Source organism: Brevundimonas sp. UBA4553 (assembly GCF_002387245.1).
Classification (GTDB): domain Bacteria; phylum Pseudomonadota; class Alphaproteobacteria; order Caulobacterales; family Caulobacteraceae; genus Brevundimonas.
Map to the genome: position 1 here is coordinate 1 of NZ_DGLD01000004.1, position 57050 is coordinate 57050.

The 57050-nt window shown below is 63.3% G+C and carries 53 protein-coding genes and 1 tRNA gene (1 of these 54 running past the window's edge); 24 read left to right on the top strand and 30 right to left on the bottom strand.

What is annotated here, in order from left to right; all coding sequences use genetic code 11:
• Positions 1–198: 198 nt before the first annotated feature.
• The gene (locus B4A39_RS04170; protein WP_292033604.1) at positions 199–2970 is read right to left on the bottom strand and encodes a M14 family metallopeptidase; all 2772 of its coding nucleotides are present in this window, start codon (positions 2968–2970) and stop codon (positions 199–201) included.
• Between the two features lie 271 nt (positions 2971–3241).
• Positions 3242–3547, bottom strand: coding sequence for a hypothetical protein (locus tag B4A39_RS04175; RefSeq protein ID WP_255499897.1), 306 nt, complete (start codon positions 3545–3547; stop codon positions 3242–3244).
• A 173-nt stretch (positions 3548–3720) separates the two neighbouring features.
• On the opposite strand from B4A39_RS04175, the gene B4A39_RS04180 reads away from it, so the two are divergent.
• The 4 genes from B4A39_RS04180 (at position 3721) to B4A39_RS04195 (ending at position 7827) form a co-directional block, all read left to right on the top strand.
• Positions 3721–5250, top strand: a complete 1530-nt coding sequence (locus tag B4A39_RS04180; protein ID WP_292033609.1) for a recombinase family protein — start codon at positions 3721–3723, stop codon at positions 5248–5250.
• A complete protein-coding gene (locus B4A39_RS04185) occupies positions 5247–6125 on the top strand; it encodes a plasmid partitioning protein RepB C-terminal domain-containing protein (RefSeq protein WP_178823768.1) in 879 nt (292 codons plus the stop codon). Before B4A39_RS04180 ends, B4A39_RS04185 begins: the two co-directional genes overlap by 4 nt.
• The gene (locus tag B4A39_RS04190) at positions 6126–7019 is read left to right on the top strand and encodes a plasmid partitioning protein RepB C-terminal domain-containing protein (protein ID WP_178823766.1); all 894 of its coding nucleotides are present in this window, start codon (positions 6126–6128) and stop codon (positions 7017–7019) included.
• 313 nt (positions 7020–7332) lie between these two features.
• Complete coding sequence (locus tag B4A39_RS04195; protein WP_292033627.1) at positions 7333–7827, top strand: hypothetical protein; 495 nt, start codon at positions 7333–7335, stop codon at positions 7825–7827.
• A 52-nt stretch (positions 7828–7879) separates the two neighbouring features.
• Here B4A39_RS04195 and B4A39_RS04200 read toward each other — a convergent pair whose 3' ends face one another.
• Positions 7880–8581, bottom strand: a complete 702-nt coding sequence (locus B4A39_RS04200; RefSeq protein ID WP_292033629.1) for a hypothetical protein — start codon at positions 8579–8581, stop codon at positions 7880–7882.
• Positions 8582–8738: 157 nt separating this feature from the next.
• On the opposite strand from B4A39_RS04200, the gene B4A39_RS04205 reads away from it, so the two are divergent.
• The 6 genes from B4A39_RS04205 to B4A39_RS04230 all read left to right on the top strand — a co-directional run bounded on the left by B4A39_RS04205 (position 8739) and on the right by B4A39_RS04230 (position 13686).
• Entirely contained in the window at positions 8739–10310 is a 1572-nt protein-coding gene (locus B4A39_RS04205) for a DUF2779 domain-containing protein (protein WP_292033632.1), read from the top strand.
• Between the two features lie 82 nt (positions 10311–10392).
• Positions 10393–11331 carry a CsgG/HfaB family protein gene (locus B4A39_RS04210; RefSeq protein ID WP_292033635.1) on the top strand — a complete coding sequence of 313 codons (939 nt, stop codon included), beginning with the start codon at positions 10393–10395 and terminating at the stop codon, positions 11329–11331.
• A complete protein-coding gene (locus tag B4A39_RS04215; RefSeq protein ID WP_178823760.1) occupies positions 11332–11637 on the top strand; it encodes a hypothetical protein in 306 nt (101 codons plus the stop codon).
• On the top strand, positions 11634–11999 hold the full coding sequence (locus tag B4A39_RS04220; RefSeq protein WP_292033640.1) for a DUF4810 domain-containing protein: 366 nt from the start codon (positions 11634–11636) through the stop codon (positions 11997–11999). Before B4A39_RS04215 ends, B4A39_RS04220 begins: the two co-directional genes overlap by 4 nt.
• Positions 11999–12679: a GNA1162 family protein gene (locus tag B4A39_RS04225; RefSeq protein ID WP_292033642.1), complete on the top strand. Its 681-nt coding sequence runs from the start codon at positions 11999–12001 to the stop codon at positions 12677–12679. The genes B4A39_RS04220 and B4A39_RS04225 overlap by 1 nt, the downstream gene beginning before the upstream one ends.
• 326 nt (positions 12680–13005) lie before the next feature.
• Positions 13006–13686 carry a thermonuclease family protein gene (locus B4A39_RS04230; protein ID WP_207826166.1) on the top strand — a complete coding sequence of 227 codons (681 nt, stop codon included), beginning with the start codon at positions 13006–13008 and terminating at the stop codon, positions 13684–13686.
• Positions 13687–13827: 141 nt separating this feature from the next.
• Here the strand turns inward: B4A39_RS04230 and B4A39_RS04235 are convergent, their stop codons facing one another.
• The 6 genes from B4A39_RS04235 to B4A39_RS04260 all read right to left on the bottom strand — a co-directional run bounded on the left by B4A39_RS04235 (position 13828) and on the right by B4A39_RS04260 (position 20769).
• Positions 13828–14496 carry a hypothetical protein gene (locus tag B4A39_RS04235; RefSeq protein WP_292033648.1) on the bottom strand — a complete coding sequence of 223 codons (669 nt, stop codon included), beginning with the start codon at positions 14494–14496 and terminating at the stop codon, positions 13828–13830.
• Between the two features lie 25 nt (positions 14497–14521).
• On the bottom strand, positions 14522–16549 hold the full coding sequence (locus B4A39_RS04240) for a hypothetical protein (RefSeq protein WP_292033650.1): 2028 nt from the start codon (positions 16547–16549) through the stop codon (positions 14522–14524).
• Entirely contained in the window at positions 16549–18084 is a 1536-nt protein-coding gene (locus B4A39_RS04245; protein WP_292033651.1) for a hypothetical protein, read from the bottom strand. Before B4A39_RS04245 ends, B4A39_RS04240 begins: the two co-directional genes overlap by 1 nt.
• A 9-nt stretch (positions 18085–18093) precedes the next feature.
• Complete coding sequence (locus B4A39_RS04250; protein ID WP_292033653.1) at positions 18094–18552, bottom strand: hypothetical protein; 459 nt, start codon at positions 18550–18552, stop codon at positions 18094–18096.
• A gap of 550 nt (positions 18553–19102) precedes the next feature.
• Positions 19103–20134, bottom strand: coding sequence for a hypothetical protein (locus tag B4A39_RS04255; RefSeq protein ID WP_292033655.1), 1032 nt, complete (start codon positions 20132–20134; stop codon positions 19103–19105).
• Positions 20131–20769 (bottom strand): hypothetical protein, encoded by a 639-nt coding sequence (locus B4A39_RS04260; RefSeq protein WP_292033658.1) that lies wholly within the window; start codon positions 20767–20769, stop codon positions 20131–20133. Before B4A39_RS04260 ends, B4A39_RS04255 begins: the two co-directional genes overlap by 4 nt.
• A gap of 507 nt (positions 20770–21276) precedes the next feature.
• Here B4A39_RS04260 and B4A39_RS04265 point away from each other — a divergent pair.
• From B4A39_RS04265 to B4A39_RS16430, 3 genes are all read left to right on the top strand, one after another.
• The gene (locus B4A39_RS04265; protein WP_292033661.1) at positions 21277–22269 is read left to right on the top strand and encodes a DUF3883 domain-containing protein; all 993 of its coding nucleotides are present in this window, start codon (positions 21277–21279) and stop codon (positions 22267–22269) included.
• Positions 22266–23243, top strand: a complete 978-nt coding sequence (locus B4A39_RS04270; protein WP_292033663.1) for a DUF4268 domain-containing protein — start codon at positions 22266–22268, stop codon at positions 23241–23243. The genes B4A39_RS04265 and B4A39_RS04270 overlap by 4 nt, the downstream gene beginning before the upstream one ends.
• 515 nt (positions 23244–23758) lie before the next feature.
• Positions 23759–24043, top strand: coding sequence for a DUF4160 domain-containing protein (locus B4A39_RS16430; protein WP_409449560.1), 285 nt, complete (start codon positions 23759–23761; stop codon positions 24041–24043).
• 101 nt (positions 24044–24144) lie between these two features.
• Here B4A39_RS16430 and B4A39_RS04275 read toward each other — a convergent pair whose 3' ends face one another.
• The 6 genes from B4A39_RS04275 to B4A39_RS04300 form a co-directional block, all read right to left on the bottom strand.
• Positions 24145–24384 (bottom strand): hypothetical protein, encoded by a 240-nt coding sequence (locus B4A39_RS04275; RefSeq protein WP_292033666.1) that lies wholly within the window; start codon positions 24382–24384, stop codon positions 24145–24147.
• Positions 24385–24499: 115 nt separating this feature from the next.
• On the bottom strand, positions 24500–27601 hold the full coding sequence (locus B4A39_RS04280) for an HsdR family type I site-specific deoxyribonuclease (RefSeq protein WP_292033667.1): 3102 nt from the start codon (positions 27599–27601) through the stop codon (positions 24500–24502).
• Entirely contained in the window at positions 27594–28751 is a 1158-nt protein-coding gene (locus B4A39_RS04285) for an AAA family ATPase (protein ID WP_292033670.1), read from the bottom strand. Before B4A39_RS04285 ends, B4A39_RS04280 begins: the two co-directional genes overlap by 8 nt.
• Entirely contained in the window at positions 28748–29896 is a 1149-nt protein-coding gene (locus B4A39_RS04290) for a restriction endonuclease subunit S (protein ID WP_292033673.1), read from the bottom strand. The genes B4A39_RS04285 and B4A39_RS04290 overlap by 4 nt, the downstream gene beginning before the upstream one ends.
• Positions 29893–31437 (bottom strand): type I restriction-modification system subunit M, encoded by a 1545-nt coding sequence (locus tag B4A39_RS04295; RefSeq protein ID WP_292033676.1) that lies wholly within the window; start codon positions 31435–31437, stop codon positions 29893–29895. Before B4A39_RS04295 ends, B4A39_RS04290 begins: the two co-directional genes overlap by 4 nt.
• Before the next feature lie 527 nt (positions 31438–31964).
• Positions 31965–33404, bottom strand: coding sequence for an IS1182 family transposase (locus B4A39_RS04300; protein WP_292033679.1), 1440 nt, complete (start codon positions 33402–33404; stop codon positions 31965–31967).
• A gap of 387 nt (positions 33405–33791) precedes the next feature.
• Here B4A39_RS04300 and B4A39_RS04305 point away from each other — a divergent pair, with 387 nt between their 5' ends.
• On the top strand, positions 33792–34892 hold the full coding sequence (locus B4A39_RS04305) for an HPP family protein (protein WP_292033682.1): 1101 nt from the start codon (positions 33792–33794) through the stop codon (positions 34890–34892).
• A gap of 86 nt (positions 34893–34978) precedes the next feature.
• Here the strand turns inward: B4A39_RS04305 and hmpA are convergent, their stop codons facing one another.
• The 3 genes from hmpA to B4A39_RS04320 form a co-directional block, all read right to left on the bottom strand.
• Positions 34979–36184: an NO-inducible flavohemoprotein gene (gene hmpA, locus B4A39_RS04310; RefSeq protein WP_292033685.1), complete on the bottom strand. Its 1206-nt coding sequence runs from the start codon at positions 36182–36184 to the stop codon at positions 34979–34981.
• Positions 36185–36231: 47 nt separating this feature from the next.
• Positions 36232–36606, bottom strand: a complete 375-nt coding sequence (locus tag B4A39_RS04315) for a group III truncated hemoglobin (protein ID WP_292033688.1) — start codon at positions 36604–36606, stop codon at positions 36232–36234.
• Between the two features lie 82 nt (positions 36607–36688).
• Positions 36689–37378 (bottom strand): alternative oxidase, encoded by a 690-nt coding sequence (locus tag B4A39_RS04320; RefSeq protein WP_292033691.1) that lies wholly within the window; start codon positions 37376–37378, stop codon positions 36689–36691.
• Between the two features lie 131 nt (positions 37379–37509).
• Here B4A39_RS04320 and B4A39_RS04325 point away from each other — a divergent pair, with 131 nt between their 5' ends.
• From B4A39_RS04325 to B4A39_RS16435, 4 genes are all read left to right on the top strand, one after another.
• On the top strand, positions 37510–39015 hold the full coding sequence (locus tag B4A39_RS04325; protein ID WP_292033693.1) for a PAS domain S-box protein: 1506 nt from the start codon (positions 37510–37512) through the stop codon (positions 39013–39015).
• Positions 39005–39613: a response regulator FixJ gene (gene fixJ, locus B4A39_RS04330; protein WP_292033696.1), complete on the top strand. Its 609-nt coding sequence runs from the start codon at positions 39005–39007 to the stop codon at positions 39611–39613. The genes B4A39_RS04325 and fixJ overlap by 11 nt, the downstream gene beginning before the upstream one ends.
• A 613-nt stretch (positions 39614–40226) precedes the next feature.
• The gene (locus B4A39_RS04335) at positions 40227–40631 is read left to right on the top strand and encodes a MarR family winged helix-turn-helix transcriptional regulator (RefSeq protein ID WP_292033699.1); all 405 of its coding nucleotides are present in this window, start codon (positions 40227–40229) and stop codon (positions 40629–40631) included.
• A gap of 464 nt (positions 40632–41095) precedes the next feature.
• The gene (locus B4A39_RS16435) at positions 41096–41341 is read left to right on the top strand and encodes an excalibur calcium-binding domain-containing protein (protein WP_409449561.1); all 246 of its coding nucleotides are present in this window, start codon (positions 41096–41098) and stop codon (positions 41339–41341) included.
• 436 nt (positions 41342–41777) lie between these two features.
• On the opposite strand, the gene B4A39_RS04340 is transcribed toward B4A39_RS16435, so the two are convergent.
• Together B4A39_RS04340 and B4A39_RS04345 are read right to left on the bottom strand one after the other, a co-directional pair.
• Positions 41778–42224 (bottom strand): DUF5681 domain-containing protein, encoded by a 447-nt coding sequence (locus tag B4A39_RS04340; protein WP_292033701.1) that lies wholly within the window; start codon positions 42222–42224, stop codon positions 41778–41780.
• Positions 42224–43522 carry a site-specific DNA-methyltransferase gene (locus tag B4A39_RS04345; RefSeq protein ID WP_292033704.1) on the bottom strand — a complete coding sequence of 433 codons (1299 nt, stop codon included), beginning with the start codon at positions 43520–43522 and terminating at the stop codon, positions 42224–42226. Before B4A39_RS04345 ends, B4A39_RS04340 begins: the two co-directional genes overlap by 1 nt.
• Before the next feature lie 325 nt (positions 43523–43847).
• Here B4A39_RS04345 and B4A39_RS04350 point away from each other — a divergent pair, with 325 nt between their 5' ends.
• Both B4A39_RS04350 and B4A39_RS04355 read left to right on the top strand, forming a co-directional pair.
• The gene (locus B4A39_RS04350; RefSeq protein ID WP_292033771.1) at positions 43848–44267 is read left to right on the top strand and encodes a DUF2924 domain-containing protein; all 420 of its coding nucleotides are present in this window, start codon (positions 43848–43850) and stop codon (positions 44265–44267) included.
• Complete coding sequence (locus B4A39_RS04355) at positions 44264–45859, top strand: recombinase family protein (RefSeq protein WP_292033707.1); 1596 nt, start codon at positions 44264–44266, stop codon at positions 45857–45859. Before B4A39_RS04350 ends, B4A39_RS04355 begins: the two co-directional genes overlap by 4 nt.
• Positions 45860–46252: 393 nt before the next feature.
• Here B4A39_RS04355 and B4A39_RS04360 read toward each other — a convergent pair.
• Positions 46253–46342 (bottom strand) — tRNA-Ser (locus B4A39_RS04360).
• Between the two features lie 148 nt (positions 46343–46490).
• On the opposite strand from B4A39_RS04360, the gene msrA reads away from it, so the two are divergent.
• Both msrA and B4A39_RS04370 read left to right on the top strand, forming a co-directional pair.
• Positions 46491–47141 (top strand): peptide-methionine (S)-S-oxide reductase MsrA, encoded by a 651-nt coding sequence (gene msrA, locus B4A39_RS04365; protein WP_292033709.1) that lies wholly within the window; start codon positions 46491–46493, stop codon positions 47139–47141.
• 1 nt (position 47142) lies between these two features.
• Positions 47143–47484, top strand: coding sequence for an MmcQ/YjbR family DNA-binding protein (locus B4A39_RS04370; protein ID WP_292033711.1), 342 nt, complete (start codon positions 47143–47145; stop codon positions 47482–47484).
• A 521-nt stretch (positions 47485–48005) separates the two neighbouring features.
• Here the strand turns inward: B4A39_RS04370 and B4A39_RS04375 are convergent.
• The 9 genes from B4A39_RS04375 to flgF form a co-directional block, all read right to left on the bottom strand.
• Positions 48006–49208, bottom strand: coding sequence for a GAF domain-containing sensor histidine kinase (locus B4A39_RS04375; protein ID WP_292033713.1), 1203 nt, complete (start codon positions 49206–49208; stop codon positions 48006–48008).
• Between the two features lie 344 nt (positions 49209–49552).
• Entirely contained in the window at positions 49553–51364 is a 1812-nt protein-coding gene (locus B4A39_RS04380) for a DUF885 domain-containing protein (RefSeq protein WP_292033715.1), read from the bottom strand.
• A 69-nt stretch (positions 51365–51433) separates the two neighbouring features.
• Positions 51434–51931, bottom strand: coding sequence for a hypothetical protein (locus tag B4A39_RS04385; RefSeq protein ID WP_292033719.1), 498 nt, complete (start codon positions 51929–51931; stop codon positions 51434–51436).
• Positions 51932–51939: 8 nt separating this feature from the next.
• Positions 51940–52371, bottom strand: coding sequence for a hypothetical protein (locus B4A39_RS04390; protein ID WP_292033721.1), 432 nt, complete (start codon positions 52369–52371; stop codon positions 51940–51942).
• Between the two features lie 37 nt (positions 52372–52408).
• On the bottom strand, positions 52409–52876 hold the full coding sequence (locus B4A39_RS04395) for a hypothetical protein (protein ID WP_292033723.1): 468 nt from the start codon (positions 52874–52876) through the stop codon (positions 52409–52411).
• A 122-nt stretch (positions 52877–52998) separates the two neighbouring features.
• Positions 52999–53721 (bottom strand): flagellar basal body L-ring protein FlgH, encoded by a 723-nt coding sequence (gene flgH / locus B4A39_RS04400; protein ID WP_292033725.1) that lies wholly within the window; start codon positions 53719–53721, stop codon positions 52999–53001.
• Positions 53722–53732: 11 nt separating this feature from the next.
• A complete protein-coding gene (flgA, locus tag B4A39_RS04405; RefSeq protein ID WP_292033773.1) occupies positions 53733–54518 on the bottom strand; it encodes a flagellar basal body P-ring formation chaperone FlgA in 786 nt (261 codons plus the stop codon).
• Positions 54519–54527: 9 nt separating this feature from the next.
• A complete protein-coding gene (gene flgG / locus B4A39_RS04410; RefSeq protein ID WP_292033728.1) occupies positions 54528–55316 on the bottom strand; it encodes a flagellar basal-body rod protein FlgG in 789 nt (262 codons plus the stop codon).
• A gap of 16 nt (positions 55317–55332) precedes the next feature.
• Positions 55333–56070 (bottom strand): flagellar basal-body rod protein FlgF, encoded by a 738-nt coding sequence (gene flgF, locus B4A39_RS04415; protein ID WP_292033730.1) that lies wholly within the window; start codon positions 56068–56070, stop codon positions 55333–55335.
• Positions 56071–56249: 179 nt separating this feature from the next.
• Here flgF and B4A39_RS04420 point away from each other — a divergent pair, with 179 nt between their 5' ends.
• On the top strand, positions 56250–56909 hold the full coding sequence (locus tag B4A39_RS04420) for a flagellar basal body-associated FliL family protein (RefSeq protein ID WP_292033731.1): 660 nt from the start codon (positions 56250–56252) through the stop codon (positions 56907–56909).
• Positions 56910–56911: 2 nt separating this feature from the next.
• A protein-coding gene (fliM, locus tag B4A39_RS04425) for a flagellar motor switch protein FliM (RefSeq protein ID WP_292033733.1) crosses the window boundary here: on the top strand, positions 56912–57050 show its start. The gene runs 929 nt beyond the window's last position; only the first 139 of its 1068 coding nucleotides appear in the window; it begins with the start codon at positions 56912–56914; the stop codon falls past the right edge of the window.

The following is a 57050-nucleotide window of genomic DNA, read 5'->3' on the forward strand; positions in this document are numbered from 1 at the left end:
GGGGCGGCCTTTTTGCTGTGCGGTGGTGGTGTCTGTGTCTCTCCCGCCGTCATTCCGGGGCGTGGAAGCGAACCCGGAACGCAGGCCGCTGAATCTGACGTATCACCAGCCTGATCAAGCGTCTGGGCCCCGGATCGACCCTGCGGGCCGTCCGGGGTGACGGAGGAGAGAGCGGCGGCCCGAAGCCGCCGCCGTGTCCTATTTCTCCGCGCTGACCGCCGGCCCGTAGAAGAGGGCGTTGAACAGCAGGCGGACCGACGACCGGGCCTGGGCGCGGTTGACGACGTCGGGGCCCAGAACGATGACCCGGCCTTCGCCGTGCGGCAGGTCCAGAACGGCGTCCGAACCCGACAGCTTCTGCGGACCGATGGCCCAGCCGCTGGCGACCGCGACCTGTTCCGGGTAGCGGACGATGGAGCCGGTTTCGCCGGTGTGGCGGAAGCCCGAGTTGCGGTTGAAGAAGACATTCATCTGGGCCGGGGCGCCGAAGGCCAGCGGCTGACGATTATCGACTTCGGTCTTCAAGATCGCGCCGGGGATGAAGAAATCGGTCGAGGCCGGAGCCTTGCCGTCGGCGCCCAGCAGGACGTCCTGAACCGGCGCGCCCATGGCCGTGGCCAGACGGTGCGACGAGCCGATGGTGACGACGCTGCCGCCGCCGCGCACGAAGGCGTCGATCTGCGGCACCGACTTCTCGGTCGTGATGTGGCCCAGCCAGTCGCGATACTCGGCCGGGATGGCCTCCGGCTCGGGCTGGTCGCGCTGGGCGGCCGCCGACAGGTCCGCGGGGATCATGTCCGAGGCGAAGACCAGGACGTCGAAGTCCTTGGCCAGATCGCCCGCGTCCAGACGCTGCGGATAGACCACCTCGAACGGATACTCGAACTGCTCCAGCATCCAGCGGGTCCAGCCTGAGGCCATCGAGCCGCCGTAGCGGTCGACCAGACCGACGCGCACTGGCTTCAGGGTGATCCTGTCGCCTTCGGGGGCGCGAGCGGCGGCGTGGGCGTTCAGACCCAGATCGCGCACGGCGGCCTCGACGATCGGACGCGCCGCATCGCTGGCCGGAATCCACAGGGCGCCGGGGGCGAGCGTCTGACGGCCTGCGCGGGTCTCGCCTTCCTGCCAGAAGACCGGCACGCCCGCCTTCAGCAGACGGTTGGACAGGATGTAGCCGTTGATCGGGGCGTGATCGATCAGCCAGCCGGCGCGGCCCGAACCGTCGATCTTGCCGGCGGGCGGGGCCATGACGTCGCCGACGCGCTCGGTCGGGGCTTCGAAGCCGTCGAGGATGCGGTCGAACTTCACGCCCATCTGCAACGCCAGCGTATAGCCGGTGGCGTCATAGGGCAGGGCGGGCGGGCCGCCCGGATACTGCAGGTCGTGCGGGTGATCCTGCGGCTCGAACATGTCCAGCACGTGCGGGCGATAGGCCTGGGCCGTCTTCACCACATAGGAGCCGGCCGGATAGGTCGTGCCGCCCACGGTAAAGGCGCGCGTGGCGCGATCCACGTCCACGCCCGTCTTGATCAGGCTGTTGAGGAAGGCGACCGCGTTGGGCAGGTCGGCCTGATCCGCAGGGATGACATAGCCGCGCGGATCGCGACGGGCCGGATCGCGCAGCACCTTGTCATAGAGAGCCGGATCGACGCCGCGACGGCCCGTGGCGTTCTCTCCCGCCGCCTCGACCAGAGCCTCGACCCCCGTCGGCGTGATGCGCCAGGTGTCGGTATTGCCCTTGTCGATGGCGTTCTGGCCCATGCGCCAGATGTTGAACAGCAGCCGGTCCTTGTTGCGCGAGGCGTAGTTCAGCACGGCGCGGTTGATCGACTGCGAGTACTCGATCGACTGGGCGAAACGCCAGGTCTGGGGCGCGACCGGCATGGGCAGGTCGTTGCGGGCCAGCTGGTTCTGCGGGATCAGGCTGATCTGGCTCGGCGTCGGGTGGCCGGTGATCTCGGTCAGCAGGCCGACCGCATTGTGGAAGTAGGTGATGGAGCGTTCCATCCCGTTGTTCCAGGTCGAGTAGCTGGCGCCGCTGCGCATGGTCGAGCCAGGCTTGCCCTCTTCGATCAGACGGCTGTGCATGGCCGCGCCGACTTCCGACAACGTGCCCATGACCAGGGGGTCGTAGTTGTAGTTAAACGGATCGCGGAAGGGCGGCATGAAGACCACGGTTCCGGCGGGCGCCGTCTGGTGGTGGTTGTAGATGATCTGCGGGAACCACTCGCGGAAGAACTGGCGGTTGACGTTGGTCGTCTCGGCCATGGCCGACAGGTAGTAGTCGCGGTTGTTATCGTGGCCGACGTACTTCTGGTACAGGACCGGGATCGAGGCGAACTCGCGCTTCAGCGGGTCCTCGTTGCGCATGTACCAGTTGGAGACCAGCTCCATCCCGTCCGGGTTCAGCGGCGCGAACAGGATGATGGTGTCGTTCAGAACGCGCAGGGCCTCGGGGTCCTCGGCCGTCAGCCATTCATGCACGGCGGCGATCAGGGCCTGGGGCGGGACGGTCTCGGTGGCGTGCAGGCCCCCGTCGATCCAGACCACGGCCTTGCCCTCGATGGACATGGCGCGGGCCTGCTCCTCGGTCACGCCCTCGGCCTTGGCGAGGCGACGCGCGATCTCCTGATAGCGATCTAGGTTGGCCAGGTTCTCGGGCGTCGAGACGATGGCGATATACTGAGTGCGCCCTTCCGAGGACTTGCCGATCTCGACCAGCTTCATCCGGTCCGACTGGCTGGCCAGGGTCTTCAGATAGGCTTCCCACTGGGTGTAGTTGACCAGGTGATAGTCGGCCCCGATCGCGTGGCCGAAGGCCTCCTGCGGCGAGGTGATGCGCGTCGCCGCCGCCGGCGCGGTCGTCTCTGCCGCTGGCGCGGCCAGGACCGATTCATAGGCGAGGGGACTGGTGGCGGAAAGCAGCAGGAAGGCCAATCCGGCGGCCCACGGGGCGGTGACTCGGGTCATGCAATCTCCTGGAACGCGTTGCGACTTCCACCTGTATAGCCGAGGTTGTCCGCCAGCCATGCAAAAGCGCGTTGAAGCAGACGTCGCCGGATTCCCGTGGATCGCAAGGGAAGGGTGATTGTGTCCGTGAGCATGGCGGGGTGGCGGTGCTGCCAGTCTAATGCGAACTTGTCTCCACAATAACTGCGCCTGGAAGGCGCGCGTCGGGCGCCCATAGGTCGCGCCATGGGACTGCTTCCTCCGGTAAAGAAATTCGCCGAAGTGGCGGTATCTATCGAGAAGGGGCTTCGTCGATCAGATCAAGGAGTGACTTCAAACGCTCTCGCAGCGCCGGCACGTGAACGCCCGACAAGGCTGACCTTCGTCCTGAGAGGGCCAAAACGGTTTCGAAGACGGCATCCGAGGCGCGGATGAGGGACACGAGGTTTTCTCCGCTCGGACCGTTGCGGCCCTCGAACCAGTTGCGGACCGCGCGTTCATTGGCGCGCGTGATCCGTCCGACCTCTTTCCGTGCCGAGGGCGTCGCCCCCCACTCGCGCCGCATGGCCGCGGCGATCTGCTGCGAGAAGCTCTCCATCCTACGCCTCTTCCGTGTGAAAAGTTTTTCCTGTTTTGGACTGAAGTTTTCAGTCCAATTTCTGAAACGACTTTCACGTCGGAGGGCGCTTACGGTGTCGGTCCAACCGTGCCGCCAAGGCGGCGAACGACCGGCAGGGCGATGCAGCGACCGAGGGACCAGTGCGGAGGTGAATGCGGGACGCTGGTGCGTGCGGCTCAGTACGTGCGCATGTCGACCGAGCATCAAAAATACTCCACGAGAACCAATCGGAAGCGCTTGCGGCCTACGCCGCACGGCGGGGATTTGAAATCGTCAAAACCTATGCCGACGCGGGGAAAAGCGGCCTGAAGCTGGATGGACGCGCCGCGCTGCAAGGCTTGATCGCCGACGTGCGCCGCGGCGTCGCCGACTTCGACGCCATCCTCGTCTACGACGTCAGCCGGTGGGGCCGGTTTCAAGACGCCGACGAGAGCGCCTACTACGAGTTCATCTGCCGCGAGGCCGGCATCGCGGTGCACTATTGCGCAGAGCAGTTCGAGAACGACGGCAGTCTCAGCGCCACCATCATCAAGAGCATGAAACGCGCGATGGCCGGTGAGTATAGCCGCGAGCTGTCGACCAAGGTGTTCGCCGGCCAGTGCCGGTTGATCACCCTCGGCTTCCGTCAAGGCGGACCGGCTGGGTTTGGATTGCGCCGCCAGCTGGTCGATGAGCTCTGCCATCCCAAGGGGGAGCTGGCGCGCGGCGAGCAGAAGAGCCTGCAAACGGATCGCGTGGTCCTAACGCCTGGACCGCCGCAGGAGGTGGAGGTGGTCCGCCGCCTTTATCGGCTATTTGTCCTTCAGCGACGCTCGGAAAGCGAGATCGCCGCCCTGCTCAACGCCGAAGGCGTGATGACCGATCTCGGGCGACCGTGGACGCGATCGACGGTCCACCAGGTGCTGACCAATGAAAAATACATCGGCAACAACGTTTACAATCGACGCTCCTTCAAGCTGAAGGCCAAACGGGTCTTGAACACGCCCGATATGTGGGTGCGCAAGGACGGCGCTTTCGAAGGCATCGTCGAGCCCGACTTCTTCGAAGCGGCGCAGAGAATCATTCAGGACCGCAGTCGGCGCTTCTCCGACGAGGAACTGCTCGGCCAGCTGTCGGCGCTCCTGGAGCAGAAGGGCTGGTTGTCGGGATTGGTCATCGACGAAGTCGAAGACATGGCGTCGAGTTCGACCTTTCGTCAGCGCTTCGGCAGCTTGGTGCGCGCCTACGCCCTGATCGGCTACGCGCCGGCGAAGGATTTCCGCTACATCGAAACCAATCGCGCGCTGCGCCGACTCCACCCGGATATCGTGGCCCAAGTGATCGACGGGGTGGCGCAGGCCGGCGGAACGGCGGCGCGTGACGAGACCACCGACATGATCACCGTCAACGCCGAGTTCACCGCCTCCATCGTGCTCGCTCGGTGTTGCGAAACCGCCGGCGGGGCGCTGCGATGGAAAATTCGGCTGGATCAAGGGCTGCGACCGGACATCACCATCGCCGTCCGGATGCAGGCCGGCAACGAGCAAATCCGCGACTACTATCTTCTGCCCTGGATCGAGGGCGGCGCCGATCCCAGCCTCAAACTGTCGCCGGAAAACGGAGTGCGGTTCGACGCCTTTCGTTTCGACGCCTTGGACGCCTTTTACGACCTCACACGACGGACGGAGCTGCGGGCGGCATGAGTGATATTCCCGAAATCCTGATGATTCCGGTGAACGCCATCACCGTTCTTAATCCTCGAGCGCGCAACAAACGCGTGTTCCAAGAACTCGTGACCAGCATCGAGCGGTTGGGTTTGAAGAAGCCGATCACGGTCAGCCAGCGGCCTGGACGATCCCGTTATGATCTCGTCTGCGGGCAGGGAAGGTTGGAGGCCTTCATGGCGCTTGGCCAGGAGTCGATACCCGCTGTGGTGATCGACGCCGCCGAAGACGATTGTTTCGTCATGAGCCTGGTCGAGAACTTGGCTCGCCGACAGCACACGCCGCTGGAATTGGTGCGCGCCATCGGCGCCCTGCGCGAGCGCGGCTACAGCCATGGGGAGATTGCGGCCAAGGTCGGTTTCAGCCGCGAATATATCTACGCCATCTGTTTCCTGCTGGAGAACGGAGAGGAAAAACTGATCTCTGCGGTGGAGCGCGGGGTCATTCCGCACACCATCGCCATGGAGATCGCCCAAGCTAAAGAAGGCGATGTGCAGCAGGCCCTCGCCCAGGCCTACGAAGACAAGGCGATCCCTGGAAATCAGGTTTTGGCGATCCGCCGCATCATCGAACAACGCAACACCAGCGGGAAAGGCATGAACCCGCGCAGCCGCGGCGCTCGTCCGGCGAAGCCGGCCACGCCGGAATCGCTGATCAGGGCTTTGCAGCGTGAGACGGAACGCCAAACAGCGTTTGTCCGGCGGGCGGGATTGACCCAGTCGCGTCTCGACTTCGTCGTCAGCGCCCTTCAACACCTCCTGGCCAATGACCTGTTCGTCGCCCTCCTGCGGGCGGAAGGCTTCAACACCCTGCCGACCGCCTTGGCGGCGCGCATTGGACGGGAGCGTCTCTAGATGGAGCCGGTCCGGATCGCCTTTGAGACGCGGGTTAGGGTGCTGTCTTTGGAAAAGCTCCTGCCGTCCAAGATCTTGGCGTCAACGATCATGGAGTCGACCAAATACAAACGGATCGCCGCGTCCGTCGCGGAGGTCGGGGTGGTGGAGCCATTGGTGGTGGCTCAGGCGGGCGCCGACGGCCTCTATACCCTGCTCGACGGCCATGTTCGCTTGAGCGTGTTGAAGGCCAGGGGAGAAGCAGCTGCACAGTGCGTAGTGGCTGCGGACGACGAAGCCTTCACCTACAACAAGCGGGTCAATCGCCTCGCCCCGATCCAGGAGCACTATATGATCGTCCGCGCGATCGACCGCGGCGTCTCCATGCAAAAATTGGCGCGGGCGCTGAACGTCGATGTGGCGGCGATCCGCCAGCGGCGACAGCTGCTGAACGGCATCCATGCCGACGTGGCGGAGTTGTTGAAGGACAAGCCTGTGGGGATCAACGCCTTCCAGAAGTTGCGGAAAATGAAGCCGATCCGCCAGCTGGAGGTCGCGGAACTGATGGTGTCGGCGAACAATTACAGCGCCAACTACGCCAAGGCCCTTTTGGTCACGACCCGTCCCGCCGACCTAGTCAAACCCAAAGCCGACAAGAAAGGCGCCGGCGCGGATCATGCCGAGCGAGAGCGTCTGGTGCGTGAGTTGGCGGTGGTGACCCATGACTATAAGGCGCTGGAGGTCTCTTACGGCGACGACGCCTTGTTGCTGGTGATTGCAGCGGGCTTCCTGGAGCGTCTGCTGTCTCGGCGGCCCATCGAACAGTTCTTGGCGAGCGGGCATCTCGAGGTGTTGGAGACCTTTCGGGGCGTCATCGCCGCCGTTTCACTTGAGGCGCCGCCGGCGGCGGCCTGAGCGCCGGGATCAGGGGACCGGGACCCTTCAAGCGCCGGGACCATCGGAGACGCCGTCGTGTGGGGCGGATCGAGGATGGCGGCGGGGATGGCGGCGAACCCGTTCGGAGCCCGCTAGACCGATCGCGATCAGGTCGGTTGTCGATGAGAGGCGGCTGGAATGCGCGCGAGGCGCTGCGCGTTTCGGCCGCCCCTTACGGCTTCAGGTCAGCTGGCTTTTCGCCTGTCGCAACAGCTATTCCGCCGCGAGGTCTTCACAATTTTAGTCGGAGCCGCGACGATCAGGTCCGGTTGGCGGGGCGCATCAGGGCGGTGTGGACTATGCCGACACGTTTGGCGCTGGGGGCGTTATGAGAAGAGAATACTCGTTCGAAGAGCGCCATGAGCGTGCATGCCTGCGCGCTGCGATGAATATCCGGGGGCTGTGGGAAGAGAAGGGGAGTTCGGACACGCGCTTGATCGAGGGGCTGCTTCTTCCCGATGATTTCACCGTGGTAGGGCATTCGCGTGCATTCAGCGGGCAGGGGCGGCGTGAGCACGTCATCCCCCGGCTCGTTGTGATCAAAGAAGTTCACGACATGCTGGAGCGTGGCGCGACAGATGCTCAGATCGCGATCTTCATCCGTGATCATGTGAAGATCGTCCGGATCTCCAACGAAGAGTGCTCAAGACTCGACCGCAAGGATCAGCTTGGCTTGCGGCTGCGCATGCCGACGGGGTGGGCCTTCGGCGATGACATCTATGCTCGGCTGTCAGCAGCGAACATCGAGTGGGTGTCGATGAACGGAAGCGAAGCTCCGCCGGGATAGAGTATGGTCCTACCGTTGCCTTGGACGACTTTTGCGCGTGGCGCTGCTGGATCTAGTCGGGACTGCTCGCCTTGAGCGCCGCGATGAACTGAGGGGCGGCGCCGGCCTCCTGGGCAAGGGCGACGACATTGGCGAAGTGGTCGCTGAGGGAGAACAGGTCAGGCTCGATCAAGGCGCCGTTGTAGACGTCCCAGACTTGGCCGCCCTGATGAAAGAGGCCGCTGTAGCGTTTGAAGGGGCGGCCGAAGCCCGGCGCGCCTTCAGCGAAGCAGTCTGTCGATTTGGAGACGCCCTTCAGAGACATTCGTTCGTCCTGATGGAATGCTGTGGCGACGGTGTGGTGCATCACCCATGCAAAAGTCGGCATGAGTTCCTGTTCTTGGCCGCCCTTGCGCACCTCAAGCCAGCGCATCGAGAGAACATTGACTGGCACGGTATGCTCGATGTGCACGGTTTGGCCGCGCTTTTTACCGATGCGTTCATCGCTCGGAAGTTGGATGAAGGCCTGGGTTCGGTAGAGCGCGCCCGCGCATTTTCCGGCCGACGAGCTTTCCTTAGCCATCCAGCCAAACCGGTCGTGAAACTTGCGAAGATCGTTGCTGATCGCCTTCTTGTCCGTCGGGCCCTTGGCTAGTCGATCAAGCTGAAGGAAGCGGGCGACGCAGGGGTTTGGCGTTTTGGCGAAAACGCGTTTCCAAGTTTCAAGAAGCTGAGTGCGCTCGTTCGGAAGCGCGGTTGAAAGGTCGTCGGTCACATCATCCCCCTGAGCGTTAGGTTGCTGAGTGACGTAACCGGGTTCTGTGCCCCGTCTAGCCTTTGGCTCAATCGTGCGACCGAAACTGGCGTATCTGTGTATTGCTACTGGGCTCTGGAAGAAGGCGCGCGCGGCGCCGGGGCAGGGAGGCGAAGACATGGACCAGGCTATGGACGCCGTCTCTGGCGGGAGCGTCGTCACTTTGGTGCGCGGCGCGCGTCGCTACGGATTGTCGAAATCGAAGATCGCGGCCTTCGAGCAGTGTCCGCGTAAGCTCTGGCTGTCGAAGCACAGGCCGGAGGCGGCCCTGGTCGACGACGGGGCTGAAGCGCGATTTGCGACCGGCCATGAAGTCGGCGAAATCGCCTGCGGCCTGTGGCCTACGGGCGTGATGGTCGAGGCCGAACCTGATCTGGCCGCGGCGGTGGCGCGCACGCGCACCCTCATCGATGAGGGCTGGTCCGAGCCTATTTTCGAGGCGACATTTGAGCACGACGGCGTCCTGGTTCGGGTCGACGTGCTGTTGCCTATGCGGGACGGATGGGCGATCGCCGAGGTGAAGAGTTCGGCGGGGGTGAAGGACTATCATCTCGGGGACCTGGCCACCCAGGCGTGGGTGGTGGCCCGGTCGGGGACGCCTGTGTCGTCGGCCTGCATCCGCCATATCGACAGCAGCTTCCGGCTTCAGCGCGAGGGGGACTACGCGGGTCTTTTCCGGGATGCGGAATGCCTGGACCTCTTGGCCGATCTGATCGCGGATCGCGAGGCGATCGTCGCTAGAGCCCGGGCCGTTCTCGCCGGCGATGAGCCCGATGTCAGTACTGGCGAACATTGCGCCCGTCCGTTCGCTTGCGAGTTTTCGAGCTATTGCGCCCGCCATGATCCTCCCGACCCCGATTGGCCCATCAGCCTGCTGCCGCGGACTGGAAGGGCCATCGCCGCGCGTTGGGCCGAGGAGGGCCTGTTCGACCTGAATGATCTCAAGCCGGGCGTCCTGGCCAATGCGGTGCATGAACGCGTGCGCGAAGCGACTGTGACGGGAGAGGCCTATCTGGATCGCCAAGGGGCGATCGAGGCGACGAAGGGGTGGGCCTGGCCGCGCGCCTATCTTGATTTCGAGACCATTGGACCGGCCGCGCCGCGGTGGGTCGGTTGCAGACCGTTTCAGCAGATTCCGTTTCAGTTCTCGTGCCACATCGAGGCCGAAGGCGGCGAGATTATTCACACGGGCTTCCTGTCGATCGACGGCGGAGATCCGCGGCGCGCCTGCGCCGAGGCCCTGGTCGCTCAGTTGGGCGCCGAGCGCTGCGGCGCGATCATCGCCTACAACGCCGCGTTCGAAAGACGCTGCGTTCGCGACCTGGCCGAGGCCTTCCCGGATCTGGCGCAGGCTCTGATCGAGATCGAGGCCAGGATCGTGGATCTGCTGCCGGTAACGCGCGAGGTCTATTATCACCGCGACCAGAGGGGGAGTTGGTCGATCAAGGCGGTCCTGCCCACGATCGCGCCTGATCTCGCCTATGACGATCTGGAGGTGAAGGACGGCGGCGCGGCCCAGCAGGCCTGGTTCGAGGCGGCCAGGGCCGAGACGAGCAATACGCGCCGGGACCAACTCAAGGCGGGGCTGGAGACCTATTGCGAGCGCGACACCGAGGCGATGATCGTCTTGCTGCGGCGACTGACCGGCGCCGGGCGGGTCGACGGGCCGGGGGTGGGGGCGAGGCCATGATCGGTGAGGGGTGTTACTGACAAGGCTTGCCACTCTCAGCAGTGCTATGGCACAGCGATCATTGCTACTTCGGGGGCTAAAAATGACAATCTATCATAAGGTTTGCGTCGCATCCGCGGCGCTGGCCTTGACGGTCGGCGCAACCTGGGCGCCGCCCGCCTTGGCGACCGACATGTCGGCGCAACAGGCTGAGACCGTCCAGCGTGCGGGTCTGAAACGGCGCGTGGCCGTCGGGCGCTTCACCAACAGCACGCCTTACGGCCGCCTGCTGCAATCGCCGGGTCAGGCGGATCCGATCGCGACCCAGGCCAGCGACATGCTGGTCAACGCCCTGACGTCCTCGCAGCACTTCTTCGTCTTCGAACGGGCGGATCTGACGGCGCTGAACGCCGAGCGCCTGATTTCGGAGGCGACGGCCCAGAATCTCGTGGGCGTCGACGCCCTTCTATTGGGTTCGATCACGCAGCTGGGCCGACGCAACGAGGGCAAGCAGGGCTTCTTGAACTCCCAGCGTCGCCAGGCGGTCAACGCCACGGTCGAGATCCGTCTCGTCGATGTGCGCACGGGGCGGGTCTTCTTCTCGACCTCGGGTTCGGGGGAGGCCACGACCGAGACGGGTGAAGTCGCTGGTTTCGGCACCCGTGCGGGCTATGACTCGACCTTGAACGATCGCGCCGTGGCCGCCGCCATCGCCGACACCATGACCAATGTCATCAATCAGTTGCAGCAGCGGGCCTGGTTCACCGACGTCCTGCGCGTATCGGGCGAGACGGTGTTCGTGAGCGGCGGCGCTAGCCAGGGTCTGCGCGTCGGTGACCGCTTCCGCGTCGAGACCCCGGGCGAGACCGTGGTCAGCGCCCAATCCGGCCTGCCCATCACCCTGCCTGGGTCCGTCGTGGCTGAAATCGAACTGACGGGCTTCTTCGGCGACGCCCCGGACGCGGAGGGCTCGACCGCCCGTCTGGTCAGCGGCGCCCTGCCTCAAGACATCACTGGCCTGCGGGTCACGGAGATCAAATAGATGAGACTGAAGACACTGGCCCTCGTTGCGCTATGCGCGGCGATGGCGACGGGCTGCGTGCAGAACTACGCCGAACGCGAGGTCGCCCAAGGCGCGGCGGCGGGCGTGCTGGTGGTGACCAACGCCCCGCCCGAGGCGCGCCTCATCGTCGATGGACGCGATCTCGGCGCCGTGGCCCAGTTCGAGGCGGGCGCGCCCCTGACCACGGGACGTCACGACATAGCCATCGAAAACGGCGGACGTCGCCTGCACGCCCAGGCGGTCTTCGTGTCCGCCGGCGCGCGCGTCGCGGTGACGGTCCCATGAGGCGCCTGGTATCGCTCGCGGCCCTTGCCTCCCTCATGGCCGTCGCGGCCTGCGCCCCCACGAGCCGTTTTGAATGGGGCGCCTATGAGCCGGCCCTCTACGCCTATTCGCAAAGCCCCGAGCGACGCGACGTCTATCAGACGGCGCTGGAACAGGCGATCGAGCGCGGTCGTGCGCGCGACGCCGTGGCGCCGGGTCTGCTGGCCGAGTTGGGCTATCTCCATCTGGAAGCGGGCGACGCAGCGACGGCGCTGAAGCTGTTCCAGGAGGAGCGCACGCGCTTCCCGGAGTCGGCCCAGTTCATGGATCGGATCATTCAGAAGATCGACGGCGGGACGGCCGTGGCCGGAGGGGGCAACTGATGCGACGTTCAACACTCATCGCCGCAGCGGCGGCCCTGGCCGGCTGCGCTGCGCTTTCCGCCTGCGTCACCGCGCCGACCCCCAAGAGCTATGGGGCTCTGAGGGCGGCCAATCCTCGCAGCGTTCTGGTCGTGCCGGCGCTCAACTCCACAGTGAATGTTGATGCGGCCGATTATTTCGTCTCGACGATTTCTCGTCCGGTGGCTGAGCGCGGCTACTATGTCTTCCCCGCCCACATGGTGAAACGCCTTCTGGACGACGAAGGCCTGTCTGACGCCGGCTTGGTGCACCAGGCTGACGCCTCTCAGTTCGGAGGCCTGTTCGGCTGCGATACGGTGATGTTCGTGGAGATCCAGAAGTGGGAGTCTCAATATATCGTCATTTCGACCTCCACTAATGTGGAGTTCGACTATACGCTGAAGAGCTGCCGCACGGGCGAAACCTTGTGGTCTAACAGCCAGGCTCTGTCTTACAGTCCTCAGGCGTCGAGTTCGGGCAATCCGCTTGCTGATCTGCTGGTCCAGGCGATCGCTGCGGCGGTCGAAAAGGCCAAGCCCAACTATATTCCTCTGACCCAGCAGGCCAACCTCTTGGCCACCCACGTGGCGGGGCAGGGCTTGCCGGCGGGGCCCTATCTACCGGCCCAGCATCAGGCCGATCAAAAGACCTTCCCCAACTAAGGAAGGGCAGGGCCGATCCATGCGGATCGGCCCGCTCGTTTCAACCTTGATTTCGCCTGCGTGGGGCTGGGGCGACTGAGTTCGCCGTGTCTGGCTGCCGGCTTTAGGCGACGTCTAAGCCAGGCTGGAGGAGAGCGTGATGAGGCCAGCATGCGTCTGCGCGCGGCTGAGCCTTTAGCGCCAGAGCGTGTCCAACGGCGTCTCGTCGATTTCATTGTCTTCAGGCGTTGGTGACCGCCACAGCCTGGATCGCCGTCTTCGGCCGCCGATAGGATAGAGGCATGCAGTTTTGGACAGCGACGTCCCGTAGGTCTGGGACGGGATACGTGATTTCCCATATAATTGCCGTTGCGGCCTTAGTTCTTGCGGCGTGCGGGGCCAGTCCTGCGCTCACGTCGAGCGACTCGGCGCCGATGGTTGTCGATGGCGACACCCTGACGATCGATGGCGAGAGGATCAGGCTCTGGGGCGTGGATGCGCCCGAACAGGACCAAACCTGTCGTCGCCACGGTCAGGATTATCGCTGCGGCGAGGTCGCCAGTCAGGCGCTGCGCGAATGGATCGGCCAGAGCGCGGTTTCCTGCGTTGAGGTCGAGAAGGATCAATACGGCCGCAGCGTCGCCCGGTGCGCCGTTGACGGTCAGGACATCGGCGCTTGGATGGTGTCGCAGGGTCTGGCTCTGGATTATCGGCGCTATAGCGCCGGGGTCTACGCCCGGGATGAGGCGTCGGCGCGAGCGGCCGCGAGGGGCCTGCATGCTGGGACGTTCGAGCCGGCGTGGGCGTGGCGAGCGGCGCGCCGGAATGACCGTCCAGAACAGGCGCCGCCCCAACCGGCTTGCGCTATTAAGGGCAATATCAACGCGAAGGGCGCGCGCTACTATCATGCGCCGGGCATGCGGTCTTACGCCCGCACGCGGATCGACGAGACGGCCGGCGAGCGCTGGTTTTGTTCGGAAGCCGAGGCCCGGGCGGCGGGGTGGGTTTCAGCGCCGGGTCGTTCCTAATCCTTCTTCTCGGGCGACTGTGCACGGGGCCATGGGGGCCCGCAAAGGTGGGGCAAAAAGAAACTCCGACGCTGGGACGTCGGAGTTGATGCAGGGCGAATGCGCGCCGGACGACCCGGCGTCTGTTTTTGAGGTGATCGTTTAGAGATCGACGGGTCGGGCGCTGGACGCGGTGGCGTCGGCGGGGACTTGGACGCCGCCGCGGCTGAGCAGGGTGCGCATGGGGCCGACCATCGAGCGCGTGGCTTGGACCTGGTCGCCCAGCAGGCCGGCGGCGGCGCGCAGGCTGCCCAGCTTGGTAAGCTGCATGGGGTTGGACTGCAGGCCGCTGATCAGGCTTGGCGCCTGCTGACCCAGAGCGACGTTGCGCATCATGCCGATGGTGAAGTTGTAGGCGGCGTTGACCATCAAGGCGCGCTGTTGGGCGTTGGCCGCGTCGTACTTTGCCTGCCAGGCCGCCGCATCGGCGGCATTGGCGTTGACGGTGGCGACATCCGCCTCGAACTCGGCCTTGTGAGCTTGGAGGTCACGCGGTGACGACGCCCCCTCGATGGCCGTGATGCGGGCCTTGATGGCGTCACGGTCGGCGTCTTGCGATGCGGCGGCGGCCAGAAGCGCCGCGGAGGTCATGACCAGCTTGGTGGTCTCGATCGTCTCGCTCAGAAAGGCGTCCGGGTCGCCGGCCGAGGCACTCGCGCCGCCGGGCGCGAGCTTGCGCAGTGCGCCCAGTTGGGCGTGGGCCGAAGAGGCGACGCCGGAGGCCGCAAGGGTGGCGGCCACAGCGACGGCCAGGAGGGACGAGGTCTTCATGGAAGGCTCCAAGTGAGGTTTGGGTTTAGGGGGCGGGGGTCAGGGCCTTGGCCGCGCGCAGGGCGAGGTCCGAGGCGAAGTCGGCCAGATCGACCTGCACTGATGAATTATGATGTTGGGCGTCAGCGTCTGCAGGCACAGCGGTGGCCGTGAGCGTCTGCTGCAGGCCTTGGGCGCCGACCCTTTGATCGTTCCGCTTCAGAACATAGCCGACCGTCAGGTCATAGGTGTTCTGGACGAAGCTCTGACCCGAGCGCTTCTGCCCAGTCTGCGTCAGATTGTGAACCGCTTCGAAGCAGAGGTCGGCGGGGCGAGCCGTCAGAGCCTTGACCTCGCGGTAGTCCGGAGAGAGCGACGCGAGCGCCAGAGGCGCAGCTTCCTCGGCGAAGCGCGACGCCTGGACCGCGCCGGGGAAGCCCGCGGCGAAGCGATTGAAGCTGAGGGCCTGGAACAGAGGCTGTTCCGCGCCGCGAAAGGCGACGGCGGTCGCGCAGGGGGCGTAGCGGAAACGCGATGCGGATAGCGAGCCGACCGTGTCCTGAACGACTTGATCGCCTCGGCGCACCCGGGCGACCTCGACGCCGGATTGTCGCGCCTTGGCGACGCCGTCGCCGAATTCGACGACTTCCAACGCCGCCACCGGCGCCCAGACCTCGCCCTGAACGCCGGAGACCCGGCCGATGGCGCGCACGACGTGGGCGTTCTGGCCCAGACCGAGGGCGCCGGCCGGGTCGGTGATCACGACCTCGCCGTCGTCGGCCGAAGCGACCGCCAGTCGTACGCGAGACGGCGTGAAGCCGGCTTTGAGGACCTGAGCGGCCTGTCGCATGGCGTTGCGGACGGCCACATCCCGGCGCTGAGCGGTCGACGGCGCCATGCCGTCGGTGATCTCGTCGATCTGCTGGTCCTTGCCTTCGACGGCGAAGACCACGCGGCCGTCATGATCAATCACCTCGAGGAAAACCCGGGCGTCTTGAACGCGGCGCTCGACGCTGGGCACATTGGTGGGCGCTTGCAAAGGCTCTAGCGGTGCGACGGTGAGGCGCAGAAAGTAGTCGGGCAGGGCCGGCGGACGGCTTTCGACGCCCGCGGCGGTCAGCTGCGGCGCGCGGATGGCGGACGCCGCGGGATTGATCGGCATGAGGGCGAAGCCGCCGGCGGCGGCCAAGGCTTCTTCCATGATGGCGGCGGCGTAACCGGGCGGAACGTCGGGCGCGGTGTCCGCCACCACCACCAGCAGGGAGGGACGGGTCAGGGCATCGAGGGGTTGGGCCACATAGCGCGACAGGCTCTGCCCCACGCTGAGCGTATCCAGAACCGGGGCCACCAGGGCGTAGTGGGCGTCGGCGAAGACCACGCGGGCGTCGGCGCCGATCTGGTCGCCCGGCCGCAAGCCCTTCTGCAGGCCGGCGTCGACGATATAGAGGTCGCCGTTACGACCGCGGACCTGGGCCGTGACCGTGTTCGGCTGGAAGCGGGCCTTGGCCTCATCGACGAGGCGGACCAGGGCGGCGTCGAAATGCTGGTCGAACTGAGCCGCCGCTTCCGCCTGATAGGTGTTGCGCCCCATCAGGCCCTGGACGTTGGTCGAGACCGTATGGGCGAACATGACCTCGCCGGTCAGGACATTGGTCATCAGCAGGGTCGCCGTGATGGGCATATGGGCCTCGACCACGCTGGGACGCGGCACGGTCCATAGATCGGCGCGCGACACATGCAGGGAGGCGACCAGGGTGCGCGACATGAGGGTCTCGCGCGTCATCCCTGAAGGCGGCGGGGTCGAGAGGTCGCGCGCCACCTGGTCCTCGCCGAAGCGGTCGGCGATCAGGGCGTCGAAGCGCTGGCCCCAGTACTGGCGCCGGTCGATCGGCGCGAGCTTGTCGCACAGAGCCGGTGAAATCAGATTGTCCGTTCGGCCCGAGGTTCCGCAGGCGGAGTCCTCGGGCCCGAACAGACCTGGGATCGGGTGAAGGCGAAGACCGCTCTCGCCGGCCGACGCGACGGTCGGCGCGGCGACGGCTGCGGCCAGGAGCCAAGACGCGAGGCGCGACATTAGCAGCCGTTCAGGCAGAGGATGACCTGCTGGGGCGCCATTTGCGACTGCATGGCGGCGAAGGCGGGGTTGCCGCGCAGGCGTTGGAACAGGGCCAGGTGCAGCGGCGTGGACCCCGAATATTTGACGTGGATGTTGATCTGACGCGCGTCCTGTCCAAGGAAGGCATGCTGATCGACGCCTGGGATGGCGCCGAGCGCGTCCAGGAGATCGGCCTGAACGCCCATGTTCAGGTCGTTTCCGCGCACCGTCAGGGTGTATTCGGCAGGGGCCGACGCGGACTGGACGGCTGAGGTTTGAGCGCGACTGACATTGCGCCATTCGCGTTGGATCTGCGGGCCGAGGGCGGCCGCGACCTGGCTGGCCAGAACCGCAGTCAGGCGGTTTTCGCAGTCGGAACTGTTGCGGCCGACGCCGGTCGCCTCGCGGAAGGCGGAGCCGACGTTCTGGCCGGTGGCGGTGCTGTAGGCGTCGGCGTTGAAGGCGCCGGTGCATTCGACCTCGCCGGTCGCGGGGTGGCGGCCGCCATGATTGATCTCCAGGGCGCCCGACATGAAGAAGGGCGCCGACTGGCTTTGGGCGTACTGGAAGAAGGCGTTCAGCTTGCCGCTGGCTTGCAGCTCGGTGAACAGCGGGGTCGGCCCGGGTTGGAAAGCCGCCATCAGCGGCGTGACGCTGGCGGTGCCGATGTCGTAGTTGACCAGGCCTTCGGTCAGAGCCGAGACGGCCGCGCGGCCGGTGGCGCTGTTAGCGGCCGACTGGAAGGTGATGCGCTGACGGAAGCGCACGTCGTCATGGGTGCTGGCCTCGATATTGGTGCGGTCGATCAGCGCGGTGTCGCTGGAGGAGGCGGAGGACGAACGCGAGCGCTGGGCGCTGGAGCTTCTGCCCGATCCGCTGACGGCGACCGACCCGCCCCGACCGCTTGCCGCGCCGGCGTAACGGCCTTGCGAGGATTGGCCCGAGGCGGACGAGGACGACGACCCGGAGCGTTCGCGGTTGCTGTAGGCCAGGGCCGATTTGTCGCTGAAGGCGGAGCCGCTGTCGCGATCATATTCGGTGACGATCTCGGCCGGTTGGCTGAAGTCCGGCGCCACGCCGATGGCCTCGTCGATCATGACCACGATGCGTTGCTGTTGACCGCCGCCGCGGCGCGAGGAGGAGGCGAGGCCCAGATCATCCAGAGCGCTTTGGAACCATTGACGGTCGATGCTGGCCGACAGGGTGACGTTGAAGGCGTTGCCGACCCGTTCGGAGGAGCGATCGACGATCATGTCGTTGCGGATCTGGACCGCCAACTGATCGACCATCTCCGGCGTCAGTTCGCCCATGCGTTCGGCGCCGAGGACCTGGCGGGCGAAGGCGCGGACCACATCGGCCTTGGCCAGGGCTTCGGCCTGGGCCCGCACGGCGTTCGCGTCGCGGGTGACCGGCGCGGAGCCGCTGCCGGAGACGACGTTGGACACTTGGGCGAAGGCGACGGAGCTGATCGCCGCCAGGGCCACGGCGGCGAAGCAGGAGGTTTTGAAAGTCATGAGAAACTCTTAGGGACGGGTGTCGAGGACGACGTCGCCGGCGCGGATGACGTCGCCATCGGCGCTTTCGATGATCTCCACGTCGCCGGCGCGGATGCGGCTGGTCGGCGCAGCGGGCGCCTTGCCCGCCCGGCGCGGGCGGTAGGCGGCGAGCGCCTGATGGTCGCGCACCGTGTCAAAGGCGGGGTCCGCGAGAAGGGCGGCGACGTCGGGCAGGCCAGCGGCGACCGCGCGCTGCAGGGCGGCGGCGGACGCTTCCGCGTCGCCGAGGCGCGCCTGGGCGCGGGCGGCGGCGGCGTGCAGGCGGGCGTCGCCGGGGTATTGCGCTTGCGCCTCAGCGGCCAGGCGGGCGGCTTCGCCGTAGTTCATGCGCGCCAGACTGTCGTCGATCGCGGCCAGGCGGCTGTCGGCGTTGGCCTCGGCCGCTTCAGAAGCGGGCGGCGCCTCGGGCTTGTTGCAGGCCGCCAAGCCGAAGGACGCGAGCGCCGCGGAACAAAGGAGCGTCGGAAGAGAGAGACGAAACGCCATGGACAGCTCAAGATCCTCTTGAAATTGCGGCGTTCTTAGCGCGGCCGCGACGAAAGCTTCGCTGTAAAGTCTTAGCTTGGCGTTATCGCGACGATCAATGTTCTTTTAAACTTGTCCACGGTTTCGGGGCCTGTCGGAGGGGCGCAGACGGCTGTCCGGGCAGGGGCGCTGTCTTCCGCAGCGGGCGGTCCTTGGTCACAGCGGGATGAAGGTCCCCCGCTTCCAGACGGCGGCTTCGCGAACGATCAGGGCAGGCTTTCGACGCGCCGTCGCCGGATGAAACAGAGCCGCGTTCGGCGACAAGGGCGGCCGCCCGGCCTCAAAAAAGGGGCGGCTCGGGCGCGGGCCCGACAAGGGGGGGCGCTGGACGCCGCAACCGAACCGCCCGGCCAGGCTTGAGCCGTGACAAGCGATCAAGCCATGGAACGCGGCGCCGCGCGACCCCTAAAAATCGAGGTTCCTTCGAGGGGCTCGCCGCCCACCCTGCGCGTCAGCGGTCGGCGAGCATCACCAAGACGGGCGTTTCGGTTTCGGCGCGCACCTGCGCCAGCCAGTCGCGGGGCGTGACGCCCCTCTGCTCGAGGTCCGCCAGGGGCGCTGCGCGGGTTAGGGCGGCGGCCTCGCGCTGGCGCATTTTGCGCACCGTGTCGCGCACCGCCTCGTTGGCGCGGGCTTGCACCAGAGCCCATTGGCGCGTGCCGGGCGGCGCATCGCTCTTCCTTTGTTCGATCCGGCTGAGATCGGCCAGGCCGAGACCGCCGGTCAGCCGCTCCAAGCTTCGGGCGCCGTCGGCCGCCGCCTCGCGGGCGGCCTGGGTCTCGTTGCCGGCGATCAGGGCCGAGACGCGAAGGGCGGCGGTGAGCGCCAAGGCGTCCAAAAAGGGATCGGCGAGCGCATAACGTCGGGCGTCGCCGGCGAGCATGCGATCGGCCCGCAGTTCAAAGCGCGCCTGGTGGTGCAGCGCGGCGCGCGCCACCTCTCGCCAGCGGCTTTCCGCGGCGGCGTCCGACAGGCGCCACGCCTCGTCCGCGCTGCGCGCCAGCGCCTGGATTTCGACGAACTCGAGATCGACCGCGTCTTGCTGAATTTGGTCGATCTTGCTGCCGACGTCGGCGATCTGGTCTGACAGCGCGTCGACCGCTTTGCGCACCGCCTCGATCCGCGCCGACATGACGGCGAAGCCGACCAGGGACACGCCGAGACCGGCGGTGCTGACGGCGAGGTTCGCCGCCCCCAGGGTTTTCAGCACGGCCATGCCGGCCTCCAATCGCTTGACCCCGGCGCGAATGAGCTCGCCCTGGACTAACTGACCGAGGTCGGCGGCGATGCTGACCGAGGCAAGGACGGGATTTTGTGTCTGCAGCGCGCGCGGCGCCGCTTCTTGCAGAAAACTGACGATCCGGCCGTTGGCGGCCTGGCGGATCGTCGATCCAAAGAGACGGTACTCGCCGGTCGCCAGGCCGAGCAAAAGAGGGCCGGGAATCTCCCGCAGCAAGAGCCCGCCGATGGCCCCGGCGATCATGACAGGCTGACCCGGCTGGCGTGGGCGGTTTCGTCGATCAGGCCGATCAGCTGCGAGAGCGGGTCACAGCCCGCCTCGTCGTTCATCCAGGCCCGTTCGATCCGCTTGGCCGCGGCCGTGCGCAGACGGTCGACCAGCTTCAGCCTTTCATTGACGAGCTGGTCCGCCGCCGCGCCGGCGCTGTCGATCACCCCCGCCGCCTGCTTGCGCAGCCGGCCCGGCAGGTCCGTGAGCCAGGCGGCCGGAGGCGTGGCGGCGGGGGGCGGCGGGGTTTCTTCGCTCGCCGGCGCCGAGGCGGCCTCGAGCGTCGCCGAAGCGGCGCTCGGAAGATCGAGCTTGGCGTCGCCAAGGCCCTGGGACAGCGTCGTGAGGCGCTCGGAGATGGCGACCAGCTCTTGCGCGGCCGCAGACAAGAAGTCCGGCAGAGCCTGGTCCAAGGCCGCCGTCATCAGGGCGTCGATGCGGGTCGTGGCCAAGGCCGACGGGAAGAAGGCGTCGCGGGCGGTGGCGTCGTGAAGATCGCGGTCAAAGGCCGCGCGGGCGTCGACGGCCTTCAAGTTGAACAGCGCCGCCGCGGCCGTCATCTGCCGGTCGCGCCATTCGGCGACGGCTTGCCTTTGATAGCCCAGGTCCATCTTCTCTCCCCCTCGACGATCAGGACGTGTCGAACCTTCGCCATAACGGGGATTCGCGGGGGCGCAACCGGGCGCCGCTCGGGCGGGGCTGCGGCCCAGGCGGCATAAGATCTGTTAGACGCGCCCGGTTCGTCTCCCCCGTCACAGGCCGGGCCACGTCCAGGCGTCTAGCGGCGGCAGCCGCTTGAATGGCACCGACGCTCGCGCCAGGGCCCAGATCCGCCAGGCGCCGTAGTCCGCCGCGGCTGCCGCCGCCGAAACGACCGCGGCGGCGACATAGGCGCGGATCGCCTGCGCCTGCTGATGTCGGGCGGCTCGGTCGGCGAGCCGCTCCCTAAGCGCGGTCTGCGCGTCGCGATAGGCCAGGCGCTTCTGAAGGTCCGCGTCAGCACGTGGTGGCCCATAGCGGCGTCTCCTTTCGAGTCCGTCTGGGACGCCTCGCCGCGGCATGATACCGTGATGCTTGAGGCGAGGGCGGGGGGCGCTCTCCGAACGAGGGGGAAGCGCATGGCGCTCGTTTTGGTGCACAACGCCGTGGTGGCGAACCCGGCGCATCAATGGGACGACGTCGAGGGCGTCCACTACCACTATCCGTCAAAGTATCGCGGCAAGATCGTGACCGGCGCGCCCTTCGTCTATTACCGCGGCGTGCATCGCCCAGGCGGCAAACGGGGCCCGGCGGAATATTTCGGCGCCGGCCGCATCGGCGACATCTGGCCCGATCCCGACCGGCCGGGCGCCTGGTACTGCGCCATCGACGACTACCAAAAGTTCGCCGCCCCCGTGCCGGCCAAGGTTGACGGCCAAAACCGCGAGATCATTCCTGTTAACCTCTGGCGCGACGGCGTGCGCCGGCTCGATCTCCAGGTCTACACCGGCATCCTCGCCGTCGCCGGATTGACGCCGGTCCTGGTTGCGGCGCCGAGCCCAGGGTCGACCTCAGCCCCCATCTCAGCGCCCCTAGCGGCCCCCATCGCGCCGCCGGTCGCAGCGGCGATTGAGACGGCCGAGCTGATCGTGCCGCCCAAACGGGCCGGGCCGCGCCGCAACGGTCAGGGCGGCCGCGGCGGCGAACGCCGCAGCCGACAGGCCAAGGCCGTGGGCGACTGGGCCGAGGCGGTGGCGCTGACCTACCTGCAGGCGAGCGGCGGGCTTTGCGTGCACCGCGCCGCGATCGGCGAGACGCCGGGGTGGGACATCGACTATGTCGATGCCGCCGGCCGCCTGCAGCGGGTCGAGGTTAAGGGGACGGTGGCGGCGGCCTTCACCGGGGTGGAACTGACCGCCAACGAGTGGGCCGCGGCCCACGCCCACGGCGACGACTATTGGCTCTGTCTAGTGGCCGACTGCTACACCGCCCGTCCCAAACTGCAGTTGCTGCGGAACCCCGCCGCCACGCTTGCCGCCGGCGATTGGAGCGCGCGCCCGAGCGTCATGGCCGTGGCCTTTGCGCCAACGGCCGACGACCGCCACGAGACTGAAAAGGGAGATGAGGTTTGAGCCAGGATCGGTTGGGGCGGCTTGAACGCGTCGAGCTGCGCGATATTTGGCTGAGCGAAGCCATCGATTTCACCCCGTGGCTGGCCCGCGAGGACAACTTGAAGCTGCTCGGCGAAGCGCTTGGCATCGATCTGGAGCTGGAGGCGCAGGAAAAGCCGGTCGGGCCATTCCGCGCCGACATCCTGTGCAAAGACCTGGGAACCGACTCGTGGGTGCTCGTCGAAAACCAGTTGGAACGCACCGACCACACCCACCTCGGCCAGTTGATGACCTACGCCTCCGGGCTGGAGGCGGTGACCATCGTCTGGATCGCGGCGCGCTTCACCGAGGAGCATCGCTCCACGCTTGACTGGCTCAACAGGATCACCGACGGCGACTTTCGGTTCTTCGGCCTCGAAGTCGAGCTGTGGCGCATCGGCGACTCGCTGGCCGCGCCTAAGTTCAACATCATCTCCAAGCCCAACAACTGGTCTAAGGCCGTGGCCCATGCGGCCCGCGCCATCGACGACGCCGAGCTTTCCGAGGTGCGGCTGACGCAAAAGGGGTATTGGGCGGGCCTGCATGCCGCGCTGAACCAGAAGAACGGACGGATTTCGGGCGACCGAAAACCTCAAGCCCAGTCCTGGATGGCCTATCCCATCGGTCGAACCGGCTTCAACCTGGGCGCAGTCATGATTCGGCCCAAACGGCAGATCCGCGGCGAACTCTACATTGCCGGCGATCAAGCCAAGCTGTTCTTTGGCCTGCTGCAGCAGCAGGCTGAGATGATCGAGGCCGAGCTTGGCTACCCTCTGATGTGGGAGGAGTTGCCGACCAAGCGCGACGCGCGGGTAGCTGTCTATCTCAACGATCTCGATCCCGAAGATGAGGGCGATTGGGGCCGCCAGCACGCCTGGCTTGCCGATCGCCTGAACGACCTGCATCGCGTGTTCAGTATACGTGTGCGGCGCCTCGGGCCTGAAATAGCTGAATGATGGAGGCGCGCGCCCTAACGTCATGACTGACCTTCGGGCGCTAGAAGACAGCGGCGAATGTCGTCGTCATCAAGCGTCTGACGCTCGGTGCTGCAATTTTTTTACGCAAGGGCGTGCGTGAAGGCGATTAGTGCAGTCGGGGACTTTCACACTGGTGTCGATGCTGTTTCCAGATAGCTAGAATTCGAAGGACTAAGCGATGGACAAGGGATTTACCGTTGAAGTCACCACTGAGGCCGTCGGTGGAGGGTTCAGTGTAGAGTATTTTCTCGTGCTTGCGACCTCGCCTGGGTCCGCAGAAAAGTTTGTTCGGAGCGCTCTCGGAGAAGTGGAGCGCGTCGTGATTAAGACGAGTTGGGAGCCGCACGACCATTTTGTCGTCCGTGGTGCAAGGATGATGTCCGTTGGAAAGTGGTAGTCATCAAGTCACAATCACGCTCAACCCCCTGGAACGATCGCTCAACCTAGCTCATGACGCCGCCATCGAGAGACTGCCTCAGCTGCTGCTCGAACACATGGTGCGCACGCCAACCCTTGGATCGTCCAAACGGGTAAAGCTTGAGGTGTTTTCTGATGAACATCCACCGCCCCATTTTAGGGTTTCTTACGACGGTTCGAGTGCAAACTTTGCTATTCAGACGGGCCTTCGCCTCGACGGCAACGCTTCTCTCGCAGTTAAAGACCGCACGGTCGCGCAGTGGTGGCTAACATACAGAGTCGCGATCGCGGCGTTGTGCAACAAGACTCGCCCGACAGGCCGCACCGTGGGCGAGTTCGTAGCCCCGGCGGATTGGCGTTAGAGAGAGTTTCTCTGGGTTATGCCCAAACGCGATCTCAGTGCACATTCGGAAAATCGCACTTTACCAAGCGACTGCGTCTGCAGCCCGTTAGTTGAGGCCTTTCACGTAGTCGAGCCCAAGTTCGTTTTCACGATCAGCAAAAGCGCGACGTAGACGACCGGGATCAGTCGAGAAGCGATCCATTCAACCTGAGACGCGCTCAGGCTATCGGTATCTGAGGAGGCGTTGAGCGCAGTCTGATAGGTCGCTTCGAGATGTTGGTCTACAATTCCTTTTACAACCAACGGCATCTCATCAGCCGCCCCACCCTTCGCAAGTTCCGCGCTGAGGCTGATGGGCATGGTCGGCGGCTGCCGCCTAGATAGGGTCGGGGAGGGGGTTTTTCGATCTTGGCCAGTTAAGCTGACAACGCTGGAGGAAAATCTCAGGGGCAGGTCAGTTTCCCTGACAACGGGATCAGATTTGCCCGCCGACACCCTTGAACTTCGCGACGAAATCCGAGACCTGTTGGAAGACCGTTGCCTTTTTGGTGAGGTAAGAAGGGTTGAGTGGACTCATCTTGGGCAGGATGTCGTTCAGGTCGTGGCCATTCTCGCTCACTAGCTCGCGCCTGACTGAGTTAGCCACATAGCGCCTTGCCGCTTCGAGGTTCAGATTTTCCGACTCAACAAGCTGATCAAATTCGCGGCGCTGCTCCCGCCGGGCAAAGTCGTAGAAAGCTTCCATGATCTCCGATTTGCCGTCCATCTCATCAAAGTCAGTGCCATTGATGAAATCGACGATCAGACTCTCTTTTGCGCGATTGCCTAAGCTCGCACGAATGAGCCGACGAGCTTCCTCGATTAGATCAGCCTTGCTGTCAGAACTTCGGTTCTTCTCGAAAATAAGTTCCAGAATATAATCTAGATTTATTTCTTTAGATTTCAGAAGGTCCACTTCGAAGACCACATCGTCCCAATCAAGGGTACTTTCTTCGGTCTGAACCGCCGCTTTCTCGCGCCTTAACCAGTCGCGGATATCGTTATAGGCCGACTTGTAGTCTTGGATCAGTCGTTCGGATGGAAGTGCGATCGACTCTAGGCCTTTGACTTCTGCATCATCCAGGTGATGCGCGGCCTTGAAGGCCTCAACCGCCCCTAGTTCGCCTTGGTCGAGATTTTGAAACGCCTTGAGTGCAACATACTCGTCGAAGTTTTGGAGCACATTTTCAGCCCTGAGGAACTCTCCGAACAGCTTTGCAAATGCCTTTTTGTCAGCTTCTTTCGCAATCTCGCTTGGTTCGGGGAATCCATGCTCCAACTCGGCCAGAATAGTCTTGAAACCCCGGCCGGTCGCTCCAGACACATTGTCCGTGAAGCCTTCCATGTATTCCTTGTAGCTTTTCTCAAGCAGCACGTTCTTCGTGTTGCTGTCGCCAAACAAGGTGATCGCGTCAATCGTGGCCTGCTCCAAATCCCGAAACGCCACGATGTTGCCGAATGTCTTGGTCGCATCGAAGATTCGATTGGTGCGAGAATAGGCTTGAATCAGGCCGTGATACCGCAAGTTCTTATCGACAAAGAGCGTGTTGAGCGAGGGCGCATCAAAGCCGGTCAGAAACATACCGACCACGATTAGCAAATCGACTTCCTGCGACTTCACACGATTGGCCAGGTCGCGGTAATAGTTTTGGAGGCCGTTCCCGTCCGTGCTGAAGCTTGTGTGGAACATTGTGTTGTAGTCTCGGATCACGGCGTTCAGGAATTCCTTCCCAGTGCTATCCATCGCTGACACATCGAAACTCTCATCGCGGATTTCGCCGATAGCGTTCTGCTCTTCGTTTGCCGCAAATGAAAAAATGGTCGCGATTTTGATGGGTTTTTCGCTGCCATCTTGGAGCTTGCTCAATGTCTCGTAATAGAGTTTTGCGGAATCGACGCTGCTGACCGCAAACATCGCGTTGAAGCCCCGCCCTCCGGGATTTGCCCGATGCGTCTTCTGGCGAAAGTTAGTCAGAATATACTCCGATATCTCCTTGATCCGCTCAGGGTGCAACAGAACCTTCCTGTTCTCAGCTGCGCTGAGCTTGGCCTCATTCTGCTCCTTCTCAATTGCTCTGAACCTTGGCCTCACGTCATTGTAATCGACTTTGAACTTCAGCACCTTCTCATCGCGAATGGCGTCGGTGATGACGTAGGAATGCAGCTCTGTGCCAAACACGCTTGAAGTGGTTTCTGAACCTGAGGCGTTCTCAGGGAAAATCGGCGTACCGGTGAAGCCAAACTGATAGAACCGTTTGAATTTCCGTTTGAGGTTCGCTTGCGCCTCGCCAAACTGGCTGCGGTGGCATTCGTCGAAAATGAAGACAACCTGCTGGCCATACACGGGCAGATCGCCTTCGCTCTTCATCAGATTGTTCAGCTTCTGGATCGTGGTAACGATGATCTTCTGATCGTTCTTGGCCAGGTTTCGCTTCAGCGCTGCAGTGTTTTCAGAGCCGTTGACGCTATCGGGCGAGAAGCGCTGATATTCCTTCATCGTCTGATAATCGAGGTCCTTGCGGTCGACCACGAAGAACACCTTGTCGATGAAGTCCAGCTCGGTCGCCAACCGCGCCGCTTTGAAGCTGGTAAGCGTCTTGCCTGATCCGGTAGTGTGCCAGATGAAGCCGCCGCTTTCCGGCTTGCTCCAGCTCTTTGCGTTGTTGGAGCTTTTGATCTTCCAGAGGATTCGCTCGGTGGCGGCAATCTGATAGGGACGCATTACCAGCAGCGTATCGCTCACATCAAATACCGAATAATGCAGCAGCACGTTTAGCAGCGTGGTCCTTTCAAGGAAGGTAGCTGTAAAATCCTTGAGGTCCCTGATGAGCCCGTTATCCGCCTTCGCCCAGTTCATGGTGAAGTCGAAGCTGTTCTTGTTGCGATTGGTCGTGTTGGCAAAGTAGCGCGTGTCGGTGCCGTTCGAGATCACGAATAGTTGGAGAAACTTGAACAGCGAATTGTCGCTGTTGAAGCTTTCCTTGCTGTAGCGGTGTATTTGGTTGAACGCCTCGCGGATCGCCACACCACGCTTTTTCAGCTCGATTTGCACCAATGGTAAGCCATTGACTAGGATCGTCACATCATAGCGATTAGGGTGCAGCCCGGTCTGCTCAAACTGCTTGATCACTTCCAGCTTGTTGCGCGCGATGTTGGACTTGTCGAAAAGGCTAATGTTCTGGATGCGGCCATCATCGAATACGAAATCGTGGATGTAGTCATCGTGGACCTTGCGGGTCTTATCGATGATCCCGTCACTCGGATTGTCTAGATAGGTGCTAACAAAACGCTGCCATTCCTCATCCGAAAAGCGCACGTTGTTCAGGTCTTCCAGCCGCACACGAACATTGGCCAGCATGGTTTCGGGCGAGGTTGATGCGGGCAGGCACTCGTAGCCCTGATTGCTAAGGTCCTTGATCAGCTCGCGCTCAAGCTCGGCCTCGCTCTGGTAGTGGTCCGCGGCGGCCCAATCGCTGGTGTATTTGTCGAGAACGATAAAATTGTTCGATTCCACAATGGGCTTGGTCTGCTCAACCATTCTGCGCTTCCCGCTGCACGAAGCCGTAATTGTTGATCAGGTTATCGTAAAGAAGCTTGACCGTCTGCTTTTCCGGCTCTGTTGGTTCGCGGACTTGCTCCCCTGAAAGCGTTGAATGGCTGGAGAACTGCATTACCCTATTCAAATAGCCCTGCTTTGCTCCTGGTGCATCCGCCCCGGGCACGGTGTTGAGCAAATCGCCCCATTCTCGATAGCCCAGGAAAGCTGCTGTTTTCTCGTAAAGATTGCGCAAAAACATGAAGTGAAAGCGCTCGATTGTGTTCCGCTCGATGGCTTCGGCAAGCATCCTACGCAAATACAGGTGATACGAAAAGCTCCTGTTCGAATCCCCATGCCTGATGTCCAGCTTAAAGGTGCCATCTTCCAGTTGTTCCAGCAGACGGCAGCCCTCTCTTTTTCCTGCCTGATTCAACTTCAGCTCATTGTGCAGAACATTGTAAAAAAGCGGGTTGTGTGTGGTGATGACAAATTTCAGGCCATTTCCGTTATCGCTTTTCCTGATTAGGTCGGCGACATCGACCGCTAGCTGGATCAGGTGGTTTTCATCGAGGGAGCTGACCGGGTCATCGATGAAAACATATTGAAGATCATTGAATAGCTGCGTTTCTCGGTCCTCCACCCCAATCACGTTGCGGGCGCTGATTGCTTGATCAAGCAGGCAGAAGAAGACGCTCCAAATAAAATTGCTTTCTTCACCCTTAGAAATCTTGAGATTTGCGATCCCTTCATTATCGCCGCGTTCCAGCGAAAAGGTCACTGCTAGAAAATCGTTACTGAAGCGGGGCGAAAGGTTTTGTCGGGTATAGCGCTGGAATGTCGTGATGACGCTGACATCTAGGCCCAAATCCTCGAATGCCGACTTTGTGTAGGCATTGGGGTGAATCTTGAGCTTGCGCTCCACGTCGCCGGTCAGGTCGTTGTCCCAATAAAACAGGTCTTCGGTGAATGCGTTGTAATAAAGTGTCTTGGGTCGACGATCGTCTTCGCGTTCCTCTGTTTTGGGATCGATCAGCTCTTTCAATGCGCTAGAAAGGCGGGTTTTGCCGGTGCCATTGAAGGCGTAGATCAGCTGGACCTTCTTGTCCGTCGCGTGAAGCGTTTGGGCAATCTGTTCGAGGGTCTGGCTCACGCTTCAGAGCTCTCTGCTGGCCTTGGGAAGCTTAGGAGCAGGTCGCGGTACTTTTCATATTGCTGTTGCCGCAGCGCGATTTCGCGCGGCAGGCCTTCACTAAGCGAGGTCGTGAGCGTATCGAACTTGTCGAGGATCGTGGCGATACGAGCTTGTTCAGCGAGTGCCGGGACAGGAATGCGAAGCTTCTTCAGATTGACAGCATTCAACGCAGGGATGCCATCAAAAGTGCATAGACCCCTTATCTCAGACTGGAACTGCTCAAGAGTGTGATAGAGAAAATTCACATTCAAATCATCCGTAGATCTTATGGTCACTGAATAGTTCAGGTTTCCCCGAAAATACCTGCCCTCTTGCCAAGTGACCGATCCTACACCTGCACCTCGGCTGGTGATTCCGATTGGATCTTCTTCGGTATTCCAATCGTCAAGAAAGCCGAGTGGGTCGCGACCACTATTGATAACAGGATACTGGCCGGGATTATCGGCGATCATATTCTTATTGACCGACTGCCCAGTCTTGATGCGGGTTAGTTCCCCCAACTGCATCCACTCGACCTCACCATCTTCAAAGGTCAGGAGCTGGTCGCGGTAGTGGTTGTATTGTTTTTTTCGCGTCGCAAGCTCGGCGGTCAACTCGGCGGTCAACTCAGTGAAGGTGTCCAATATCCGGACAATCTCCCGCTGTATCGCCAGCGACTTCTCCGGTTCGTCCGGGCAGGGGATGGGGATTGCGAGGCGTTCTAAGACGATTGCATCAAGGGTGGGAATTCCTGCGTACCGGACTTTGCCTTTTATATGAGGCTCAACGTTACGGAGAAAGTGAAACAAATACCTGCTGTTTAAGGATTCAGAATGAGCAATGCAGTAACATCCATCAGAAGACCAGAACTCACCTTCACTATATCCTACGGTTCCAGCCGAAGCGCCCACATTGATAATCATCGTGGAGTTTGCGGGTCGATTTGACTGCCCATAAAATCCGAGGGGGGCCAGGCCGCCGTGATAAACTGGAAACTTCGAATTGTCTGATAGGTTGCTCTTGGTAAGCCTCTTACCGCGCAAGACAGTCGAGATGTCACGCAGCAGTATCCACTCAACCCCAGCCCCATCAAGCAGCTTTCCCAGAAAGCCCACATCGCTCACGCTTCGATCTCCGTAACAATCGCATCAATCTCGCTGCGCAGCCGGTCAATCCTAGCCACAGTGGTTTTCAGATCCGCATTCAAGTCGGCAATGATCACCTGATCGCGAGTGTCCTTCGGCTCGATATAGGCGCTGACCGAAAGGTTGTAATCCGCATCGATGAGGCGCTGCTGGTCCACCGTTTCGGCGACATGCGGCACGTTCTGCTTGCTGGCGAACAAGCGGATAATCTCGGCAACGTGATCGTCGCTCATCTCGTTGGTATTGGTCTTTTTGGCGAAGAAACCTTCACCGCTGGCATCGATGAACTGCACCTTGGTGTCGGGCTTGTTCTTGGCCAGCACCAGAATCGTCACCGCAATCGTAGTGCCGAAAAACAGATTTGGCGCGAGCGCTATCACCGTTTCCACAACATTGCTGTCGATCAGATATTTGCGGATTTTCTGCTCTGCGCCGCCGCGATAGAAAATGCCCGGAAAGCACACAATCGCCGCGCGCCCCTTGGCTGAAAGATAATGCAGCGCGTGCAGGACAAACGCGAAATCCGCCTTTGACTTTGGCGCGAGCACGCCTGCGGGCGCAAAGCGGTCATCATTGATCAGGGTGGGGTCTTCGTCCCCCTTCCACCGCACCGAATAGGGCGGGTTCGAAACGATGGCATCGAAGGGCCGTTCATCCAGAAAGTGCGGATGTTCCAGCGTGTTGCCGTTCTGAATGTTGAACTTGTCGTAGTTTACATTGTGCAGGAACATGTTCATGCGGGCAAGGTTGTAGGTGGTGTAGTTGATCTCCTGCCCGAAGAACCCCTCTTCGATGAAGTGATCGCCGCAGTGCTTCTTGGCCTGCAACAGCAACGAACCGGAACCGGCGGCTGGATCGTAAATCTTATTGACGCTGCTCTGCCCGTGCACAGCCAGTTGGGCGATAAGCTTCGAAACATGTTGCGGGGTGAAAAACTCACCGCCCGATTTGCCCGCATTGGCCGCGTAGTTGGAGATCAGGAACTCGTAGGCATCACCGAAGAGATCGTTTTCGTTTTCCTCGAACTTGAGCGGCAGGTCCTCGACGCCTTTCAGCACCTTAGCCAGCCGGGAATTCTTGTCCTTCACTGTGTTGCCCAGCCGGTTGCTGGTGGTGTCAAAATCAGAAAACAGGCCCTTGATGTCCTCTTCCGAAGGGTGGCCGTTTGCCGAAGCTTCAATCGCCCTGAAGGTGGCGGCAAGGTCGGTGTTCAGGCTTTCGTTGGTATTGGCCTTGGCCGCGACATTGGCGAAGAGCTGGCTGGGATAGATGAAATAGCCCTTGGTCTTGACTGCATCGGCTTTGACCGCGTCGGGAATGGCGCTGTCGGGCAGATTGGCATAGCTGACGCTCTCGTCACCTGCTTCGATGTAGCTGGTGAAATTCTCGCTGATGAAGCGGTAGAACAGTGCGCCCAGCACGAACTGCTTGAAATCCCAGCCATCGACCGCGCCCCTGACCTCATTGGCAATCGCCCAGATTTTCCGGTGCAATTCGTCGCGCTGCTGTTGGCCTGTCACTCTCATGATCCCCTAAATTTACCGAGCAAAGCCTTTGCCATGCGCCTGAGCCAACATTCTGGCCCGCTTCCCAACCTACAGGCAACGCCTTGATCTCTCTGTCGCATGGGTGGTGTCATCTGTGGACGGCCCCATCGCTGCAAGGGTATTTTGATAAATGTCGATCTGGGGGTGCGGTCAAGCGCATAGCGATCGCGGATGGATACCTCGACGAGGTCTCGGCCAGCAAACAACGCCGGGATTTCCCTGGTGGGTCGCGGGCCGCCACCGCTGAAACGCCATTTGCGGATGCCCGTGTTGGAGAGGGTCTTGGGGAGCGTCAGCCTTGGCCGTGGGTCGGCTGGGTGTTGTGCAGATCAGCGGCTTTTACGGGATCGGACTGGAAATGTGAGTTCACGGAATGGCCGTGAGGCGCAGAAGAGCAGGGTATGGCCCGGCGGGTGTGTCCGCTCATGACTGAGGCCGTGTAAAAACGTGCTGAGCGACGGCGGGGCGGAGGTTGAGACGAAGCGCAGGACGCCTCGTGCTCAGGCCCGGATCGCCTCCATCAACGGCCTGGTTCCCATCACCGCCATCACCCGCTTCATATTGTAGGCCAGGATGTGGAGGCTGATCTCGGTCTTCACGTTGGGCAACCGCTTCATCAGGAAGTGGGAGTGGCCCATCCAGGCCTTAATGGTGCCGAACGGGTGTTCGACCAGGCTTCGTCGTTCACGCATGGCTCTGGGCCTCAGGTCCATTCGGGTTTGAAGGGCATCGATCACCGCTTCATGCTCCCACCGCGTGACCTTTTGTTCGACCGCAGGCGTGCACTGAGCCTTGATGCTACAGCCTGTGCAACTGGCCCGATCCCAGTACCGATGCAGCGTCATGCCTCTTTCGACGACGGTCATGTGGTACGGAAGCAGGGAGCCGGCCGGGCAACGGTAGACGTCTTGATCTGGCAGATAGACGAAGTCCTGCTTGCCGAAGCGCCCATTCGCCTTTGCGCCTGACGTCAGCGTCTTTGGCACGAAGGGCGTCGCGCCCAGGGCCTCACAGGCCAGGATTTCTTCGCCGGAGAAGTAGCCCCGGTCCGCCAGCACATCGAGCCTCTCCACGCCCATGGCCTCCTTGGCCTGACCCGCCATGTTCGCCAGCTGTTGCTTGTCCGAGCCGGTCATCACCACCTCGTGGGCGACGATCAGGTGATGCTCGCCCTCGACGGCGGATTGGACGTTGTAGCCGACGATGCCGCTCCCCCGGCCTGACGTCGCCATGGCGCGGGCGTCGGGAACGGTCAGGGACACCTGGCCGTCCGGCGACGCCTCGACCTCAGCCTCCATGACCTTCAGCATCGCCATCTGGGCGCGAAGGCGATCGATCTTCTCGACCAGCCTCACCGACCGTGCCTCCACGCCATCCCCCTCGTGCCGATCGGCCGTATCGAGGTCCTCGAGGTAGCTGGCGATGTGCTCGGCAACCTGCTCGATCCGCCGCTTCACCTTGTAGGCGGTGAAGTTCTTGTCGCGGGTGTTCACCGCCTTGAACTTCGAACCGTCGATGGCGACGAGGGCCGATCCGAACAGGCCCAACTGTCGGCACAGCACCACGAACTGCGCACAGGCCGCCTGGATCGCAGGGCCATTCTCGCGGCGGAAGTCGGCGATGGTCTTGTGGTCCGGCGCCAGCCGCCCCGTTAGCCACATCAGTTCGACGTTGCGCTGCGCCTCACGCTCCAGTCGCCGGCTCGACTGCACCTTGTTCAGGTAGCCGTAGACGTAGAGCTTCAGCAGCATGGCCGGGTGGTAAGCGGGCCGTCCCGTCGCTGCGGGCGTCATCCCCTCAAACCCCAGCCCCTTCAGATCCAGCTCGTCGACGAAGACATCGACCACCCGGACCGGATTATCCTCGGCCACATAGTCATCAAGACACTCGGGAAGCAGCGTCTGCTTCCGGCGATCTGCACCCTGAACGAAGCGGCTCATACCCACCTCCTGCTGACCTCAGAAGGCTAAGCTAATTCGCTCCATACCAAGACGTTTTTACACAGCCTCGTACGGATGTGGGCTCTTGGACCATGTCGGTGTTCTTTCCGTTCCGGGGCGGATGGATAAGTGGTATCGCGTGGTCGTGGTTGTACGTTGGATCCTGGCCTACCAAAAACCCAATTTGCAATCTGAGAATCCACCATTCGACCGTTCCGGCCCGCCATCGCCGAGCCGGCCAGCCGCGCGAACATGCTCGATCGAACGACCGGGTCAGACTTCGCTGCGACGGGGGCCATGTCCGCTTTCGGTGATGTGAGAAATTCTGTCGTTAGGCGGCAGGACATTTGTCTTGAGGCCCTAGCCTTACTCCGACACAAGTCGGCCGTGTTTCCCGGTTTTAAAAATTTCTTTGTCGCGGGCCTGTCGGTCCCTCGGACCGAAGCCGTCCGATCCAGTCTTGGGGCGGCCATCGGGATCGCGACCTGCGGCGTGCTCGCCCGCTGTGTGATCGAGGGCCGGATTTCCTTTTCGCCGCTGCTGGCCGCGCCAATCGGCGCCTCGGCCGTCCTCGTTTTCGCGTTGCCAGCCAGCCCATTGGCGCAGCCCCGCGCTGTCATCGGCGGGAACATGTTGTCGGCCATCGTGGGCCTGGCTTTCGGTTTCATTATTCCTGATCCGCTGCTGGCCTCGGTCGCAGCCGTCGGCATCGCCATCCTCGCCATGAGCCTGTTGGGCTGTCTGCATCCGCCCGGCGGCGCCATGGCCCTTGGCGCAGCGCTCGCCATGTCGTCGTCGTCGCCGCTCGGACTGGACTACCCCTTTGTGCCGGTTGGATTGTGTTCGATCCTGCTCGTGATGGCAGGAAGCCTCTATGGACGGGTTACCGGCCATGCCTACCCCCGTCGCATCGATCAGATCGTCAGCCCTCACCGCACCGGCGATAACCCGCCCTTCGAGCGGTTTGGCTATACCCGTGCGGACCTCGACCAGGCGCTCGCTCACTACGGCGAGTTGCTGGACGTGAATCACAACGATCTCGACGCGGTCTTCCGCAATGTTGAAGTTCAGGCGCATCGCCGGCTCCATGGGGCCATTCCCTGCGCCGACATCATGTCGCGCGATGTTATTTCGTTGGTCGTCAGCCAGGCCGCCGACATCGCATTGGCCAAGCTTCAGGCCCACGATCTCAGGACCGCTCCCGTCATCGATGCGCGCGGACGGGTAGTTGGTCTCATTCGGCGTGCCGAACTGCTCGCTGGCGGTGTTTCGCCGGTGGGCGAGCTATTGGATCCCGTCGTCGCCACCGTGGGCCTGCAGACTCCGATCGAAGAACTCCTGCCCGCTCTGTCGAGCGGCGCGATGCATGAAGCCCTGGTCATCGATGAAGATCGCGTGTTGGTCGGCATCATCACTCAGACGGATTTGCTGGCCGTTCTCTATCGCGCGCACGTCGTCGAAGCTGTCGTATCGGCAAAGGCCGCCTGAAACTCCGCGGAGGTCTGACTGGACGGTTCCGATGTCTGGCGGTTCTTTCCGCCAGACATCGATAGTATACAGGCTGGTCGTTTTGGTCAGGCCGCGAGGCTTTCATCAGCGGGGCCGAAAAACTCATAGTGAATGCGGTCTGCCGAAACCCCGGCTGTTTGCAGGTCCAGCACGAGGGCACGCAGGAAGGGCCGAGGACCGCAGAGATAATAGTCCGCCTCCTGGACCGGAGTGTGCTCGGTCAGCCAGGCGCCGGAAATCACGCCCTGGTGATCAAAGTTTCCGGCATCATTCGCCGCGATCATTTCGTAAAATACGGTGCTGAGCGCCCTCGGGTGAGCAGCCGTCAAGCGACGAACGTGATCACCCATGGCATGGGTCTCGGCGTCGTGCGCGCCATGGACGTAGTGGACCTCGGTCTGAGGATGTTGCGCCACGATCGTCTCCAGCATGGAGACCATTGGGGTCAAGCCCACCCCGCCGGATAGCAGGACGACCGGGCTTTGCGGTTCTTCGGACAGGAAGAAGTCGCCCGCAGGCGCGCCGACCTTCAGCACTATGCCAGGACGGGCGTTGTCATGCAGCCAGCCCGATGCCAAACCCTGCGCCTCGCGCTTGACAGTGATGCGATAGGTTTCGTCGTTCGGTGCGCAGGATATGGAGTAGTTGCGCTTCACCGGAGCATGACCGGGAATGTCGAACCAGAAGGTCAGATACTGGCCCGGACGGTGACGCAGCACCGGGCCGCCATCGACCGGCTTCAGCATGAAGGAGGTGATGACCGAACTTTCCGGACGCACCTCGACCACCTCGAACGCGCGCCAGCCGTTCCAGCCGCCTTTGGCTGTCCCCAAGTCTTCATATATGGCGGCTTCGCGGGTGATCAGGATGTTGGCCAGGAACCAGTAGGCTTCGCCCCAGGCGTTCAGGATCTCCTCGGTTGCAGCGTCGCCCAGGACATGAGCGATGGCGCCCAGGAGAGCGTCTGCGACGTGCGGATAGTGATCAGGCTGGATCTGCAGCCCGACGTGCTTCTGGGCGATGCGTTCAACCGCAGCCGCAAGGGCGCCGAGGTTCTCGATGTTGTTGGCGTAGGCCAAGATCGCGCCGGTCAGGGCGCGCGGCTGCGAGCCGCTGTCGCCATGGTGGGACTGGTTGAACAGGTCGCGAATCTCGGCGTTCTGGAACATCCGCGAATACATCTCGTGGACGATTTCGAGCCCGTGGGCTTCGAGAGCGGGAACGGTAGCTTTGACAAGCGCGATGGTGCGCTCACTGAGGGCTTGGGCCATCAGAGTCTCCTGGACGAGGTGATGTGAAGGGGGAGAAGAAGGGCGGGCTAGGTGTTTGGGAAATTTGAACCGGGAGGCCCACCGCGCTGGACGGCGATCCCAAGCTGGAGGCTCTGGGCGATCATTCGAGATTTGCCGACAAACAGCGCCGCCGCGTTGGGTGGGCAGACCTCGAGAGCAACCCGCTCGAAGATGTCCAGCCAGCGCTGGAAATGTGGAGCGCCGATATCGAGGATGCCGACATGAACCGCCATCGGAGTCCCTTTAAATCGGCCGGTCATCAACAGCACGGACGACCAGAAGTCCCACAGCTTGTTCAGGTGCTCGTCCCAAGCCCCGCCAATCGCCCGGTCGAAGATCGGGCCGAGGAGCGGATCAATCCGAACCTCGGCATAGAAGCGGTGGACAAGGTCGCGGATCATCGATTCCGTGACGCCTACGGCAACGCCAGGACCCACGCGCGGGGATGAGATCATGGCTGTCTCGGCGTACTCACGGGATCGCTCAAGCGGCCGTCTTCCACGTCGGTTCGAGCGTGACGTGCGGCGGGCAGGGGGCGACCGCCTGGATGGGAAGTCCGCCGAGTTCGTTGGCATAGCCGTGATTGACGTCGCGGTGGTGGGCTTCGTCGGCCCGCACGACCAGAACCACGTCGCGCAGGGTCGCTGTATCCGCCAAACCCCAGTAGCGCTTGGCGATCTCGGGAGCCGCCACATTAGGTGAACGCCCCTCATCGATCTCGGCGAGATAGTGGGTGTAGCTGGTTACGGCTTCCTCCTCGAAATAGCCAACTACGCGGTGAGCCGTCTTCGAGGACACGAGATACAGACCGAAGAAGAAGAGATAGAAGACCCATTGCACCGAGACGATGACGAAGCGTTCGAACAGCGTGGGCTTGGAGATCTCAATGAAGGTCATCAGGTGCATACGCTCGTTTTCGGCTTCGTCCATCAGCGTTTTGATCCAGCCCTTATCGTCGCACATCCGGCGCAGGCAGGTCAGGTGATTGATGGTGGCGCCGACCATTCCCGGCACGGCGGCGACAGTCTCCAACACCACGGCGCGGTGACCGTACCGCTTGGCGAAAAAGGTGTCGGCGCAGAAACGCAGCAGCTTGGTGAAGCTGAACGCGACCCTGTCCGAGATACCCTTGGGCCGATGATGGACCGAGAGATCAACGAGAGGAGCAGTCATGGCCTGGTTCCTTGAGGTCGGGGAGACCTCCGGGCCGCGTTGGGCGGCGTTTGAAGTTGAAGACGGTGTAGAAGGGGGCGATCGTCGTCGATATTCCGGTCTTGTCCCTAAGGGGAATCCCGGAGGCGGCATTGGCCGTCAAACTGGGTTATGGAGTGTCGATGCGAGCCATCCAGCCCCCTGAGACGGCCCCGTCCTCGCTCATCCAGCCGGCGCCGGCCTGGGTTGCCGTGGCGACGACTCTGGTTGTCGGCGCATTTGGCGTGGGGCTGCGGTTGATCCTGGGCGAAACCCTTGGAGACCACGGCGCCTTTCTGGTTTTCGTACCCGCTGTGGTCGCCGGGGCCGCACTTGGCGGTTGGCGGCCTGGGATCTTTGCGACAGTGTTGACCCTGGCCGCCGGGTTTCTGCTTACGCCCTTCAGCCAGGCCCTCGTCATTGAGGCTGTGTTGTTTTGCGGGGTCGCGGCGACGGTGACTGTTGGCGGCGAGTGGTTTCAACGCGCCCACCGGGATCTGTCAGCGCGCGAAACACATCTGCGCCTGATCCTTAATACTGTCCCCGATGCGATGATCCTGATCGACGAGAAGGGTTCGATGCGCGCTTTCAGCCCGACGGCCGAGCGACTTTTCGGTTGGCCGGTCGATGAGGCTATCGGCCAGAACGTCAACGTCCTGATGCCCGATGCTCACCGCGAGGCGCATAATTCCTATCTTCAACGATACTACCGAACCGGCGAGCGTCGCATCATCGGCCGGGGGCGGATTGTCATGGGTCAACGCCGGGACGGCTCGACATTTCCGATGGAGCTGGCGGTCGGTGAAATGCGCACGTCCGAGGGCCGCTTTTTCACGGGGTTCGTGCGGGACCTCACCGAACGGCAGCAGGCCCAGGCCCGGCTTCAGGAGGTTCAGGAGGATCTGGTCCGTGTGTCCAGACTGACTGCGCTCGGCGAGATGGCGTCAGCCCTTGCGCATGAGCTCAATCAGCCTCTAGCAGCGATCACCAACTACCTGAAGGGTTCCAAACGTCTGTTGCAAGCCCAAGGGACGTCAGATGATCGTCTGACCCACGCGATCAGTGAAGCGGCCAACCAGGCCTTGCGGGCGGGCGAGATTATCCGACGCCTGCGCGACTTCGTCGCTCGCGGAGAGAGTGAGCGTCGTATTGAGGATCTTCTTGCACTGGTCGAGGAAGCGGGCGCTCTGGCGCTGGTCGGCGCCCGGGAGGCAGGCATACAGGTTGAGTTCGACATGGATCCGCTCGTCGGCCGCGTGCTGGTGGACAAGGTCCAGATCCAGCAGGTCCTGCTGAACCTCATACGCAACGCGATGGAGGCCATGGAAAATACGAAATCCAAACGGCTGGCTATAAGGGTGTCCGCCGAGGAGGACATGGCTCGTGTCTCGGTCTCGGATACCGGCTCTGGCATTGGATCGGACACTGCAGAGCACCTGTTCGAGCCCTTCAGGACCACCAAGCGCAACGGCATGGGTGTAGGCCTGTCAATTTCCCGCACGATCATCGAAGCCCATGGCGGCAAGATCGAGTTCGAAGCCCTGCCGCAAGGCGGCACGGTTTTCCACCTTACCCTTCAGCGCGCGAGCCTTGCAGAGGATTTGCCCCATGACAGCTGAGCTGACCGTGCACGTCATCGATGATGACGAGGCAGTCCGCGACTCGACGGCATTTTTGCTCGAGACCGCAGACCTGAAGGTGCGAACCTATGAATCGGCGGAAACCTTCCTGGCCGAGCGCGACAGAGCGCCCGGGTGCATCATCACAGATGTGCGTATGCCCGGCATCAATGGTCTGCAGCTGGCCCGAAGGATCAGAGATTCCGGATCGAACGAGCCTGTGATCGTGATCACGGGGCATGCGGACCTGCCGCTCGCGATACAAGCGATGCGCGCAGGCGTCATCGATTTCGTTGAAAAACCCTTCGACGATGAAGTTTTGTTGGGCGCGATCAGCCGTGTTCTGGGACAGGCGGAAGGTGCGCTGTCCGCTGAAGGGCAGCGCCGGGAGATGGGGTCTCGCTTCGACAGCCTGTCCCAACGAGAGCGGGACGTTCTCGATGGCCTGGTGCAGGGACACCCGAACAAGGTGATCGCTTACGATCTGAACATAAGCCCGCGTACGGTCGAGGTGTACCGCGCCAATCTTATGACCAAGATGAAAGCAGGAAGTCTTTCGGAACTCGTGAGGATTTACCTGACGCTTCACCCTGCCTGATTTTCGATCCGCCCTTCCCCCAGGAAGCAGGTCGTGGTTATATCGTACTACGATACAATCTCGGTTTTGAGGTGACGTGATGGATAGTGTTTCAAGGCAGGAAGATCTGGCCTGCTCGCATGAGCTCCAGATTTCGGTCCGTTTCGACGAAGGGGCCTGGGTTGTCGACTGCAGTCCGATGTTCGAGATTTTAAGCTATCCCTCCGGTGCGGCTGCTGAAGAAGCAGCGCGTCGGCTGGCCGCCCGGTTGGCCCAACAGGGGCAAGCGGTTCACGTCCTCATAGAAGATCGCCGGCATGCTCTCGTAGGGACACAGACCTATTTTGCCAGCGAGCTAGGCCAGCCCCGCAACTCGGAGATTCGAGCATGACGCGGGTTCTAGTTGCAGCGGCGTCTGGGATGGCCTTGCTACTGCTTGGCATATTCATGCTGGTGTATGGAAACCTCACAGCCAATCACACTGCCCTCTGGATGGCGTTACTCCTGATCCCTCTCGCTTTAGGCCTGCTCGGCTGGTCGGTCTTTGACCGCAACCGACGACTATAAATTCGTGAGCACTTCCGCAGACTGTTCGGTGCCAAATACTGGGAACACAGACGCTTCGTCAGACGCTTTGACGCAGACAGATTTCCAGACCCTGGCGAGATTTCGGGTAGCGATCAGGCAATATCTGGCGTTTGCAGAACAGGGAGCCAAGGCGGTTGGTTTGACCTCGCAGCAGCACCAGGCGCTTTTGATTATTAAGTCCCAAAGCTACTCGGGGCCGGTCAGAATTGGTGATGTCGCCAGACTTTTGCTCCTCAAGCCGCACAGCGCGGCTGGACTGATCGACCGTCTTGCGGAGAACCGCCTGGTTACGCGACAGTCTGCATCGGATGATCGGCGCGAGGTCCATGTCAGCCTCACGGCCGCCGGAGAAGATTGCCTTGCAAAGTTAACGGCTCGAAATCTGCAAGAACTCCGGGTGGTCTCTCCTGTGCTCTCTGCTCTGTTCGAGCAATTCGACAGCTTCGATTGAAAATGTTGGCCCTCGCACAAGAGCGTCATGTGCATACGTGATAGTCGAACCGCCGGCGCTCCTGAGCCAGCGCCTTCAGCCGATCGCGGAGCGCGCCATCCTCCGGTCGTGTCCGCAGAGAGCTGGTCAAAAGCGACAAGGGCGGCGAGCTCATGGCACCTTCTGGGCCTCTCGATGCCAACTGCTGAGGCCTGTGGAATCCGCATCGACATGAAGGCTCGAGTGCGCCGAGTGGCGCGCCGCACGCATTCGGCGGCCTTAGTCGAGTGAGGCCTTATGTGTCTACTGGTGGATACGTTGAGGGTCCGCTTTGTGCGCTGACAGCAATGTCTGTTCCTGGCGCGGAGCCGCCGTTCACCCTGCTGATCGACGGTCTGGAAACCAAGGTGCTTTATCCGGGCTGAATGGACCGGTATCCACCCAGATGGTCGAAACGAACAAAACGCAAACCCAAGCCGATGCCGATGTGGCTGGCCGGAACGGGAGCGTTCGCCATCGCCTTTGTTGGAGCGACATACATCGTCACGCCCGACGCTCCCGGGAAGGCGGAGCTCCATCGAGAGTGGAGCAAGCGGACGACGGACCAACACTATTCCGGGTGCGGCCAAGCGCGCGCTAATAATCACGAGGACATCGCGTCGTGGGAGCCCGGCTACCGGGGCCATATGGATGGCGATGGGGACGGGTTAGCCTGTGAGCCCTACCTTTGAGCGTCCGCTAACTGCGAAGCGGACCTCGCGAGGTAAGCTCGGCACAAAGTCCGGTTCCTGGCTTGAAGTGAATGACCCCTCATTGCACTAAATGGTCATCATAGGCGAGGTCACCAGGCCGAGGCGAGGATAACGGCACTTGAAGCAGGTGGGTTAATCTGCGTCCTCGTAGTGCTTCCGGATCATCTCGCGTAGCCAAAGCGGGCGTCGGGCATCCATGTCGACTTGGTACTGGTCGCTCAGGGGCGCGGAGTCGGGAGCATCCCCGAAATCGAAGGCCTCTGGACGCGTTCGGATAAGGTTCGCGATCGGAGAGGCCTTGGGTTCAGGACCGTTTGGGCAGCCGTTTAGGTTATCGCTCATGGAATTTATCTTGCTCCTATTCGCCGATCACTCAAGTCGTGTTTTTGGGTCCTAGTAGTGCTCGCCCCTGTTGTCACAAACGCCAGGTGAACTTCCGGAGTATGTTGAGATTCTTCCACTCCCACTTCTTTAGGCCGTTGATGCTCTTGTTGACGGCGTGGGCTTCAGCCTTTTCAACGACTCGATCCAATTTGGGATTGGCTTTTTCGTGCTCTCGTAGAGCCTCACAATGTATTTTGTGCAGATAACGTTGGGTCGGACCATTGCCCTTCAGGGCGCTCATTTTCATTGACTGCAAGTTTGCGACATGGAACGGCACCTGACGCGATCCAGCGCTAGTCCGTATCGTGACCAATTCTTCTGTAGTGCCGAGGGTGTCTCGGCGTCCCTGCCGGCTGGAGATCGCGCGCTGGTGCTTGGTGCGTGGCCGCCCCAATGGGTTGCCGGACTCGCCTTTGGCGAACTGACCCTTGGGCGTCCGGCGCCGCGGCAGGTTCTTGAAATCAATCTCGTCGTCCATCACCGGGCCTCTGCAGTCTGAATGTGTACGATGTCTTCAAGGGTGGCGGTCAGGCCTGTCATGGCCTCCCAGCGCTGGATGATTGTGTCGACGTAGATCGGGTCGATCTCGATGCCGCGGCATCGTCGGCCCGAGCGCTCGGCAGCAATCAAGGTCGTCCCTGATCCAAGGAATGCGTCCAGGACCAACTGGCCGCGCTTGGTGACGTCCTTTATGGCGTCCGACACCATGGCGACGGGCTTGACGGTGGGGTGCCAGTCGAGCTCCGCCGCACGCGAACCGCCGCTATTGACCGAGGCGTAGTCCCAAACGTTCGTCCGATTGCGGCCATGCTTGCCGAGCTCAACAGCATTGAAGTGCTGAGCCTCTCCGACGCGATAGACGAACACCAACTCATGCTTGGAGCGATAGAGGGATCCCATGCCGGCGTTGGACTTGTTCCAGATGCACAGGTTGAGGAGGTCGCCGTAGACCTGGTCGCCCGCATGCTGGACGTGGCGGGCGTGACGCCAGTCCATGCAGACGAAATGCACGGCGCCGTTGCGCGAGACTGAAGCGCAAGCCCCCAAGGTCTGCTTCAGGAAAACCTCGAACTGTGTGTCGCTCATCTCACCTGAGGCCATGGCGAACTCGCGGTGCTTAGAGCGAACATTCGCGTGGCCTTGGATGGCGACGTTGTAGGGCGGATCGAGGAAGGCGGCGTCGATCTTGGCGTCTTCACCAACCACCCGCGCCAGAAATTCGGGATCCCGGCAGTCTCCGCAGCCGATGCGGTGATCGCCGAGAACCCAGATGTCGCCGAGCTTGGCGCGGGGCGGCTCGGAAGACGGGGGGAGGGGCGTGTCGTCGTTGTCCGCCAAGGGCTTGTGATCCAGCATGACGTCGATCTCGCCCACGGTGAAGCCGGTCAGCTCCAGGTCGATCTCGATCTCCGTGGACTGGATGTCGACGATCATTTCGCGCAGCAGGTCCGGATCCCAGCCCGATTTCTGAGCGATGCGGTTGTCGGCGATCCGCAGCGCCTTCTTCTGCGCGTCGGTCAGTCCAGACAGGGTGATGGTCGGAACGGCTTCGAGCCCACACTTCTTGGCCGCCAGCGCCCGGCCATGACCAGCGATAATCAGCCGAGCTTCATCAATCAGGATAGGGTTCACGAACCCAAAGGCCTCGATGTTACGGGCCAGCTGTTCGACCTGCTTAGGCGGGTGGGTCCGAGGGTTAGCCGGATCGTGTTTGAGGTCCCGGAGCGGTCGATAGACGATCTCGAGCGCACGCGGGGGCGCATCCATAGGGGGCATGGCAAGAATTCCTTTGATGAGATGAATCTGCGCCAGCCCCTTAGGCTAACTCGCACGGACGCCTGACGTCCTCACGGCTCAGATGTGAGCCTGGACTGGCGTGGCAAGCTTAACCCACGCGCAGTCCGGAGCGGGAAGTGGCTCTACGAGCCACCGGTCCTTCTGAACTCACAAGGCGAGAATGATCCACCCGCATGGGCGCGTCAAGCCTGCGAATGCTACAAACAAAGAAAACTGCAAGATATTATAAGTTTATAATAGTTACAAGATAGTTTTCGGGATAGTTGCTGTCGACTTGGCCAAATATTCGAGCATTGGTTCAGCTATGAAGGACATAGACGCCGACGCAGACATCGGGTTCGCCGACCTAGCCGGCATGGGTTTGGCCGAGCTTCGTGAAGAGTGGCGGAAACACTTCGGGGCGCCGCCAAAGTTACGTTCACCGGAACTCTTGGGCTTGATGTTGGCCTATCGGCTTCAAGCCGCCAACGAAGGCGGAATAGACGTGGACCTCCGCCGAACGCTTCGCCGGCCTCATGCGGGAAAAACGTCTTCGGTGCTGACCCCGGGCACCAGGCTCGCCCGAGAATGGCAGGGGGTCCGCCACGAGGTCACCGTCGAGCCCGACGGCCGGGTCCGATGGCAAGGTCAGGATTACCGGAGCCTGTCAGAGGCGGCGCGGGCGATCACCGGCTCCAGATGGAACGGGCCGAGGTTCTTTGGGCTTCGGGCGGGCCAGCCATGAGCAAGCCGATCATCCGCTGCGCCATCTATACCCGCAAGAGCACAGAGGAGGGGCTGGATCAGGCCTTCAACAGCCTCCATGCCCAGCGAGAGGCCTGCGAGGCCTACATCAAAAGCCAGGCTGCCGAGGGTTGGATGGCCCTGCCGACCCTGTATGACGACGGCGGCTTTTCAGGCGGCAATATGCAGCGGCCGGGCCTTCGTCAGCTGCTCGCCGACGTCGATGCAGGCCGCGTCGATACGGTCGTGGTCTACAAGATCGATCGCCTGACCCGTGCGCTGTCGGACTTCGCCCGCATCGTCGAGCGACTAGACAAGGCTGACGCCTCGTTTGTCTCGGTGACCCAGTCGTTCAACACCACCACCTCGATGGGCCGGCTGACGCTCAATGTGTTGCTTTCGTTCGCTCAGTTCGAGCGGGAGGTCACCGGAGAGCGCATCCGCGACAAGATCGCGATGTCCAAGAAGAAGGGCATGTGGATGGGCGGCGTTCCGCCACTGGGCTATGATATCCCGACCGACCCGACGACCCGCGCCTTGGTGATCCACCCGGCTGACGCCGAGCGGGTCCGGTCGATCTTCCAGCTCTACCTTAAGCTGGGCACGGTCTCGGCGCTCGAGCAGCACATCGCGGCTGAGGGTTGGCGTACGCGCGAGCGGGTGAGCCAAAGGGGCGTTCCGTCCGGCGGGGCGCCTTACAGTCGAGGCATGCTCTTCCACCTCCTGAAGAACCGGGTTTATATCGGAGAGATCGTCCACGGCCAGACCTGCGCGCCTGGCCTGCACCAGCCCATTATCGACCAGGCCGTCTTTGACTGGGCGCAGAAGCAACTGGCCAAAAATACAATCGCCCGGGCCGAGCGACCGCGGCGATCGGCCGACCTGAAACTGAAGGGCAAGCTGTTCGACGCTGACGGTCATCCGATGAGCCCTTCCTTCGGATACGGCCGAGGCGGCAAGGTCTACCGCTACTACGTCTCCGCGCCGCTGCAGGCGGGCCATAAGCACAAGCTGGATCGCGACAAGGCCATCCGGCGGGTCACCGCGGAGTCCATCCACGAGATCGTCTGCGGCGCAGTCGGGCCAAGGCTCGCTGGGAAGGGCGACGGAATCGACGCCGCCGTCGGCGTCGTGCGCCGGGTCGAGATCTTGCCCGACGAGGTTCGGCTCAGCCTGATTGCAGACTGCCTCACACCGGCCGGCCGAAAGGGCCTGACGCCGCGGGGCGACGACCTGGTCATGACTGTGCCGATGCGATGCCAACTTAGGGGCGGGCGGGTCGAGCACATCCTGCCGCCAGGCGCGAAGAGAAACAGAGTCAGGCGCGATCCGACTTTGATCCGGGGACTGCAGAAGGCGCACCAGCTCGCCAAGGCGATGGGCTGGCGCGCGGGCGACGGGGATCTGGCTGAGCTGACCGCCAAGCAGCCGGACACGGCCTATGACCGAAAGCTAGTGCGCTTAGCCTTCCTGGCGCCCGACATTCAGCGAGCCATCCTGGCGGGCGAGCAATCGCCCAGCCTCACCCTCGCTCGTCTCCTCCACGAACCGATCCCCACAGATTGGGCTGATCAACGACGCGCCTATGCCTGAGGGCAGGTGAGCTTCACCTGTCCTGCCTGTTATGCACCTGCCAGCCACGTGCTAGCGACCAGCAAGCCGCCTGATATGCACCTGATACGCACCTGTTATGGCGCCTGATAAATAGGTGGTCGCCCAAGGGGTTTAGGCGCTGAAAGCCAGTGCACGCGGGGATTTACCCAGTGAAGTGCAACTGCGGCGACCATCCCAAAAAACAAATAACAGGAAAACAGGCAAAGTCCTCCGATCTGAGATCGGGCGGAGACTGGGCGGCGCATGACCGCGGATGATGGAGGGAAGGCAGGGGCACCTGGCGGGAGCCACAGGACATCGGGCCGGCCAATGGCCCGCGACGAGCCACCGGCTGGCGTGTGGGGGTAAGAGAGACAAGCTAGCTGGGGTCGGTGGCGGACAGAGAGGGATTCGAACCCTCGGTAGGCTTTCACCTACACACGCTTTCCAAGCGTGCGCGATCGACCACTCCGCCACCTGTCCGTTTCCACGACGTCGCCGTGTAGCCGCCGGACGGTCGATCCAGCGGAGCGAGGCTGATAGAACAGCCTGACCCCCTCGGCAAGCGCCCTGTGAGGCCCCATATGGGGGGAAGTCGATTTTGCTCCCGATTTCTGCGAGATTTTTTCCGATGTTGTTCCAGAAGACCGCCGAACTGCCGACCGCCGAGACCGCCCTGCCGGGTCGGGAGACCGCTCTCGCCACGGACGAGAGCCATTTCGTCCTGGGCCATGCGCTGAAGGGGCCGCATCCCGAGGGATTCGAGACGGCCATCTTCGCCATGGGCTGCTTCTGGGGCGTGGAGCGGGTGTTCTGGCAGTTGCCGGGCGTCTGGGTGACGTCGGCGGGCTATGCCGGCGGGATCACGCCGAACCCGACCTATGAAGAGGTCTGCTCGGGTCGGACGGGCCACACCGAGGTGGTGCAGGTGGTGTTCGATCCGAAGGTGATTTCCTACGGCGACCTGCTGAAGGCCTTCTGGGAGAATCACGATCCGACGCAGGGCATGCGCCAGGGCAACGACCTGGGCACGCAGTACCGCTCGGCCGTCTACACCCTGAATGCGGCGCAGCAGGCGGAGGCCGAGGCCTCACGCGACGCCTATCAGGCGGCGCTGTCGGCGGCGGGCCGGGGAACGATCACGACCGAGATCGAACCGGCCGGCCCCTATTACTTCGCCGAGGACTATCACCAGGGCTATCTGGCCAAGAATCCGGCCGGATATTGCGGCATCGGCGGGACCGGGGTGGTCTGCCCGATCGGCGTGGGCGTGGAAGCCTGAGATGGACCGGGAGGGGGTAGGCAGGGTCTGTCTGGCGCTGCCGGGCGCGACGCTGGATCATCCGTTCGATCCGGATCACGACGCCTACAAGGTCGGCGGCAAGATGTTTGTCATGGTGGGGGCGACCGGCGGGGTGTCGTTCAAGGTCTCGGACATCGCCTATGAGGTGCTGACCGAGAGCGGCCATGCGCGGCCGGCGCCCTATATGGCGCGCGCCAAGTGGGTGAACCTGCCGCAGATCGACGACTGGGCGGACGAGGAACTGGCTGATCATATCCGAACCGCCCACGCCATTGTCGCCGCCAAACTAACGAAGAAGGCGCGGGCAGAACTGGGGCTGTAGCGACGGTTGCTTTCCTCCCTGTCGCGCAGCGATGGGGAGGCGGCGCGACTAGCTGCGGCCGTGACGGAAGGGCGGCTTGCACCGTGCGGCGAAAAAAAACAGTCCAATTGGTGCAATGACGGCAAGGCGCGCCGATCCGGCGTCGGTCGGGGCGGGGAGCAGCCGGAGTCCTGAGCAGACGGCGGCGGGCGGCGATGTCAAAGAACGCGCGCAGTCTAGCCGGGGTTTGAACCAGGGCGAGCAATCGGCGCCTGGCGAGCAATATTTCATTGAAAATCAGCGGCTTGAGGGCTGTTGATGCGATGGCTGGCGGGGGATCGCATCTGGAGGAGGCACACCATCGTGGGCGGCAGGCAAGCTGCTGTGGCTGTGGAGCGTAGTGGCTGACTACCTTTGCGTCATGACGCGGACCTGCTGAATGTCCGCCAAGGGTGGAAAGCGGACGCTGAACAAGGCCATGCTGTCGCTCTCGCGGTAGCACGCCATTGGTGAGGGTTCAGGAACCGAGCCGCATCGAGGCTCTAGGCTGCGGTGACAGGCATACGGAAGACAAACCGAGTCTCGATCTCGTCTGACGTGACCGTCAACGCCCCACCGTGGGCACGCGCAATCTCGTTGGATATATAGAGGCCCAGACCCAAGCCGTCCCGGACTTCGCCTGCGTCGCGTCGGTTGAACGGTTGAAAAAGGCGCGCGCGCAGTTCTTCGGGAATGGGCTTCCCGCCGTTGATGACGGTCATTTCGAAGTGATCGTCCTTGGAAATGGCGGTCACGCGAACCGGCGTCTCAGCGGCCCCGTGCGTCAACGCATTCGAGATCAGGTTCGAAGCTAGCTGAGCGATCCGGTCGGGATCGCTGGCGATATCGACGTTGATATCCATGACAAGTTCAACGCCACGTTCCGGATGTGCGACCCGCAACTCGCTGACCAACTGCATCAGGATTTCTGGCAACTCCGTCGCCGGACGTCGCGCGACCGACAGTCCTCCGCCGAGACGTCCTCGTGCGAAGTCGAGCACGTCACTAATCAGGCGTTCGGCGCGTCGGATCGAACCAGTCATTTCGTTCAGGATGGGCTGTCCATTGTCGCCTACCCGGCTCTTCAGCAGTCTGACGCCCGCGTCGATGGCGGCGAGCGGTGATCGAAGATCATGCCCCAGGACCGCGATGAACTGGTCCCGGAGAACCGCCGTGTCCTGCGCATCCAGAAGCGCGTTTTCGGCGCGCCGATGCCGCCGGTTCGCTTCGATCTGCGTCGCGATAAGCTTGGCGAACAGTTCGAACATCGTGACGGTCTCGGCGCGTGAGGCCGGAGCGGGCTTGGGGTCAATGGAACACAGCGTGCCGAACACCTCGCCGTCATCAAGGATGATCGGCACGGCGATGTAGCTTTCCAGACCGTAGGTCGTGGGTGTGTGGTGCGACCGCCAGATGGGATCGGAAGAGGCGTGGTCGAAGGCTACTGGACGCCTGTTGGCGCGGACCTCGCTGCACAACGTCGATTGAACCGGGAGTTCGCCGCCGACCGGCAGCCCGAAATCAACGAGATCAAGAACTGCGCAGGCCACCCAACGGTCGTCAGAGACGTGCGCGACGACGGTGTAGCCCATGCCGGTGACCCGAGCGCACACATCGAGAATGGACGAGATGTCGGGCAGTCCGGCGATGTCGGCGAGGGCGTCGACATCACGGTGTTCGGCATAGGTAGAGACCGACTCTTGCATTGCTCAGGGGATTTCCAGCACCACGATCAAAGCGCCTTGCGCGCAGCACTAAGCTTAAAGCCAAGCCAGACGTCTTCGACAAGGGGGCGGGCGAGTAGACTGATCGTGGACCGTCCTAATGTCCGCAACGGGTCGAAAGCGGTTGTTCATGTCGGTCCCAAACTCGGAAGTAGAGCCGAGGAGTGGGTTGTCGGCTTCGGTGGAGGCTGCCATGGGCGGGAGCGGCGGCTTTGCCTGACCGTCGAGGGCGCGGACGGCTAGATCCTCGGGGCAAGCCCGAGGATGACGGCCGTGAATGGAGACCTTCTTTCCTCGCCGTTGTGGCGGGAGGGGAAGGCAGCGGCCTACCTAGTCTTCTGCTCCGCGATCCAGCGGTCCATGCGGGTGTCGAGGAGGTCCAGCGGCAGGGGGCCGTCGACCAGCAGGGCGTCGTGGAAGGTGCGGACGTCGAAACGGTCGCCCAGTTCCCGTTCGGCCTTCTGACGGATTTGACGCAGGCGGATCTCGCCGATCTTGTAGGCCGTGGCCTGGCCGGGCCAGCCGATGTAGCGCTGCAGCTCCGTCTCGATGTTGTGCGGGGCCAGGGCCGAGTTGTCGCGGAAACAGGCGCGCGCCTGTTCGGTGGTCCAGCCCAGCCAGTGCAGACCGGTGTCGGCCACCAGGCGGCAGGCGCGCCACATCTCGTAGCTGAGGCGGCCGAAGCGCTCGTAGGGGGTCCGATAGATGCCCATCTCCTCGCCCAGGAACTCGGAATAGAGCCCCCAGCCCTCGATGAAGGCGGTCACGTCGGCGCCGCGACGATAGTAGGGCTGGTCCGCCGCTTCCTGTTGCAGGGCGATCTGAAGGTGGTGGCCAGGCACGGCCTCGTGGACGGTCAGGGCCGGCAGCTCATAGAGGGGGCGCTGATCCAGTTTCGAGGTGTTGACGATGTAGCCCCCGGCGACGCCGTTCTGCATCGAGCCCGAGTTGTAGCGACCGGTGGTGTAGGTCTCCTCGATCTCACGCGGGACCGGGCGCACGCCGTAGGGCAGGCGGGGCAGGGTGCCGAACAGGGCGGGCAGGCGGTCGTCGGCGCGCTTGGCGATCTCCGAAGCCTTTTCCAGCAGTTGTTCGCGGCTGGTGGCGTAGAATTGCGGATCGGTGCGCAGGAAGTGGAGGAAGCCGGCGAAGTCGCCGGTCCAACCGGCGGCGCGCATTTCATCCTGCATCCGGGCGCGAATGCGGGCCACCTCTTCCAGGCCGATCTGATGCACCTGATCCGGGGTCAGGTCGGTGGTTGTGTCGCTGCGCACCAGGAAGGCGTAGAGGTCCTTGCCGTCGGGACGGTGGACCATGCCGGGTTCGATCGGCGCCCCGGGAAGGTAGTCGTCGCGCAGCATGGCGAGCCAGGCCTGACGGCGGGCGGTGATTGGGCCGTCGATCAGGGCGCGGGCGCGGGCGCGCAGGGCCTCCTGATCTGCCTCCGGGATACTGGCGGGGAGGGAAGCGAAGGGCTTCATCAGCACGTCGCCGTCGGGGCTGGAAGCTATGTCGCGCTGCGCCTGCCCCAGGGCGCTTTCGACCACGGAACGGGCCTGAACCAGTCCGGTCGACAGGCCGCGCCGGGCATTGGCGGCGCCGGCGTCGTAATAGGCGGGGGCGGCTTCCAAACGGGCCATCCAGGCTTCGGCGTCAGCGCGGCTGGCGATGCGGGTGGAACTGGCGAGGTAGGAGAGGGTCTGGCCGGGACCACCTTCAGAATCAAAGGCCAGACGCGACGGGTCCAGAGCGATCCGCTCCAGTTCGCGGTTGATCAGATAGCGGCTGAAGGCGTGGTTCAGGCGGCCGTCGGCGTCGAGAGCCGCGACGTCGATGGCGTCCAGCCGATCTCTGAAAGCCGTGAGCGGGGCCTGGCGGGCCAGATCGCCGGCCCGGCTGGGATCGGGCAGGCGCGACAGGGCTTCCCGGTCGCCATCCATGCCGGAACTGATCGGATCGACGCGGCGCAGATAGGCTTCATAGTCGGTCAGAATTCCGGCCAGAGCCTCTGCGGCGGGCGTGGCTGCCACAGCAGCCGGGCGGGTTCCGGCGCTGTGGGCCAAGGCGGGCGTCGCCGCCATCATGGCCGCCAGAGCCGCTCCGATCAGAAGCCGACCCGTCAGAGATTGCTTGTCCATACTGTCCTCCCTCAAGCGGGGAGGAGGAGACAGCCGTGTGCGCTGACGGTCAAGCTATGTCGACGAACCCTAGCCGCACAGGGTGAAAAAGCGGTCGATGTGCTTGTCCGAGCCACGCTGGGCCACCAGGGGCGTGCGGTAGTCGGGGCCGTAGGTCGCCAGCCAGCCCAGCTTGCGGAAACGCAGGAAGACCGGGTCGGTGGTGCGGGCGACCGCCGTCAGATCAAGGCCGTCATGCATGGCGGAGGGTTCGGCCTGCGCGGCGTAGGTTTCCGTGTCGCCGCCGGATTCCAGCGCGATGATCCGGGGATGGCCCTCGGCGACCGTCTGCAGAATCTGCAGGGCGCCCGAACCGGGACGGCAGGACAGGTCCAGCGGAACGTCGTCGGTCTCGGCCATGCCGTAGGACAGACTGGCCTCGTCGCCGTCCTCGTTCAGGTGCCAGTCGTAGCCGGGGGCGGGCGCGGGCCCTTCGCTGGGTGCGGCCAGTTCGGAGGTCAGCGTGGGGGCGCACCCGGCGAGGGCGAGCGCCGCGAGGGCGGGGGCGGTCCAGAGGATCAGACGCATGAAGGGCCTCAGCCGGTGCAGAGTTCGGCGAACCGGCGCAGCTTGGACAGATTCGCGCGATCGATCTCGATGCCCGTGGTCTGCTCCCCGACGGCGATGGCCAGCTTGCCGTCGGCGAGGAAGGCGGCGAAGACGGGGTGGTCGGCGCGCAGCACGGTCTGAAGTTCGCCACGTCGGGGGCTGGCCTCGACGTTGGCGGTCGCGGCGCCGGCCGTGATGACGGCGATGCCTTCGGCGGGCGGGGCGTCATAGAGCGTCAGGCGGACGATGCTGGAGCCCGGGGCGCATTCCAGGGTCGAGCGCAGTCGCGGCGTGTCGGGGATTTCGTTGGCCAGAACCAGAGGCCCGGCGCCGCTGTAGAGAGTCCAGGCCCAGCCCTCGGCGGACGGCGGCGCGTTCTGAATCGTCAGGGCGAGCAGCAGCCCGAGCAAGGCGGTCATGGTTCAGCCCCCGCTGATTGGTTCGCGGGAACTGTGGTCAGGCGTGGCTCGAAGCGCAATAGCCGAGGAAATTTTGCACCAGACGGCGCTCGGCGCGGCTGGCCCGGATCTGCTGTTCGCCGGCCTCGGTCTGCACCGCGATGCGGCCGCTGCGCGCCAGACCGGTCAGGGCCGTGTCGGTCAGGGGCAGACGCGCCTCATAGGCTTCGCCGTCCGACAGGGGGTCGATCGGTTGCGGTCCCATCGACGCAGGCGTCAGGGCGGCGCTCTGCGGCTGGGCGTCGCCGTAGATGACCGCGCTGCGGTCGCCGGGCGAACAGGTCAGCATCAGGGCCACCTGGTCGGAATCGGCCAGGCCATAGGCGAGCTTGGCCATCGACCCCTCGTGCAGCAGATGCCAGCCAGCGGCGCTTTCGCCCGGAGCCGCGGGGGAGGTGGTCATGGCCTGCCCCGCGAGGGCGACAAGACCCAAGGCGGCGACGGCGGGAACAATGGACTTCAACATCACAGATCACTCGCGTTCGACAGAGCAAACGCGGGTCGCTTGTTAAGGGTTCACCGCTCCGCTTGACCGAAAGCGACTCCGGGACGGGGAGTCACCGGAATATCACGCTCGCCGAACGCGGGTCAGAAGGGGCTGAAGCGTTCGACCAGCGACTGGGCGGCGGGCGTGGTCTGCATCCGGCTGATGTCGCCGCGACCGCCGTAGCTGATGCGGGCCTCGGCGATCTGGGTGTGGGCGATGGTGTTGGCCGAGGAGATGTCCTCGGGGCGCACGATGCCGGCGACGGTCAGTTCGCGGACCTCGCGGTTGGTGCGCACTTCTTGCCGACCCTGGATGACCATGTTGCCGTTGGGCATGACGGCGGTGACGACCGCGGCCACGGTCAGGCTGACACGTTCCGAGCGGTTGACGCTGCCCGATCCGGCGGCGTTGGCCTCGCCTTCCGTGCCGACCATGTTGGCCGGGTCGAAGCCGCCCGGGAAGGCGCGTCCTAGGCTGTTCTCCAGGCCGAAGAAGTGGGTGACGCCGCCCGAGGCGCTGTTGGAACGCGAGCGGTTGGTCGAGTTCTGGGTCTGGGCGCGGTCGTTGATGTCGATGTTGACGGTCAGGATGTCGCCGACGCGCCGTGCGCGCTGATCGCCGAAGAAGGAGCGCGCCCCAGTGCGCCACAGGCTGTTGGCCGAGGCGGCGGTGGGGGTGGGCAGATAGGCCTGTTCGACAGGGACCAACGCGGCCGGATAGCCGATGGGAGCCAGTTCGGGGCCTTTCACCGTTTCGGTGATGGTGGAGCAGGCGCCCAGGCTGAGGGCGGAAGCGGCGGCGGCGAGGATCAGGACTTTACGCATGACGGGATCTCTCAGCGAGCGGCGAACTGTTGCGGATTGGCGCGGGCGGTCTGGGCGGAGGGGCCGGCGACGGCGCGGCCGGGGGCCACGGCGACGGCGTCGATGGTGCGGCCGGACTGGACGTTCAGGATCGGCACTGCCTCGCCTGCCGAAGCGTTGCGCGTGGCCTTGCCGGTGACGGTCAGTTCGACGCCGCCGGCGATGTAGGCGACCTCGACCATGTCGTTGCGAGCGATGACCTGGGGCGAAGCCAGGTCGCGGCTGGCCACGGGAGCGCCGGCGCGCAGGGCGCGTCGGGCCGACAGACCGACGACCTGATCGGCGTCCTGCGGGCCGCCGGCCGGGGCCTGATGGGCCTGAACCGTGGACCAGATGACGTCTTCCGGCTGCACGACATCGCCGGCGGCCAGGCTGCGGGCGTAGGTCAGGACCTCGACCGTGGCGCCGGGGCGCGAGGCCACGGTGGCGGCGGCCGGGCGGGCCGAGGCCTCCGCAGGCAGGGCGCCGCCTTCACGGACGACGATGCGGCGCAGGCCCTGCGGGTTGGCCCATTCCAGGCCGGCGCGGCGGGCGGCGGCCTGGATCTGGCTGGCCTCGAAGACGGCGGTGGCGCCGAGGCGCTGGCCGACCACGACGTGGGCGGCGGCGCCTGCGTCGTCGAACAACTCGCCCAGGGTGACGCGGCCGTCGTCGTCGGTCGGGTCGGGCAGGAGGCTGACCGGGCCGGCCAGGGCCGGGGTCGCGACGGCGACCAGGGTCAGGGCCAGGGTCAGGGCTGGGGTCAGGTTGCGGATCATGGTCATGACCTAGCTCTTCACCTGGGCCGAGACGGACAGCATTTCGTCGGCGGTCGTGATGACCTTGGAGTTCATCTCATAGGCGCGCTGGGCCACGATCAGATTGGTGATCTCGCTGACCGCGTCGACGTTCGAGGCTTCGGTGTAGCGGTGCAGGAGCTGGCCGAAGCCGGGCTCGTTCGGCGCGCCGATGGTGGCGGCGCCAGAGGCGGCGGTCTCGAGCAGCAGGTTGTCGCCGATGGCTTCGAGGCCCGCCTCGTTGAAGAATGTCGCCAGCTCCAGCTGGCCCACCACCTGGGGTTCGGTCTGACCCTGGGTCGTGACCTGAACCTGACCCGACTTGGAGATGGAGATGTCCACCATGTCCTGGGGGATGTTGATGGCCGGCTCGACCGCATAGCCGTCGTCGGTGACCAGCTGACCCTCGCCGTTCACGGCGAAGTTGCCGGCGCGGGTGTAGGCCATTTCGCCCGAGGGCAGGGTGATCTGGAAGTAGCCCTTGCCGTCGATGGCGACGTCGTAGTCATTGCCGGTGCGGGTGGGGGAGCCCTGCTCGGTGACGCGATAGACGCTGCCGGCCTTGACGCCGGCGCCGATCTGGATGCCGGTCGGAACGACGGTGCCCTGGGTCGATGACTGCGCGCCCATGCGTTCGACGTTCTGGTACAGCAGGTCCTGGAACTCGGCCCGCTGACGCTTGAAGCCGACCGTGTTCATGTTGGCGATGTTGTTGGAGATGACCTCGACGTTCAGCTGTTGGGCCAGCATGCCGGAGGTGGCGGTTCTGAGAGCGCGCATCGTTCAGGCTTCCTTACTAGCCGACCCGGCCCAGCCGCTCGACCGAGCGGCGTGACAGGTCGTTTGCGTTTTCGATCATCTTGGAGACGCGCTCGTAGGCGCGGCTGATCTCGATCAGATTGGTGATCTCTTGCAGGGTGTTGACGTTGGAGCTTTCCAGCATCCCCTGGCGGACCTGCACGTCGGGAGCATCCTGGGGCTGGGCGTTGGAAACATTGCGATAGAGGCCGTCGCCGCTCTTTTGCAGGGCGCCCAGGGCGTCGAAGCGGACCGCGTTCAGGCGGCCGACGGGCTGACCTTCCTGGCTGATGGTGCCGTCCTGGGCCACGCTCACGGGACCGCGCTCGGGGTCCAGGGTGATCGGCGCGCCGTCGCCCAGGACCGGCAGACCCTGCTTGGTGGTCAGGACGCCCTCGGCGTTGGTGGTGAAGGCGCCGTCGCGGGTATAGGCCTCGCCCGCGCCGCTCTGGACGGTGAAGAAGGCGCCCTCGCCCTCGATGGCGAAGTCCAGCGGTCGGCCGGTCTGTTTCAGCGTGCCCTGGCCGAAGTCGCGGCCGACGCCCTTGTCCAGCACGAAGCTGGCCGAGGGGCGGATGTTGTCGTTGCGGGCGCGCTGGCCGACTTCGGCCCCGACCATCAGTTGTTCGACCTTGAAGCCGGTGGTGTCGGCGTTGGCGACGTTGTTCGCCACGATGTCGAGCTCGCGGCGAAGCGTCATCTGACGGGACAATCCGATGTAGGCGGCGTTTTCCACGAGTGCGGCTCCTTCGCCCCTCTCGTCGCAACGACCGTGCCAACAGGGTTAATCCAGCAATGGCGGGCGTTTGAGCCGATCTGGCCCCGTTGGCGCCCGGCAGGATTTGCCGATCGTAAACGCCTCGTTAACCAAAATCGCCCCATCAGGATGATTGTGATGATCGGGGCGACGTGCGGATGCTGAAGCTGAAGCTGGGCAAGAAGAAAGACGCGGCGCCGGAAGGCGACGACGCCAACCTGCCTGCGGTGGCGGACGGCGAGGGCGGCGAAGGCGCGCCCGCCAAGAAGAAGCTGCCCCTACTGTTCATCATCATCCCGGCGGCCCTGGTGGTGCTGGGCGGGGGCGGCGCGGCGGCCTTCCTGCTGATGAAGCCGAAGCCAGCCGAGGCCGAAGCGGCCGGCGAACACGGCGCGGCCGAAAAGAAGGACGACGGTCACGGCAAGAAGGAAGAGAAGAAGGGCGGGGGCCACGGCGGCGCGGAAGGCGGCGAGGCTGATCCTGCGGCGGGCACGATCGCAGCAGGCCCGGACGGCGTCACCTTCTACACCCTGCCGGATCTGATCGTGAACATTCAGTCGGCTGACGGACGCCCGACCTATCTGAAGCTGAAGCTGACGCTGGAGATGAAGGACGCCGATCTGGCGACCCATCTGCAAGGCGAAGCCCCGCGGATGCAGGACATGTTCCAGGGCTTCCTGCGTGAACTGCGTCCCGAGGATCTGGCCGGTTCGGCCGGTTCCTATCAGCTGCGCGCCGAAATCCTGCGCCGGGTCAATCTGATCGCGGCGCCGGGCAAGGTGGACGCCGTGCTGATCGAAGAAATGCTGGTGTCCTAGGCATGACCGACACCCTGGCAGCCGAGAACGAACTGGACCCCTTCGGCGGCGCCGACATGGGCGCGGACATGGGCGCAGCCCTGTCGGAACGCGTGCTGAACCAGGACGAGATCGACAGCCTGCTGGGCTTCGACATGGGCG

Coding starts and splice junctions, on each gene's coding strand:
- B4A39_RS04280 (WP_292033667.1), bottom strand. CDS start 27,601: ATGGTTGAGCAGACCAAGCCCATTGTGGAATCGAACAATTTTATCGTT.
- flgG (WP_292033728.1), bottom strand. CDS start 55,316: ATGCGCGCTCTCAGAACCGCCACCTCCGGCATGCTGGCCCAACAGCTG.
- B4A39_RS04345 (WP_292033704.1), bottom strand. CDS start 43,522: ATGCCCCCTATGGATGCGCCCCCGCGTGCGCTCGAGATCGTCTATCGA.
- B4A39_RS16430 (WP_409449560.1), top strand. CDS start 23,759: ATGGTGCGCACGCCAACCCTTGGATCGTCCAAACGGGTAAAGCTTGAG.
- B4A39_RS04340 (WP_292033701.1), bottom strand. CDS start 42,224: ATGGACGACGAGATTGATTTCAAGAACCTGCCGCGGCGCCGGACGCCC.
- B4A39_RS04220 (WP_292033640.1), top strand. CDS start 11,634: ATGAGGCGCCTGGTATCGCTCGCGGCCCTTGCCTCCCTCATGGCCGTC.
- B4A39_RS04370 (WP_292033711.1), top strand. CDS start 47,143: ATGGACCGGGAGGGGGTAGGCAGGGTCTGTCTGGCGCTGCCGGGCGCG.
- B4A39_RS04210 (WP_292033635.1), top strand. CDS start 10,393: ATGACAATCTATCATAAGGTTTGCGTCGCATCCGCGGCGCTGGCCTTG.
- B4A39_RS04320 (WP_292033691.1), bottom strand. CDS start 37,378: ATGACTGCTCCTCTCGTTGATCTCTCGGTCCATCATCGGCCCAAGGGT.
- B4A39_RS04170 (WP_292033604.1), bottom strand. CDS start 2,970: ATGACCCGAGTCACCGCCCCGTGGGCCGCCGGATTGGCCTTCCTGCTG.
- B4A39_RS04390 (WP_292033721.1), bottom strand. CDS start 52,371: ATGACCGCCTTGCTCGGGCTGCTGCTCGCCCTGACGATTCAGAACGCG.
- B4A39_RS04190 (WP_178823766.1), top strand. CDS start 6,126: ATGGAGCCGGTCCGGATCGCCTTTGAGACGCGGGTTAGGGTGCTGTCT.
- B4A39_RS04260 (WP_292033658.1), bottom strand. CDS start 20,769: ATGGACCTGGGCTATCAAAGGCAAGCCGTCGCCGAATGGCGCGACCGG.
- flgH (WP_292033725.1), bottom strand. CDS start 53,721: ATGCGTAAAGTCCTGATCCTCGCCGCCGCCGCTTCCGCCCTCAGCCTG.
- B4A39_RS04225 (WP_292033642.1), top strand. CDS start 11,999: ATGCGACGTTCAACACTCATCGCCGCAGCGGCGGCCCTGGCCGGCTGC.
- B4A39_RS04240 (WP_292033650.1), bottom strand. CDS start 16,549: ATGTCGCGCCTCGCGTCTTGGCTCCTGGCCGCAGCCGTCGCCGCGCCG.
- B4A39_RS04180 (WP_292033609.1), top strand. CDS start 3,721: ATGCGGGACGCTGGTGCGTGCGGCTCAGTACGTGCGCATGTCGACCGA.
- B4A39_RS04420 (WP_292033731.1), top strand. CDS start 56,250: ATGCTGAAGCTGAAGCTGGGCAAGAAGAAAGACGCGGCGCCGGAAGGC.
- B4A39_RS04215 (WP_178823760.1), top strand. CDS start 11,332: ATGAGACTGAAGACACTGGCCCTCGTTGCGCTATGCGCGGCGATGGCG.
- B4A39_RS04315 (WP_292033688.1), bottom strand. CDS start 36,606: ATGATCCGCGACCTTGTCCACCGCTTCTATGCCGAGGTTCGGATTGAT.
- B4A39_RS04235 (WP_292033648.1), bottom strand. CDS start 14,496: ATGAAGACCTCGTCCCTCCTGGCCGTCGCTGTGGCCGCCACCCTTGCG.
- fixJ (WP_292033696.1), top strand. CDS start 39,005: ATGACAGCTGAGCTGACCGTGCACGTCATCGATGATGACGAGGCAGTC.
- msrA (WP_292033709.1), top strand. CDS start 46,491: ATGTTGTTCCAGAAGACCGCCGAACTGCCGACCGCCGAGACCGCCCTG.
- B4A39_RS04380 (WP_292033715.1), bottom strand. CDS start 51,364: ATGGACAAGCAATCTCTGACGGGTCGGCTTCTGATCGGAGCGGCTCTG.
- B4A39_RS04175 (WP_255499897.1), bottom strand. CDS start 3,547: ATGGAGAGCTTCTCGCAGCAGATCGCCGCGGCCATGCGGCGCGAGTGG.
- B4A39_RS04355 (WP_292033707.1), top strand. CDS start 44,264: ATGAGCAAGCCGATCATCCGCTGCGCCATCTATACCCGCAAGAGCACA.
- B4A39_RS04255 (WP_292033655.1), bottom strand. CDS start 20,134: ATGATCGCCGGGGCCATCGGCGGGCTCTTGCTGCGGGAGATTCCCGGC.
- B4A39_RS04265 (WP_292033661.1), top strand. CDS start 21,277: ATGGCGCTCGTTTTGGTGCACAACGCCGTGGTGGCGAACCCGGCGCAT.
- B4A39_RS04185 (WP_178823768.1), top strand. CDS start 5,247: ATGAGTGATATTCCCGAAATCCTGATGATTCCGGTGAACGCCATCACC.
- flgA (WP_292033773.1), bottom strand. CDS start 54,518: ATGATCCGCAACCTGACCCCAGCCCTGACCCTGGCCCTGACCCTGGTC.
- B4A39_RS04395 (WP_292033723.1), bottom strand. CDS start 52,876: ATGTTGAAGTCCATTGTTCCCGCCGTCGCCGCCTTGGGTCTTGTCGCC.
- B4A39_RS04300 (WP_292033679.1), bottom strand. CDS start 33,404: ATGAGCCGCTTCGTTCAGGGTGCAGATCGCCGGAAGCAGACGCTGCTT.
- B4A39_RS04350 (WP_292033771.1), top strand. CDS start 43,848: ATGAAGGACATAGACGCCGACGCAGACATCGGGTTCGCCGACCTAGCC.
- B4A39_RS04245 (WP_292033651.1), bottom strand. CDS start 18,084: ATGACTTTCAAAACCTCCTGCTTCGCCGCCGTGGCCCTGGCGGCGATC.
- B4A39_RS04205 (WP_292033632.1), top strand. CDS start 8,739: ATGGACCAGGCTATGGACGCCGTCTCTGGCGGGAGCGTCGTCACTTTG.
- B4A39_RS04385 (WP_292033719.1), bottom strand. CDS start 51,931: ATGCGTCTGATCCTCTGGACCGCCCCCGCCCTCGCGGCGCTCGCCCTC.
- B4A39_RS04375 (WP_292033713.1), bottom strand. CDS start 49,208: ATGCAAGAGTCGGTCTCTACCTATGCCGAACACCGTGATGTCGACGCC.
- hmpA (WP_292033685.1), bottom strand. CDS start 36,184: ATGGCCCAAGCCCTCAGTGAGCGCACCATCGCGCTTGTCAAAGCTACC.
- B4A39_RS16435 (WP_409449561.1), top strand. CDS start 41,096: ATGTGGCTGGCCGGAACGGGAGCGTTCGCCATCGCCTTTGTTGGAGCG.
- B4A39_RS04275 (WP_292033666.1), bottom strand. CDS start 24,384: ATGCCCATCAGCCTCAGCGCGGAACTTGCGAAGGGTGGGGCGGCTGAT.